54 protein-coding genes (1 of these 54 cut by a window edge) are annotated in these 56,630 nt (G+C 70.5%); 32 read left to right on the forward strand and 22 right to left on the reverse strand.

The annotated features are described in order from the left end of the window. Both OU415_RS03370 and OU415_RS03375 read right to left on the reverse strand, forming a co-directional pair. Nucleotides 1-1,080, reverse strand: partial view of a multicopper oxidase family protein gene (locus OU415_RS03370; RefSeq protein ID WP_270947023.1) — the 5' portion only. Its footprint begins 483 nt before the window's first position; only the first 1,080 of its 1,563 coding nucleotides appear in the window; it begins with the start codon at nt 1,078-1,080; its stop codon lies off the left edge, out of view. Further along, nucleotides 1,077-1,508 carry a hypothetical protein gene (locus OU415_RS03375; protein ID WP_270947024.1) on the reverse strand — a complete coding sequence of 144 codons (432 nt, stop codon included), beginning with the start codon at nt 1,506-1,508 and terminating at the stop codon, nt 1,077-1,079. Before OU415_RS03375 ends, OU415_RS03370 begins: the two co-directional genes overlap by 4 nt. 111 nt (nt 1,509-1,619) lie before the next feature. Here OU415_RS03375 and OU415_RS03380 point away from each other — a divergent pair, with 111 nt between their 5' ends. Beyond that, nucleotides 1,620-2,504 (forward strand): LysR family transcriptional regulator, encoded by an 885-nt coding sequence (locus OU415_RS03380; protein WP_270947025.1) that lies wholly within the window; start codon nt 1,620-1,622, stop codon nt 2,502-2,504. Nucleotides 2,505-2,593: 89 nt separating this feature from the next. On the opposite strand, the gene OU415_RS03385 is transcribed toward OU415_RS03380, so the two are convergent. After that, nucleotides 2,594-3,238 (reverse strand): CatB-related O-acetyltransferase, encoded by a 645-nt coding sequence (locus OU415_RS03385; protein WP_270947026.1) that lies wholly within the window; start codon nt 3,236-3,238, stop codon nt 2,594-2,596. Between the two features lie 82 nt (nt 3,239-3,320). Here OU415_RS03385 and OU415_RS03390 point away from each other — a divergent pair, with 82 nt between their 5' ends. Further along, entirely contained in the window at nt 3,321-3,920 is a 600-nt protein-coding gene (locus tag OU415_RS03390; protein ID WP_270947027.1) for a TetR/AcrR family transcriptional regulator, read from the forward strand. A gap of 108 nt (nt 3,921-4,028) precedes the next feature. Then, nucleotides 4,029-5,255 carry a cytochrome P450 family protein gene (locus OU415_RS03395; RefSeq protein ID WP_270947028.1) on the forward strand — a complete coding sequence of 409 codons (1,227 nt, stop codon included), beginning with the start codon at nt 4,029-4,031 and terminating at the stop codon, nt 5,253-5,255. Between the two features lie 84 nt (nt 5,256-5,339). Here OU415_RS03395 and OU415_RS03400 read toward each other — a convergent pair whose 3' ends face one another. Next, nucleotides 5,340-6,833 carry a potassium/proton antiporter gene (locus OU415_RS03400; RefSeq protein WP_270947119.1) on the reverse strand — a complete coding sequence of 498 codons (1,494 nt, stop codon included), beginning with the start codon at nt 6,831-6,833 and terminating at the stop codon, nt 5,340-5,342. 307 nt (nt 6,834-7,140) lie between these two features. Between OU415_RS03400 and OU415_RS03405 the strand changes: the two genes are divergently transcribed. From OU415_RS03405 to OU415_RS03415, 3 genes are all read left to right on the forward strand, one after another. Beyond that, the gene (locus OU415_RS03405) at nt 7,141-8,319 is read left to right on the forward strand and encodes a sensor histidine kinase (protein ID WP_270947029.1); all 1,179 of its coding nucleotides are present in this window, start codon (nt 7,141-7,143) and stop codon (nt 8,317-8,319) included. Beyond that, nucleotides 8,316-8,963, forward strand: coding sequence for a response regulator transcription factor (locus OU415_RS03410; RefSeq protein ID WP_270947030.1), 648 nt, complete (start codon nt 8,316-8,318; stop codon nt 8,961-8,963). Before OU415_RS03405 ends, OU415_RS03410 begins: the two co-directional genes overlap by 4 nt. A gap of 76 nt (nt 8,964-9,039) precedes the next feature. Continuing rightward, nucleotides 9,040-9,972 (forward strand): hypothetical protein, encoded by a 933-nt coding sequence (locus tag OU415_RS03415; RefSeq protein ID WP_270947031.1) that lies wholly within the window; start codon nt 9,040-9,042, stop codon nt 9,970-9,972. Between the two features lie 233 nt (nt 9,973-10,205). Here the strand turns inward: OU415_RS03415 and OU415_RS03420 are convergent, their stop codons facing one another. After that, on the reverse strand, nt 10,206-12,197 hold the full coding sequence (locus OU415_RS03420; RefSeq protein WP_270947032.1) for an arabinofuranosyltransferase: 1,992 nt from the start codon (nt 12,195-12,197) through the stop codon (nt 10,206-10,208). Nucleotides 12,198-12,429: 232 nt separating this feature from the next. Here OU415_RS03420 and OU415_RS03425 point away from each other — a divergent pair, with 232 nt between their 5' ends. After that, on the forward strand, nt 12,430-13,053 hold the full coding sequence (locus OU415_RS03425) for a DUF2567 domain-containing protein (protein WP_270947033.1): 624 nt from the start codon (nt 12,430-12,432) through the stop codon (nt 13,051-13,053). Between the two features lie 52 nt (nt 13,054-13,105). Here OU415_RS03425 and OU415_RS03430 read toward each other — a convergent pair whose 3' ends face one another. The 5 genes from OU415_RS03430 to OU415_RS03450 form a co-directional block, all read right to left on the reverse strand. Then, nucleotides 13,106-14,092, reverse strand: coding sequence for an EGFR-like transmembrane domain-containing protein (locus tag OU415_RS03430; protein ID WP_270947034.1), 987 nt, complete (start codon nt 14,090-14,092; stop codon nt 13,106-13,108). Between the two features lie 123 nt (nt 14,093-14,215). Further along, nucleotides 14,216-15,184 (reverse strand): hypothetical protein, encoded by a 969-nt coding sequence (locus OU415_RS03435; RefSeq protein WP_270947035.1) that lies wholly within the window; start codon nt 15,182-15,184, stop codon nt 14,216-14,218. Nucleotides 15,185-15,227: 43 nt separating this feature from the next. After that, complete coding sequence (locus tag OU415_RS03440) at nt 15,228-15,749, reverse strand: hypothetical protein (protein WP_270947037.1); 522 nt, start codon at nt 15,747-15,749, stop codon at nt 15,228-15,230. Nucleotides 15,750-16,076: 327 nt separating this feature from the next. After that, nucleotides 16,077-16,754, reverse strand: a complete 678-nt coding sequence (locus tag OU415_RS03445; RefSeq protein ID WP_270947120.1) for an LON peptidase substrate-binding domain-containing protein — start codon at nt 16,752-16,754, stop codon at nt 16,077-16,079. Between the two features lie 308 nt (nt 16,755-17,062). Then, the gene (locus tag OU415_RS03450) at nt 17,063-17,713 is read right to left on the reverse strand and encodes an NUDIX hydrolase (RefSeq protein ID WP_270947121.1); all 651 of its coding nucleotides are present in this window, start codon (nt 17,711-17,713) and stop codon (nt 17,063-17,065) included. A gap of 152 nt (nt 17,714-17,865) precedes the next feature. Here OU415_RS03450 and nadA point away from each other — a divergent pair, with 152 nt between their 5' ends. From nadA to nadC, 3 genes are read left to right on the forward strand one after another with little or no spacing between them, the layout of a single operon-like run. Further along, nucleotides 17,866-18,882, forward strand: coding sequence for a quinolinate synthase NadA (gene nadA / locus OU415_RS03455; RefSeq protein WP_270947038.1), 1,017 nt, complete (start codon nt 17,866-17,868; stop codon nt 18,880-18,882). Continuing rightward, nucleotides 18,879-20,483, forward strand: a complete 1,605-nt coding sequence (locus OU415_RS03460; protein ID WP_270947039.1) for an L-aspartate oxidase — start codon at nt 18,879-18,881, stop codon at nt 20,481-20,483. The genes nadA and OU415_RS03460 overlap by 4 nt, the downstream gene beginning before the upstream one ends. Beyond that, nucleotides 20,480-21,328 carry a carboxylating nicotinate-nucleotide diphosphorylase gene (gene nadC / locus OU415_RS03465; RefSeq protein WP_270947040.1) on the forward strand — a complete coding sequence of 283 codons (849 nt, stop codon included), beginning with the start codon at nt 20,480-20,482 and terminating at the stop codon, nt 21,326-21,328. Before OU415_RS03460 ends, nadC begins: the two co-directional genes overlap by 4 nt. Before the next feature lie 64 nt (nt 21,329-21,392). On the opposite strand, the gene OU415_RS03470 is transcribed toward nadC, so the two are convergent. Next, nucleotides 21,393-21,968 (reverse strand): Uma2 family endonuclease, encoded by a 576-nt coding sequence (locus OU415_RS03470; RefSeq protein WP_270947041.1) that lies wholly within the window; start codon nt 21,966-21,968, stop codon nt 21,393-21,395. A gap of 172 nt (nt 21,969-22,140) precedes the next feature. On the opposite strand from OU415_RS03470, the gene OU415_RS03475 reads away from it, so the two are divergent. Then, a complete protein-coding gene (locus OU415_RS03475) occupies nt 22,141-23,064 on the forward strand; it encodes a CPBP family glutamic-type intramembrane protease (RefSeq protein WP_270947042.1) in 924 nt (307 codons plus the stop codon). Nucleotides 23,065-23,073: 9 nt separating this feature from the next. Here OU415_RS03475 and OU415_RS03480 read toward each other — a convergent pair whose 3' ends face one another. Together OU415_RS03480 and OU415_RS03485 are read right to left on the reverse strand one after the other, a co-directional pair. Beyond that, nucleotides 23,074-23,889, reverse strand: coding sequence for an SAM-dependent methyltransferase (locus tag OU415_RS03480; RefSeq protein ID WP_270947043.1), 816 nt, complete (start codon nt 23,887-23,889; stop codon nt 23,074-23,076). Nucleotides 23,890-24,032: 143 nt separating this feature from the next. Then, nucleotides 24,033-24,824 (reverse strand): carbon-nitrogen hydrolase family protein, encoded by a 792-nt coding sequence (locus OU415_RS03485; RefSeq protein ID WP_270947044.1) that lies wholly within the window; start codon nt 24,822-24,824, stop codon nt 24,033-24,035. Between the two features lie 61 nt (nt 24,825-24,885). Here OU415_RS03485 and OU415_RS03490 point away from each other — a divergent pair, with 61 nt between their 5' ends. Then, complete coding sequence (locus OU415_RS03490; protein WP_270947045.1) at nt 24,886-25,512, forward strand: GntR family transcriptional regulator; 627 nt, start codon at nt 24,886-24,888, stop codon at nt 25,510-25,512. A gap of 46 nt (nt 25,513-25,558) precedes the next feature. On the opposite strand, the gene OU415_RS03495 is transcribed toward OU415_RS03490, so the two are convergent. Continuing rightward, the gene (locus tag OU415_RS03495; RefSeq protein WP_270947046.1) at nt 25,559-26,848 is read right to left on the reverse strand and encodes an MFS transporter; all 1,290 of its coding nucleotides are present in this window, start codon (nt 26,846-26,848) and stop codon (nt 25,559-25,561) included. Between the two features lie 99 nt (nt 26,849-26,947). On the opposite strand from OU415_RS03495, the gene OU415_RS03500 reads away from it, so the two are divergent. The 7 genes from OU415_RS03500 (at nt 26,948) to OU415_RS03530 (ending at nt 33,254) form a co-directional block, all read left to right on the forward strand. After that, complete coding sequence (locus tag OU415_RS03500; protein WP_270947047.1) at nt 26,948-27,625, forward strand: DUF2848 domain-containing protein; 678 nt, start codon at nt 26,948-26,950, stop codon at nt 27,623-27,625. Nucleotides 27,626-27,772: 147 nt separating this feature from the next. Further along, nucleotides 27,773-29,362, forward strand: coding sequence for an ABC transporter substrate-binding protein (locus tag OU415_RS03505; protein WP_270947048.1), 1,590 nt, complete (start codon nt 27,773-27,775; stop codon nt 29,360-29,362). Further along, on the forward strand, nt 29,359-30,333 hold the full coding sequence (locus tag OU415_RS03510; protein WP_270947049.1) for an ABC transporter permease: 975 nt from the start codon (nt 29,359-29,361) through the stop codon (nt 30,331-30,333). Before OU415_RS03505 ends, OU415_RS03510 begins: the two co-directional genes overlap by 4 nt. After that, nucleotides 30,326-31,216, forward strand: coding sequence for an ABC transporter permease (locus tag OU415_RS03515; RefSeq protein ID WP_270947050.1), 891 nt, complete (start codon nt 30,326-30,328; stop codon nt 31,214-31,216). Before OU415_RS03510 ends, OU415_RS03515 begins: the two co-directional genes overlap by 8 nt. Before the next feature lie 229 nt (nt 31,217-31,445). Further along, nucleotides 31,446-32,390: an ABC transporter ATP-binding protein gene (locus OU415_RS03520; RefSeq protein ID WP_270947051.1), complete on the forward strand. Its 945-nt coding sequence runs from the start codon at nt 31,446-31,448 to the stop codon at nt 32,388-32,390. Further along, complete coding sequence (locus tag OU415_RS03525) at nt 32,384-33,028, forward strand: ABC transporter ATP-binding protein (protein WP_270947052.1); 645 nt, start codon at nt 32,384-32,386, stop codon at nt 33,026-33,028. The genes OU415_RS03520 and OU415_RS03525 overlap by 7 nt, the downstream gene beginning before the upstream one ends. Before the next feature lie 67 nt (nt 33,029-33,095). Beyond that, nucleotides 33,096-33,254, forward strand: coding sequence for a hypothetical protein (locus OU415_RS03530; protein ID WP_270947053.1), 159 nt, complete (start codon nt 33,096-33,098; stop codon nt 33,252-33,254). A gap of 126 nt (nt 33,255-33,380) precedes the next feature. Here OU415_RS03530 and OU415_RS03535 read toward each other — a convergent pair whose 3' ends face one another. Beyond that, nucleotides 33,381-34,655, reverse strand: a complete 1,275-nt coding sequence (locus tag OU415_RS03535; RefSeq protein ID WP_270947054.1) for a hemolysin family protein — start codon at nt 34,653-34,655, stop codon at nt 33,381-33,383. An 81-nt stretch (nt 34,656-34,736) separates the two neighbouring features. Between OU415_RS03535 and OU415_RS03540 the strand changes: the two genes are divergently transcribed. Then, nucleotides 34,737-35,129, forward strand: coding sequence for a glyoxalase superfamily protein (locus OU415_RS03540; RefSeq protein WP_270947055.1), 393 nt, complete (start codon nt 34,737-34,739; stop codon nt 35,127-35,129). A gap of 39 nt (nt 35,130-35,168) precedes the next feature. Here the strand turns inward: OU415_RS03540 and OU415_RS03545 are convergent, their stop codons facing one another. Beyond that, nucleotides 35,169-35,846 carry a YqeB family protein gene (locus tag OU415_RS03545; RefSeq protein WP_270947056.1) on the reverse strand — a complete coding sequence of 226 codons (678 nt, stop codon included), beginning with the start codon at nt 35,844-35,846 and terminating at the stop codon, nt 35,169-35,171. 244 nt (nt 35,847-36,090) lie between these two features. Next, nucleotides 36,091-37,356, reverse strand: a complete 1,266-nt coding sequence (locus OU415_RS03550; RefSeq protein WP_270947057.1) for a M14 family metallopeptidase — start codon at nt 37,354-37,356, stop codon at nt 36,091-36,093. 205 nt (nt 37,357-37,561) lie between these two features. Here OU415_RS03550 and hisD point away from each other — a divergent pair, with 205 nt between their 5' ends. From hisD to OU415_RS03575, 5 genes are all read left to right on the forward strand, one after another. Beyond that, the gene (gene hisD, locus OU415_RS03555; RefSeq protein ID WP_270947058.1) at nt 37,562-38,878 is read left to right on the forward strand and encodes a histidinol dehydrogenase; all 1,317 of its coding nucleotides are present in this window, start codon (nt 37,562-37,564) and stop codon (nt 38,876-38,878) included. Nucleotides 38,879-38,894: 16 nt separating this feature from the next. Then, on the forward strand, nt 38,895-40,013 hold the full coding sequence (locus OU415_RS03560; protein ID WP_270947059.1) for a histidinol-phosphate transaminase: 1,119 nt from the start codon (nt 38,895-38,897) through the stop codon (nt 40,011-40,013). Continuing rightward, entirely contained in the window at nt 40,010-40,627 is a 618-nt protein-coding gene (gene hisB / locus OU415_RS03565; RefSeq protein WP_270947060.1) for an imidazoleglycerol-phosphate dehydratase HisB, read from the forward strand. The genes OU415_RS03560 and hisB overlap by 4 nt, the downstream gene beginning before the upstream one ends. Nucleotides 40,628-40,703: 76 nt before the next feature. Further along, nucleotides 40,704-41,216: a DinB family protein gene (locus OU415_RS03570; RefSeq protein ID WP_270947061.1), complete on the forward strand. Its 513-nt coding sequence runs from the start codon at nt 40,704-40,706 to the stop codon at nt 41,214-41,216. Between the two features lie 173 nt (nt 41,217-41,389). Continuing rightward, entirely contained in the window at nt 41,390-45,847 is a 4,458-nt protein-coding gene (locus tag OU415_RS03575) for an nSTAND1 domain-containing NTPase (protein ID WP_270947062.1), read from the forward strand. Nucleotides 45,848-45,892: 45 nt separating this feature from the next. On the opposite strand, the gene OU415_RS03580 is transcribed toward OU415_RS03575, so the two are convergent. Further along, complete coding sequence (locus OU415_RS03580; protein WP_333776950.1) at nt 45,893-46,600, reverse strand: excalibur calcium-binding domain-containing protein; 708 nt, start codon at nt 46,598-46,600, stop codon at nt 45,893-45,895. A 236-nt stretch (nt 46,601-46,836) separates the two neighbouring features. Between OU415_RS03580 and OU415_RS03585 the strand changes: the two genes are divergently transcribed. Next, nucleotides 46,837-48,918 (forward strand): phosphocholine-specific phospholipase C, encoded by a 2,082-nt coding sequence (locus tag OU415_RS03585; protein WP_270947064.1) that lies wholly within the window; start codon nt 46,837-46,839, stop codon nt 48,916-48,918. A gap of 60 nt (nt 48,919-48,978) precedes the next feature. Here OU415_RS03585 and OU415_RS03590 read toward each other — a convergent pair whose 3' ends face one another. Beyond that, on the reverse strand, nt 48,979-49,317 hold the full coding sequence (locus OU415_RS03590; protein WP_270947065.1) for a DUF6223 family protein: 339 nt from the start codon (nt 49,315-49,317) through the stop codon (nt 48,979-48,981). A 213-nt stretch (nt 49,318-49,530) separates the two neighbouring features. Between OU415_RS03590 and OU415_RS03595 the strand changes: the two genes are divergently transcribed. The 3 genes from OU415_RS03595 to OU415_RS03605 are packed head-to-tail and all read left to right on the forward strand — an operon-like array spanning nt 49,531 to nt 51,480. Then, a complete protein-coding gene (locus OU415_RS03595; RefSeq protein WP_270947066.1) occupies nt 49,531-50,637 on the forward strand; it encodes a sensor histidine kinase in 1,107 nt (368 codons plus the stop codon). Beyond that, a complete protein-coding gene (locus OU415_RS03600; protein ID WP_270947067.1) occupies nt 50,634-51,296 on the forward strand; it encodes a response regulator in 663 nt (220 codons plus the stop codon). Before OU415_RS03595 ends, OU415_RS03600 begins: the two co-directional genes overlap by 4 nt. Nucleotides 51,297-51,321: 25 nt before the next feature. Next, complete coding sequence (locus tag OU415_RS03605) at nt 51,322-51,480, forward strand: hypothetical protein (RefSeq protein ID WP_270947068.1); 159 nt, start codon at nt 51,322-51,324, stop codon at nt 51,478-51,480. 31 nt (nt 51,481-51,511) lie between these two features. Here the strand turns inward: OU415_RS03605 and OU415_RS03610 are convergent, their stop codons facing one another. Continuing rightward, the gene (locus tag OU415_RS03610) at nt 51,512-51,724 is read right to left on the reverse strand and encodes a hypothetical protein (protein WP_270947069.1); all 213 of its coding nucleotides are present in this window, start codon (nt 51,722-51,724) and stop codon (nt 51,512-51,514) included. Between the two features lie 151 nt (nt 51,725-51,875). On the opposite strand from OU415_RS03610, the gene OU415_RS03615 reads away from it, so the two are divergent. From OU415_RS03615 to OU415_RS03625, 3 genes are all read left to right on the forward strand, one after another. After that, complete coding sequence (locus OU415_RS03615; RefSeq protein WP_270947070.1) at nt 51,876-52,733, forward strand: helix-turn-helix domain-containing protein; 858 nt, start codon at nt 51,876-51,878, stop codon at nt 52,731-52,733. Beyond that, on the forward strand, nt 52,730-52,906 hold the full coding sequence (locus OU415_RS03620; RefSeq protein WP_270947071.1) for a DUF397 domain-containing protein: 177 nt from the start codon (nt 52,730-52,732) through the stop codon (nt 52,904-52,906). Before OU415_RS03615 ends, OU415_RS03620 begins: the two co-directional genes overlap by 4 nt. Nucleotides 52,907-53,252: 346 nt before the next feature. Continuing rightward, the gene (locus OU415_RS03625) at nt 53,253-54,407 is read left to right on the forward strand and encodes an alkaline phosphatase PhoX (RefSeq protein ID WP_270947072.1); all 1,155 of its coding nucleotides are present in this window, start codon (nt 53,253-53,255) and stop codon (nt 54,405-54,407) included. A 105-nt stretch (nt 54,408-54,512) separates the two neighbouring features. On the opposite strand, the gene OU415_RS03630 is transcribed toward OU415_RS03625, so the two are convergent. Together OU415_RS03630 and OU415_RS03635 are read right to left on the reverse strand one after the other, a co-directional pair. After that, the gene (locus OU415_RS03630) at nt 54,513-55,871 is read right to left on the reverse strand and encodes a cation:dicarboxylate symporter family transporter (protein WP_270947073.1); all 1,359 of its coding nucleotides are present in this window, start codon (nt 55,869-55,871) and stop codon (nt 54,513-54,515) included. 123 nt (nt 55,872-55,994) lie between these two features. After that, nucleotides 55,995-56,609, reverse strand: coding sequence for a TetR/AcrR family transcriptional regulator (locus OU415_RS03635; RefSeq protein ID WP_270947074.1), 615 nt, complete (start codon nt 56,607-56,609; stop codon nt 55,995-55,997). Between the last annotated feature and the right edge of the window lie 21 nt (nt 56,610-56,630).

Genomic DNA, 56,630 nt, shown 5'->3' on the forward strand with positions numbered 1-56,630 from the left:
GCCCAGGCGGTTCACCAGGGTGACCTCGGTGCCGACCGGGTAGCGGCCGAAGTCGACGATCACGTCATGGCGCTCCGCTGAGGCCAGCGCGATGCTGTCGTGCGCGACGGGGGATGCCAGCAGGCCGCCGTCCGAGCCGATCTGCACGAACGCCGGGCCGTCCGGCGGTGGTGGGTCCAGCGCGAGTTCGTAGCGGCGGGCGTTGGAAGCGTTGAGGACGCGCAACCGGTGCCGGGTCGCGGAAACCTCGTGCACCGGCCACGGCACGCCGTTGACCAGGACGACGTCGCCGAGGACACCGGCCGCGTACGCGTCGGTCACGCCGGGGACGGTCGTCAGCGACGGGTCCAGCGAGGGGTAGTCGAACGATCCGTCCGCGGCGAACGCGCGGTCGGTGATCAGCAGCGGGATCTCGCGTTCGCCGCGCGGCAGCGGGAGGGCGTCCTCCTCGTCGTCGCGGACGACGTGCAGCCCGGCCAACCCCCGGTACACGGCCGGGCCGGTGAAGTCCATCCGGTGGTCGTGGTACCAGAGCAGCGCGGCGCGCTGGTCCAGCGGGTAGATGTACTCGCGGCTGCCTCGCGCGATGCTGGCCCGCGGGTCGTGCATGCCGTGGTGGCCGTGATCCCAGCCGCGCGTCGGCAGGACGAGGTCGGTCGGATACCCGTCGGACTCCGGTGGGGTGCGGCCGCCGTGCAGGTGGGCGACGGTCGGCACCGGGAGCTCGTTGCGGTGGCGGATGATCGCGGTGCGGCCGCGCCGCGATTCGACGGTGCGGCCGGGGAAGATGCCTTCGTAGCCCCAGATCGGGGTGCGCAGTCCGGGCAGGATCTCCGCCATCGCCTCGCGCGCGGTGATCTCGTAGCGGTCGGCGAAGTCGTCCTGCGCAACGGGTTCCAGCACGGGCGGGATCGCCAGCGGGAGCTGGAAGGGAGCGGGCAGGGGGACCGCGCTGCGCAGCACTGCGCCGGTCGAGGTGTGCTGGGCCAGCAGTCGTGGGCCGCCCAACCCCGCCGCCAGCACGATTCCGGCGCCGCCGGCCAGACCGAGGAACCGCCGGCGCCCCATCGCGGTGCTCATCGCGCGACCTCCGGAGCGCCCAGCGCGCTCGGTCGCCAGAGCGCGACCAGCGAGACCGTGCTCAGGGCGATCAGTGCGACGCCGAGCGGAAAGTGCACGCCCAGGGCGCCGAGCAGCCCCGCGAAGTACTGGCCGGTTTCGCCGAGGACGATCAGCGCGGCCGCCGCGCTGGGCCAGCGGGGGCCGCGCCGGGCCCAGAGGACGAGGGCGGCCGCCAGCTGCGCCAGTCCGAGGTAGTAGACGACGTCCGCGCCCACCGCGTGGACGTGCAGCATGTCGTAGTCGCCGCTGAGCAGCACACCCGCGAACACCGGTTGCCCGAAGATCGCGATCGCGTGCGCCGAGGCGATGGCGCGGAGGGTCAGCAGCACCGGACGTGCCCGGTTGCGCTCGGATTTGGCCGTTCCGGCCGAAGTGGACGGTCCCATCGTCGCTTCCTGGTGATCAGAGGATCTTGACCACGACGTTAGGGACGGATTCCGATACCTTCCAAGACCAATTCTGCGATGAATTCATGCCCCATGGGGCATCATGGGTGTATGGACCTGCTGCCGCTGCGCTACTTCCAGGCGGTCGCCCGCCACGAGCACATCAGCCGGGCCGCCGCCGAGCTGCGGGTGTCCCAGCCGTCGCTGTCGCGGACGATCGCGCGGCTGGAGAAGGAGCTCGGTGTGCCGCTGTTCGACCGGCAGGGCCGCCAGATCCGGTTGAACCGCTTCGGTTCGGCGTTCCTCACCCGGGTGGATCGGGCGCTGGCCGAGCTCGACGACGGCCGGCAGGAGCTCTCGGACGCGGTCGGCCTGGTGCGCGGCAGCGTCGCGGTGGCGACGGAGACGCTGCTGACCTTGTCGGGTGCCCTGGTCGGATTCCGCGCCGAGCACCCCGACGTCGACGTGCGGCTGTACCAGTCGTCGGCCACGGCGATGCTCCAGCGGCTGCGCCGCGGCGAGGTGGACCTCTGCCTGTCCTCGCAGCCGGTCGACGATCCGGCGCTGGAGACGGCCGAGGTCCTGCGCGAGGAGGTGCTGCTGGCGGTGCCGCGCGAGCACCCGCTGGCGTCGCGGACCAGCGTCGGCATCGCCGAGATCGCCGAGGAACCGTTCATCACCACCAGCGGCGACTTCTGGCAGCGGGAGCTGACCGACCGCTTGTTCGCGGCCGTCGGCCGGCGCGCCAACATCGTCTGCGAGAGCGACGAACCGGCGGCGAGCGCGTTCCTGGTGAGCCTCGGACTGGGTGTGGGGCTCGTCCCGGAGATGGCGAGCAGGTACGACGTGGCCCCCTTGGTGTTCCTGCACGTCGACGCACCGGGCTGCGAGCGCGTGCTGTCCTACGTGTGGCGCCGCGACGCCTATTCCTCGGCTGCGGCGCGCCGCTTCCGCGAGCACACCACTGAAACCCTCCGCCGAGAAGCGCGGAGCTGACCGCCGCGGGACCGGCGGTGGGCGAACGGACCGTTCGCTTCGACGGAGGAGGTGGAGGCTCCGCCCCTTCCAATGTCCGGAGTGGACTGTCAACGCGGGGGTGCGGCGTGCTCCAGGTCGTCGATGCTGCCGGACATGATGGTGCGGATGTGCTCGGTGATGTGCTGGAGCGGCCAGTCCCACCAGGTCAGGGCGAGGAGGCGGTCGACGTCCGCATCGGAGTAGCGGCGGCGGATGAGCTTGGCGGGGTTGCCGCCGACGATGCCGTAGTCGGGGACGTCGTCGACCACGACCGCTCCGGACGCGATGATCGCCCCGTGGCCGATCCGGACGCCGGGCATCACCGTGGACCGGTAGCCGAACCAGACGTCGTTGCCCACCACGGTGTCGCCTCGTCCGGGCAGGCCGGCGATGAGGTCGAAGTGCTCGCTCCAGGAGCCGCCCATGATCGGGAACGGGAACGTGGACGGGCCGTCCATGCGGTGGTTGGCGCCGTTCATGATGAACCGCACGCCCTCTCCCAGCGCGCAGAACTTCCCGATCACCAGCTTCTCCGGCCCGTAGTGGTAGAGCACGTTGCGGGTTTCGAAGGCGGTCGGATCCTCCGGATCGTCGTAGTAGGAGAACTCCCCGACCTCGATCAGCGGCGAGGTGATCAACGGCTTCAGCAGCACCACCCGGGGTTGTCCGGGCATTGGATGCACCACGGTCGGGTCGGCCGGTGCGGTTGACATCGCTGATCCTCCGTTATTGCGACAAGTGTTACTTTAAGAGCCTCCCATGGCACCGCCGCGTCGAGCAACGGAATTACCAGCGATGACTTCTCCAGAACCTCGCCGCCGCCCGGGCGGCCGAACCGCACGCATCCGCCAGCAGGTGCTCGACGCGGTCCTCGCGGAGCTCGGCGAGCACGGTTATGACGGGCTCGCGGTGGAAACCGTCGCCGCCCGGGCTGGCGTGCACCGCGCGACGGTGTACCGGCGCTGGGGCGACGTCGGCGGCCTGCTCGCAGACGTCCTGGACGCGGCTGGCGACGACGACTGGCAGCCCCCGGACACCGGTTCCCTGCACGGGGACCTGGCAGCGCTCAACCAGGAGATCCACGACGCGCTGGTCGCGGAGCCGCCGGTCGTGGCGGCCCTGATCGCCGCCTCGTTCCGCTCCGAGAAGGCCGAACTCGCCCAGCGGCGGCTCTGGGAGGGGCGGTACGCGCGCTGCGAGACCATCGTCAGCCGGGCTGTCCAGCGCGCCGAGGTCCCGCCGGGCACTGACGCGCAGCGACTGCTCATCGCGGCCACCGCGCCCGTGTACCACCAGTTGCTGCTGCTCCGCACGCCACCTGACCCGGCCCTGCCGGACCAGGCGGCCAGGACCGCCGTCCTCGCTGCGTCCGCCGGGGCCTTCGCCGGTGCTTGACGAGTCCTTCGATTGCTGGGCAGGGGTTTTCGGAGCCGTGTGACAGGTCGGCGTGAACGGGGTTAACTGGGTAGCAGGGGTCACAACTGCCTAGCGCGGAGGAATCCGATGCCGTCCACCGAGGTGCACGCCGAAGTTCCCGTTTTCGACTCCGCCTTCGTGCAGGACCTGCACGCGCGGTACGCCGAGATCCGCGACGCCACGCCGGTCCAGCGGATGGTCACGCCGAGCGGCCTGCCGGTCTGGGTGATCACCAGGTACGCCGATGCGCGCGCCGCGCTGGCGGATCCGCGGCTGAGCAAGGAGTCCGCGCGCATCCGCGAGGTGATCACCGCGAACCTGCCGCCGGGCGCGGACCACCGGATGTTCGGCAACGAGCTGTCCGCGCACATGCTCAACATGGATCCGCCGGACCACACCCGGCTGCGCAAGCTGGTGGTCAAGGCCTTCACCAGCCGCCGGGTGGAAGCGCTGCGGCCGCGGGTCGAGGAGATCACCGACCGGTTGCTCGACGAGATGGCCGGGCAGTCCGAAGTGGACTTGTTGGACTCCTTCGCGTTCCCGCTGCCGATCCAGGTCATCTCCGAGCTGGTCGGTGTCGACGAGAGCCGCCGGGACGACTTCCGGGCCTGGACGAACACCCTGCTGGACGCCTCCGACCGCGGAGCGGCGGAGGACGCCGCGATGGCGATGGGCCAGTACCTCACCGAGCTCATCGAGCTCAAACGCCGCGAGCCCGGCGACGACCTGCTCACCGCGCTGGTCGACGCCACCGACAACGAGGACCGGCTCAGCGACGGCGAACTGATCGCGATGGTGTTCCTGCTGCTGGTGGCCGGGCACGAGACGACGGTCAACCTGATCGGCAACGGCGTGCTGCACCTGCTGCGCCACCCCGACCAGTGGGCGGCGCTGCGGGAGGACCCGGACCTGGTGGCCGGCGCGGTGGAGGAGATGCTGCGCTTCGACGGGCCGGTGATGCACGGGACGTTCCGCTTCACCGCGGAGGCGGTGCCGGTCGGCGACGTGGAGATCCCGGCCGGGCAGATCGTGTGGGTCGGGCTGGCGGCGGCCAACCGCGACCCGGAGCAGTTCCCCGACTCGGAGCGGTTCGACATCACCCGCGACGCGCACGGGCACCTGGCCTTCGGCCACGGGATCCACTTCTGCCTCGGAGCCCAGCTCGCCCGCCTGGAGGGGCAGACCGCGCTGCGCAAGCTCGTCGAGCGGTTCCCGGACCTCAGCCCCGCCGGACCGCTGGACGGTGCGGAATGGCGCTTCAGCACGCTGATCCACGGCCTCCGGGCGCTCCCCGTCCACCCCGGCGGGCGCTGACCCGGTTCCGGGGGTGCCAATTTCGTACGAAAGTGACCATCACCTGGGGTGCTCGATCCAGGCGACGACGTGGTGGCGCGACTTCTAGTCCGGTTCGCCGTGCTCGCCGAACCAGTGGGCGAGCTTGCCGCGGCGGCTCACCGCGCGCAGCCGTCGCTCGGCGGCGGCCCGGTGCTCCACGGTGGTGACGACGAGCAGCTCGTCGCCGATCTCCAGGTAGCTGTCCGGGAGCGGGACGAAGGCCCGGCCACCCCGCACGACCAGCGGGACCACCGCGGGCTCCGGCAAGCGGAGCTCGACGATGGTCGTGTGGTGCAGCCGGGATCCGGGCGGCACGGTCATCGTCAGCAACTCGGCGTGGGCGACGTTGAGCGGCACCGAGTCGAGCTGGATCTCGCGGGGCGCCTCGCGCGGGATGATGCCCAGCAGCCGGGCCAGCGGGCGCAGGCTCGGGGCCTGCACCAGGGTGAACGCGACGACCAGCACGAACACGATGTCCAGCACCCGCTGGCTGCCCGGCACGCCCTGCACGATCGGGAACGTCGCCAGCACGATCGGCACCGCACCGCGCAGGCCCGCCCAGGACAGGAACACCTGTTCCCGCCACGGCACGTGGAAGCCCACCAGCGGCAGCACCACCGACACCGGGCGGGCGACCAGCAGCAGGACCAGGCCGATGACCAGCGCGGGCAGCACTTCGCCGGGCAGCTCGCTCGGCGTCACCAGCAGGCCGAGCAGCACGAACAGCCCGATCTGCGCGATCCAGCCGAGTCCTTCGGCGAAGGAGCGGGTGGCCGAGCGGTGCGGCAGCCGCCCGGTGTTGCCCAGCGCCAAGCCGGACAGGTAGGCGGCGAGGAACCCGCTGGCCTCCGCGGCGCCACCGGCGGCGAAGGCGATCACGCAGAGCCCGAACGTCGCCACCGGGTACAGCCCGGCGGCCGGCAGCGCCAAGCGCGGCAGCACCTTCGCCCCGCCCACGCCGATGGCCAGCCCGATCGCCGCTCCGATGGTCAGCTGGTAGAGCAGGTCGACCGTGATCTCCAGCGGCGAGACCTCCAGCGGGACGGTGCTGAACAGCAGCACGAAGATCACGGTCGGCGCGTCGTTGAACCCGGATTCGGCCTCCAGCAACCCGGCGAGCCGCTTGGGCAGCGGCAGTACCCGGAGCACGGAGAACACCGCTGCCGCGTCCGTGGACGACACGATGGCCCCCACCAGCAGCGACAGCTGCCAGTCGATGCCCAGCAGCAGGTGCGCGCCCAGGGCCGTGACCACCAGGCTGATGCCGACGCCGATCGTGGCGAGCATGGTGGCGGGCGCGAGTAATCGCCGGATGTCGGACCAGCGGGTGGACAGACCACCTTCGATGAGGATGATGGCCAGCGCCGCCGTGCCCAGGTTCTGCGCGATCTGGGCGTCGTGGAACTTGATGCCCAGCACGTCCTCGCCGAGCACCACGCCCAGCCCGAGGTAGATCAGCAGGCTGGGCAGCCCGAGCCGGGAGGCGAGGAGCGCGGCCACCGCACCGGCCAGGAGCACGAGTCCACCGACGAGCAGCACCAGGTACAACTGCTGCAGACTCATCGCATCCCCGCTCGACCGCCTACTCCGATCGAACCAGTACAACAACATCGACCGGGTTGCGCGGCCCAGGACGACTCGCGAGTCGCGGTGGCGGCGCCAGCCGACGGCCTTTTGTTGCACCGCTGTTATCCAGCGGGTTCGTGCACCACCTCCGCGACCTGTGACGCGCTGTCGCGTGGTCGGACGAGTCGTGAGCGGCGGTGGTTGCTCTTACGGCCATCGCCGCTCACGATGGATCTCCACTGTGGACCTCGTTCTCGAGGAGGAGGTCCGGGGGCCTTCGGGTGGATAAGTTGGCGCAGTGCGGACTGCAACGAATCGGCTGGTCGTCGACGGCCCGGTAGCCGTGCTCTGCGGGGCGGTCGGGGCCGCGGTGTCGTTGAGCGCCGTGGCCGGCGCGAGCCTTCCGGAGTGGGTGGCGCTGGTCGCGATCCTGGTCGGGCTCACCGCGTGCCTGGGCGTGCGCCGCGTCTGGCCGACGGCGGCGTTCGTCGTCGGCTCGGCGCTCATGCTGGTGCTGGTCGCGCTGCCGAACGTCGGCGACCAGGGCATTCCGCCGATCCTGCTGCCGTTCTCGCTGATCCACCCGGTGCTGCTGCACGCGGTCGTCGCGCACACCGAGCGCTCCGCGCTGCCGGTCGCCTGCGGTCTGCTCGGTGCCGCGATCGCGGTGGTGCGCGGGGTGATCGGCTTCCCGGTCGATCCGCTGGGCACGGCCGGGGTGCTGGCCGCTGCGGCGTTCGGGTCCGTGCTCGCGGCTTGGGCGCTCGGGCGCTACTCGCGGATCAGCGTCGCCTACGTGCGGTCCCTCGAGGAGCGGGCCGCCCAGGCCGAGCTGTTGCGCGAGCAGCAGGTGCGCGAGGCCATCGCCGCGGAACGCCGGTTGATCGCCCGCGAGATCCACGACGTGGCCGCGCATTCCCTCGCGGTCGTGCTGGCCCAGGCCGACACCGCACGACTGGTCTTCGACCGCGATCGGGACAAGGCGCGGGAGATGATCGGCACGGCGGTGGAGGTGGGGCGGCAGGCGATGGGGGAGTTGCGCAGCATGCTCGGCGTCCTGCGCACCGGTGACGAGACCGCGCCGGCAGGCCAGGACCTCGCCGAACTGGTCGAGACGTTCCGACGAGCCGGCGCCGATGTCGAGCTGGTGGACGAGGGCGAGCCGCAGGAGATCGACACCGCGCAGCGGCACGCCGTCTACCGGATCGTGCAGGAGTCGGTGACCAACGCGCTCAAGCACGTCGGGCCGGACGTGCGCTGCCGGATCGTGCTGGACTGGACGCGGGAGCGGCTCACCGTGACCGTCGCGGACGACGGTCCGGGCACCTCGGCGGACCTGACCGCCGCCGGCGGGTTCGGCATCGTGGGGATGGCCGAGCGGATGCGGCAGATCGGAGGCGATTTCGAAGTGCGCAGCGCACCGGGTGCGGGAACCGAGGTGCGGGCCGGGTTCGGCCTGCTGGAGGTGCCGCGATGACGATCCGCGTGGTGGTCGCCGACGACCAGCAGCTCATCCGCTCCGCGCTGACCACCGTGCTCGGGCTGCACGACGACCTGACCTGCGTCGCCGAGGTCTCCACCGGGCGGGAAGCGCTGGCGGTGTGCCGGGCGAGCCGGGTCGACGTGGTGCTGATGGACATCCGGATGCCGGACCTGGACGGCATCGCCGCGACCGAGCTGATCACCGCCGAGCTGCCGGGCACCCGGGTGCTGGTGCTGACCACCTTCGACCTCGACGAGAACCTGTTCGCCGCGCTGCGGGCCGGGGCCAGCGGTTTCCTGACCAAGGACACGCCGGGCGAGGAGGTCGTGGCCGCGGTGCGGACCGTTCACGAGGGGCATTCGATCGTCTCCCCGCGCGCCACCCGCAGCCTGCTGGAGCTGGCCCGCACGTCCGCGCCGCAGCCGCCGGAACCCGGCTGGGAGGCGCTGACCGGGCGCGAACGCGACGTGCTCGTGGAGCTGGCGCGCGGCTCCTCCAACGTCGAGATCGGCGCTGCCCTGCACCTGGCGGAGACCACGGTGAAGACGCACGTGGGCAGCATCCTGCGCAAGCTCGGCGTCCGGGACCGCCTGCACGCGGTGATCTGGGCCTACGAGAACGGGGTCGTGCGGAGCTGATCTCCTCCTCGCGGAGGAGGCGGTCGGTCCGCCGCGGAGGAGTTCCGGAACGGGCGTTCCGGCCAGCATTCCGGGCATGAACGAACACCGATTCTCCGATATCGCGACCGGGATCGTCGGGCTCGCGCTGCTGGTGATCCCGCCGCTGTGCTGGGCGACCGGCGCACCCAACCCGCTGGCCGCACCGGGCGACAGCTCCGGTCGATCGCTGGCCCTGCTGCCGCAGCCGATGGCGCACCTGGTCATGGCCGTGTGCGGGGTGGTCGTCGTCGCCGCTGCTGCGTGGCAGAACCGCGCAGTCCGGATCGCCGCGCTCGGCGCGTTCGCGCTGCTCCTGGACGCCGGTGCGCTGGCCGCGATCGGCTACCTGCCGTTCATGGTCGTCTCAGCGGTGACCGGTCACGTCGACAACCTCAGCGCCTACCTCTCGATCCCGCTGCTGATGCAGCTCGGCATGGCCGTGGCCGCCGCGAGTCTGCTGTGGACGGTGGTGGACCGGCCGGTGTCCGGAACCCACGAGCGCGCCCGGATCCGCACCGCGAGGTGGACCCGGATCGCGATGATCGCGCCCCTGTTCTACGCGGCGACGCGCGTGCTGATGGCGCTCGACGTGCCGGGCTTCGCGATGCCGTCGATGGACGTGTCGGGCAAGGCGGCCGGGCTCGGGCTGGCGCTGGCCGCGGTCGGCGGCACCGCGCTCACCTGGGGCCTGATCCGGCCGTGGGGTGAGCGCTGGCCGCGCTGGATCCCGTTCGCCGCGGGCCGCGAGGTCCCGGTCGCCTTCCCCGTCGCGGCCGCGCTGGCGGTGTCGGTGCTGGTGATGGCGGCGGGCAAGGCGATCCTGGGGCTGGTGTTCACCACCAGCACCGAGGTCGCCGCCCACCCGATGGCCTGGCTGCCGATGCTCCTCTGGCCGCTCTGGTCGGTCTCGCTGGCGCTCGCCGCGCTCAACTACCGAACCCGCCGCACCACCGACCCCGAGATTGCCTGTCGAACCCGTCTTGCCTGACGGTGCGGGGCGGAACATCAGCGTCCGCCTTTGATCTTTGTCTTGATTCGCCGCCAGGCGAATAGCCCACCCTCGCAACCGGCACCGCCGCGGGTTCTCAGACGTCGCCTGGCGAGGACGGCCCGACTGCCGTGTATTGGCATACATAAAGTTGGGCACCCGGAGTCCAGGCGGCGTCTGAGGTTCCGCTACTCGCACCGCTGCGCAAAACGAGTTCAGAAACAGGTTTTCCCTCAGCGCAGGGCGATGATCGTGTAGGGGCCGACGTCGCGCTTGACGAAGGCCGGGGAGTCGAACACCGCGCGGTCGAAGTAGACGTCGTAGTCGCGGACGTTCGGCAGCTGCGGGAACGCGTCGCCCTTGAGCTGCAGGACCAGCTTGCCCTGCTCGCCCTCCGGCAGCTCCACGGTCGAGTGCGGGCTGTCCGGGTTGCTCAGGACGAACACGTTGGGCGCGTGGAACTTGCTGTCGCGCAGCATGCCGATCAGCTCGTCGCTGGTCTTGGCCGTGGTCCACCGCTGGATCTCGGCGGCGCGCTGGTCGTAGTCGCCGAGCGGGTTCGCGTAGTGCGGCGTCTCCTGCTGGAAGCCCCAGTAGGGCATGAACGACATCAACTTGTAGTCGGTGCTCAGCAGCAGGTTCTGCTCCGGGGCGCGCCCGGTCAGCTCGGCGATCGCGCGGATCTCGTCCGCGTTCCACGAACCGAGCTGCGCCGGGTCGCGCTGCCCCATCGCGTTGTCGCCGGTGGGGTAGTAGTCCTGGTAGGCGGCCTGGACCGACCCCTGCAGCTTGTCGCCGATCGCGCTCTGGCTGATCGCGATCGCGCCGAGCAGCCCGACCGCGCAGGCGACCATGCTGATCTGCAGCGCGTGCCGGAGGTCGAGCTTGCGCCGCAGGTGGCCGATCAGCTCCAGGGCGCCGAAGACGCCGGCCACGGCCAGCGTCACGTCGAGGATCACGTTCAGCCGGAACGCCAGCAGCGTGGTCTTGGCGACCAGCGCCAGCGTCGAGAGCGCGAACCAGCAGTAGACCGCGATCACGATGGTGAACATCGCAGCCGCGACCTCGTTGCGGCGGCAGCGCACCAGCAGCCACACCAGACCCGCCAGGCACAGCACGCCGAACGCGGTGCCCTCCATCATCGGCGTGGGCAGGAGGGCGCTCTCCTCCGGCAGGTAGTGCTGGGCCGCGCTGCGCGGGTTGTTCAGCAGGAAGTCGGTGGCCACCAGGTAGGGCAGCCAGGCGAGCAGTGCGATGACCAGGCTGACCAGCCCGATCGGCAGCAACCGCAGGAACAGCTGCCGGACCGTCGGCCACAGGCGTTGCCCCTGGTGCACCCGGAACGCGCCGATGACCACCGCCATCGTCAGCACCATCAGCACCGCGAACCCGAAGTGCAGGGTGTAGGTGATGGAGGCGAAACCGACGTAACCGCCGATGCACACCAAAGTCCACTTGGGAGCCGCGTCCCGGCGCCGCAGCGCGTGCCAGGCCAGCACCGCGACCGGCGCCAGCCAGGCCGCCGACGGCCACGCGTAGGGCTCCTCGATGCCGTGCAGCATCCCCGCCAGCGCGGTGGCGATCGCGGCCAGCAGCGCGATGCGGCGCCGGACGACCACGCTCCACAGCGTGAACGCCACGACGGTGGTCACCGCGACCCAGGCCAGCGCGTACGGCTTGTACGCGGCCCAGCCGTCCCAGCCGAGCAGGTTCGCGAACCGGCCGCCCAGCCAGAACCAGCCGCTCGGGTAGTAGGGCGCGGTGTCGGCGTAGTTCATGTCGGCCAGGCCCGGCGTGCTGGCCATCCGCGTCATGAACTGCATGCGGAAGCCGTTGTCCACAGAGGACCCGCCGTAGTAGAACCTGGTGTTCTGCAGCGGAACGGCCAGCGCGAGCGTGCTGAACGCGCTCAGCGACACCCAGGTCCCGAACAGCCGCAGCCAGCGCGGCGAGCGGTGGTGCCCGAGCGCCAGCAGCACGAACAGCACCACCAGCACCAGCCCGCTGCCGGTGGCGGCGAGCGCCTCGGGGGCGAAGCTGGGTTCGCTGATGCTCAGGCGGGTGGCCGCGAACTGCAGCACGAGGCTCACCACGGCGGCGACGGCCGCGCCCAGCAGCAGCTCGGCGATCGTGTTGCGCAGCGGCAGGCGGACCGCTGAGTCCCGCCGCGGTTCGTCGATCGGGCTCGGTCCGGTCAACTTGATGCTCGGCAGGATTCCCGCCACTTCACGCGTCCTTCGGCGTAGCTGACATGGGGGCTCGCGCAGAATAGTTGACGCGCCCCGCACACCCCGCCATCGGGTGATGCGAGCATCGCGCGCTGTAGCGCTAGGGTGACCGCGACGGCCGGTCGCCGTTGTCGGTCCGCAGTTTCAATTGAAACTGCGGCCCCTGTAACCCGGAGGAACCGCAGTTTCCCACGGACACTGCGGTCTGGCGCCGCTAGGAGGTCGGCGAGTGGCGGACAGCCCCCAAGCACCCGGAGGGGAGTCCCACGGCACTCGTGCCGTCCCGGAGCGGATCGGGGACGAGGTGGATCACCTGATCCCGCACCTCGCCGAGCCGCCGGTGCCGCGCGTGGTGGTCAAGGCCGACCTGCTGCCCGCGATCAGCGCGGTGTCGCTGATCGCGCTGCTCGGGTTGCCCGTGGGGTGGGTGTGGTCCCGGCTGGCGCCGCCGCAGCAGAGCGTGCTCGGGCCGAAGGGTTCGCTGACCCCGCTGCTGGTGGAGAGCTACCACGGCTTCGACGCGATCGCGATCTTCATGCTGCTGACGTTCGGCGCCGGTCTGCTGACCGCCTCGGTGCTCTGGCGGATGCGTCGCCGGCGCGGTCCGGTGCTGCTCATCGGCGGTGTGCTGGGCTCGCTGGTCGCGGCCTGGCTGGGCATGCAGATGGGTGCTTCGTTCGCCGCCGGGATGTACCAGATGCCGCCGAACCCGCAGCTGGGCGATCTGATCACGGTGGCGCCCGAGATCAACACCGCCTGGGTGATGCTGGCGCAGCCCCTGGCGGTGGCGCTCGGCTACGGCCTCGCGGCGTCCTGGAACGGCCTGGACGACCTCGGCCGCCGCCTCGGCTGACCTTGAGAAACGACGCACCCCGGCTCTCGAGCGGAGCCGGGGTGCGGTTTCGTCAGGGGGCTGCGCGGAGGGAACCGGTGAGCTGGTTGAGCTGATCGGCTGTGGTGGCGCCTTCCACGTCCTGGTCCGCGACGGCCATGAGGACCACCGAGCTCTGCCCGTCACTGTTCGTCGCCACCACGCTGGCCAGCGTCTTCGGCGAGTCGCACGGTCCCGGCTGGGGGATCGTCACCCGCGCCGTGACCCGGACCGCGGGGGTGTTCCCGGGCAGCTGGATCTGCTCCGGCGGGCCGGTTTCGACCACCGGCTTGACGCCGTCGCGGGAGTAGGCCAGGTCGACGAGCTTCGCCAGGGTCTCGGTGGCCACCGCGGTGTCGTCCGGGCCCTTGCGGGCGCTCACGCCCGAGGTCGCGCGGTAGCTGCGGGGGTCGCCGGGGCAGAAGCCGACCTGGTAGTCGGCCACCCCGGTCATGGTCACCGGGTCGTCCGGCGGGCCGTAGGCCTGGATGTTCTCCGGGTCGGGGTCCGGCACCCAGCCCATCGGCACGTCGTAGAGCGCGGTGCGCTTGGGCACCCGCACCACCTGCCAGCCCGGGACCACCGGCGGCAAGTCGGGGTTGGCCGCGGTCGGCTGCGTGGTCGGGGCCTGGGTGGGGGTGTTCTGGCTGGTGGTGGGCTTCGCGGGCGGCGGTGTCGGCGCTGCTTCGTCGCTGCTGGGGATGAGCACGACGATCGTGGTGACGATGGCGATCACGGCCACCGCGCCGAGCGCGATCGCGGCGATCATCGGACCGCGGCTCTTCTTCGGCGGCGGCGTCGGGAAACCGCTGATCATGCCCGGGTACTGCTGCTGGTACTGCGGCTGCTGGTACTGGGGTTGCTGGAACTGCGGTGGCTGCTGCGGCTGGCCGAACGCGCCGAAGCCCTGGTACTGCCCGCCGGGCTGCTGACCCTGCGCACCGCTGGTCGGCTGACCGGTCAGCGGGTCGTACTGCTGACCGTTCGGATCGGAACCCCAAGGACCACCAGGTGAGGACATGGGGGTGATCCTATCCAGCCCCCCGGCGCTGATCGGCCCAAGTCGGCGGGTGTTCAGTCGACGCTGGTGCGGTGGGTGAACGCGGTCCCCGGCTCTTGAGCAGAGCCGGGGCGCGGTTCTCCGTCATTCTGCGCGGAAGGATCCGGTCAGCTGGTCGAGCTGGTCGCCGGTGAAGGCACCTTCCACTTCCTGGTCCGCGGCGGCGATGAGGACCACGGAGCTCTGCCCGTCGTTGTTCGTCGCCACCACGCTCGCCAGCACCGTCGCCGAGTCGCACTGGCCCGGGGCGGGCAGCGTCACGCGCGCGGTGACGCGGACCGCGGGGATGTTGCCGGGCAGCTGGATCTGCTCCGGCGCGCCGGTCTCGACCACGGGCGCGACGCCGTCGCGGGTGTGGGCCAGCTCGATGAACTTGGCCAGCGTCTGGGTGGCGACCGTGGTGTCGTCCGGTCCGTAGCGGGCGCTCACGCCCGAGGTCGCGCGGTAGCTGTTGGAGTCGCCGGGGCAGAAGCCGGCCTGGTAGTCGGCCACGCCTCTCAAGGTCACCGGGTCCTCCGGCGGGCCGTAGGCGTGGAGCCCATCCGGATCGGGATCCAGCTCCCACTCCATCGGCACGTCGTAGAGCGCGGTCTTCCTGGGCGCCCGCACCACCTGCCAGCCCGGGACCACCGGCGGCAGGTCCGGGTTGGCCGCGGTCGGCTGCGTGGTGGGGGTGCTCTGGGAGGTGGTCGGCTTCGCGGTCGGCTGCGGTGCCGCTTCGTCGCTGCTGCCGGGGACGAGCACGACGATCGTGGTGACGATGGCGATCACGACCACCACGCCGAGCACGATCGCGGCGATCACCGGGCCCCGGCTCTTCTTCGGCGGCGTCGGGAAACCGCTCATCATGCCCGGGTACTGCGGCTGTTGGTACTGAGCCTGCTGGAACTGCGGCTGCTGGTACTGCGGCTGCTGGAACTGCGGCTGTTGCGGCTGGCCGAAGCCTTGGTACTGCCCGCCGGGCTGCTGGGGACTGCCCATCGGCTGGCCGGCCAGCGGAGCGTGCTGCTGACCGTTCGGATCGGAACCCCATGGACCACCAGGTGAGGACATGCGGGTGATCCTATCCAGCCCTCCGGCGCTGATCGGCCCAGGATCAGGAGCCGTATCCACCGTCGTGCCAGGTGGCGTGCACATCGCCGTCCACGTTGTCGTAGTGCATCGTGATCGGCTGACTGGTCTCCGGCATCGTGAACAGGATGTCCGCGACGAGCACGTTCGAGGTCGCGTCACCAGCGTTGCCGATCGGCGTGCGCTCCGGGATCCAGTTCTCCAACGAGTACGGATCTGTCACGGCCGGGGACTCCGACGCTACGACCTTCTCGCCTCCGACCTCCAGCGACCACTCGTTGCGGAGGATGATGTCGCGCCCTCCGTAGGCGTTGAAGTACACGTGCACCTTGTAGCCGCCGCGCGAGGAGTCGTATACCGGTGCGTCCGCGGTGAGCGCGATCCAGCCCGGGTACTTGTTGACGTAGTTGAGGATGTAGCCGAACTCGTACACCGTCGACAGGTCGTCGGGGACGAAGTCCGCCGGCTGCGCATCCGGGATCGGTGCCCGCCCGGTGGAGGTCGGTGCTTCCGTCGCGTCGGAGCTCGTCGGGGTTGGTTCCGCCACCGATGTCGTGGATGTGCGCGGGGAAGGAGCCGCGGGTGTCGCTGGACTGAACGGAATCTCCAGCTTCCCGCCGCTGCAGGCGGTCGAAAGGAACAGGGTGCAGCAGGCCACGCCGATAGCAGCGGTTGAACGGAGCTTCATGAGTCCGCGCTCTTCTCTTGAGTTTGGTGGTCAACAGGGTTTGAGACTGTTTCCGGTCGTGCCCGGTTCCACCTGGAATGCGGACGAAGGTCACAGTCGTCGCTGCAGGGGACGACCGTTGACGTGTGACTCCTGCTGGGGGCCGCCACCGGCGCCGCCGCGCGAACCGGCCAGCGGAGGCAGATCTCAGTTGACGCTGGTGCCCTGGGTGAACTCGGTGAGCGGGGCCGGCACCGCTCGGAGCTCGCGGAGGAATTCCGCTTCGCGCAGCAGCAACCGGCGGACCAGGCGAAGCCGTGCCAGCGGGTCGGTTTCGGCGAGCAGGTCCTGCCGGTCCTCCACGGTCAGCACGCAGTCGTCGGCGAGCAAGTAGGACAGATCGGCGATTTCGGCGTCCGCGCCGGGGGTTTCGCGGCGGCCGCCGCGCAGGCCGGTGGAGTGGTAGCGCTGGTGCGCCGCGCGGGCGGTGCTCGTCAGGTGCTCGCGGCGGCCGGGCGAGTCGCTGGCCGGTTCGGTGTCCGGCAGCCACTGGACGTTCGCGACGAGGTAGGGCGCGGTGGTGCTGTCGATCTGCAGCAGCCGGAACCGCCGCTCGCCCGCGGCGCTGACGTCGTAGCGCCCGCCGGGCAGCTGGCGGACGTCGTCCAGCAACGCGGAGCACCCGACGTCGTACATCGAGTCCACGTTGTCCTCGCCGACCTCCCAGCCCTGCTTGATGGCGACCACGCCGAACCTGCGGTCGGGCACGGATTCGCCGACGAGGTCTTCGACCAGCTGCCGGTAGCGCGGTTCGAAGACGTGCAGCGGCAGGTGGCCGCCCGGCAGCAACACCGACCCCAGCGGGAACAACGGCAAGACGTCCAACACGCCCCCAACCTAACTGCCCACCATCCCGACCGCACCGCCTCATCGACATCCCCGCAGGTCACCGGGGCGGGATCAGGAGGTGGTTCTCGGCGCATGTTGTTCGTCCTGGCCTTTGTCTTTGATGCGCCGTCAGGCGCATAGCCCACGCTCGCAGCTTGCGCCGCCGCGGGTTCTCAGCGTTCGCCTGGCGAGGACGGCCCGACTGCCGTGTATTGGCATACATCAAGTCGGGCACCCGGAGTCCAGGCGGGCGCTGAGGTTCCGCTACCGGCACCGCCACGCAGAACGACCACGAAATCAATCCTCTAGCTCGGCGGGCGGAAGACGGCGAAGGGGTCGGTTACCTGGAGATCGCGGCTGGTGAAGCGGAACAGGGCCGGGGGTCGGCCGCCGGAGGGGCCGGCCGGGACGGTGCGGCCGGTGGGTTCCAGGGCGCCGCGGCGGGTCAGGACGCGCTGCAGGTTGGTCGACGCGACCTGGTAGCCGAGCGCGGCGGAGTAGATGTCGCGCAGTTCGGAGACGGTGAACTCGGCGGGGGCCAGCGCGAAGCCGATGTTGGTGTAGGACAGCTTGGCGCGCAGCCGGTCCCGGACCGCCAGCACGATCTGCTCGTGGTCGAAGGCCGTCGGCGGGAGGGCTTCGACGGCGTGCCACTGGGTGTCGGCGGGGACCTCGGGGTCGACGTCGGAGGGCACCAGTCCGAGGAACGCGGTGGCCACCACGCGGCGGTCGGGGACCCGGTCCGGGGCGCTGAACACCGACAGCTGCTCGACGTGGGAGAGCTTGTGCACGTCGACCTTCTCGGCCAGCTGGCGGCGGATCGAGGTCTCCACGTCCTCGGTGGCCGACAGCCGCCCGCCGGGCAGCGACCAGCGGTGCAGGTCCGGTTCCTGGGCGCGCTGCCAGAGCATCACCTGCAGGTGGCCGTCGCGGACTTGGAGCACCCCGGCCAGCACTTCGTGACCAGCGTCGCTCCCTTTCGGGGGATGAGCGGTGTTAGTATGTGGCACGTTTTCGATTCTAAGGCGAAAACCTCGGAGCCGTTGAGCCGGGGTGTTGAACGGACCTTCCGGACGAGCTGCCCGGGGGATCCGGCGAGGAGGACGACATGGCCGCTACTGCCACTTGGGAGCGGACCGACGCCGGTTACACGGGAGTCCGGCCCGACGCAGACTGGGCCCGCGAAGTGCGCGCGCTCGCCGACGAGCGGGACGCGGTGCTGCTGGCGCACAACTACCAGCTGCCGGAGATCCAGGACGTCGCCGACCACACCGGGGACTCGCTGGCGCTGAGCCGGATCGCGGCCAGCAGCAGCGCGAGCACGATCGTCTTCTGCGGCGTGCACTTCATGGCCGAGACCGCCAAGATCCTCGGCCCGGAGAAGACGGTGCTGATCCCCGACGAGCGCGCGGGCTGCTCGCTGGCCGACTCGATCACCGCCGAGCAGCTGCGCGAGTGGAAGGCCGAGCACCCGGGCGCGGTCGTGGTGTCCTACGTGAACACCACCGCCGAGGTGAAGGCGGAGACCGACATCTGCTGCACGTCCTCCAACGCGGTCGACGTGGTGCGCTCCATCCCGGCCGACCGCGAGGTGCTGTTCTGCCCGGACCAGTTCCTCGGCGCGCACGTCAAGCGCGAGACCGGCCGGGACAACCTGCACATCTGGGCCGGGGAGTGCCACGTGCACGCCGGCATCAACGGCCCGGAGCTGGCCGAGCGCGCGGCTGCGAACCCGGACGCGGACCTGTTCATCCACCCGGAGTGCGGCTGCGCGACCTCGGCGCTGTACCTGGCGGGGGAGGGCATCGTCGAACAGGAGCGGGTGAAGATCCTGTCCACCGGCGACATGCTGACCGCCGCGCGCGACACCGGTGCGCGCTCGGTGCTGGTCGCCACCGAGGTCGGGATGCTGCACCAGCTGCGCAAGGCCGCGCCGGAGATCGACTTCCGCGCGGTCAACGACCGGGCCTCCTGCCGGTACATGAAGATGATCACCCCGGCCGCCCTGCTGCGCTGCCTGCGCGAGGGCGCCGACGAGGTGCACGTGCCCACCGACGTCGCCGACCGCGCGCGGGCCTCGGTGGAGCGGATGATCGCCATCGGCAAGCCCGGAGGCGGCGAATGACCTGGGAAGCGGGCGCTGACCTGCTCGTCGTCGGCACCGGTGTCGCGGGCATGACCGCGGCGCTGCGGGCACGCGAGCTGGGACTCCGGGTGCTGGTGGTCAGCAAGGATTCGGTGTCGGCGGGCAACACGAGCTGGGCGCAGGGCGGCATCGCCGTGGTCCGGCCCGACGAGCTCGACCCGGGCGACAGCCTCAGCAAGCACGTCGAGGACACGTTGACCGCGGGCGTAGGGCTGTGCTCGCGCCAGGCGGTGCGGCAGATCCTGTCCGACGGTGCGGCGGCGATCGCGCGACTGCGCGCGGCCGGTGCCCGCTTCGACGCCGGAGCGGACGGCGAGCTGGCGCGGACCCGCGAAGGCGGGCACAGCGCGTTCCGCGTGATCCACGCGGGCGGCGACGCCACCGGCGCGGAGGTCCAGCGCGCGCTGACCGGTGCGGTGCGCGGTGGCGGGATTCCGGTGCTGGAGCAGCATTGCGTGGTCGAGCTGCTGCGCGGCGAGGACGGTTCGGTCGCGGGTGCGCTCGCGATGGACTCCGAGAGCAGGCCGGGAGTGCTGCGCGCACCCGCGGTTCTGCTGGCCACGGGCGGTCTCGGGCAGCTCTACGCGGCTACGACGAATCCCGATGTGTCCACTGCGGACGGTGTGGCGCTGGCCCTGCGGGCCGGTGCCACCGTGGCGGACCTGGAGTTCGTGCAGTTCCACCCGACGGTGCTCTACACGCCGGGCGGGCCGCGCGGTCGGCGTCCGTTGATCACCGAGGCGGTGCGCGGCGAGGGCGCGGTGCTGGTCGACGTGAACGGCCAGCGCGTCATGGCCGGTGAGCACCCGCTGGAGGACCTCGCGCCGCGCGACGTCGTGTCGGCGGCGATCAACCGCCGTGCCGCGGAAACCGGGTCGGAGCACGTGTTCCTGGACGCGACCAGCATCGGCCCCGGGTTCGCCGAGCGGTTCCCGACGGTGCACGCGGCCTGCCGGGAGGCCGGGATCGACCCGGTGCGCGAACCGATCCCGGTGGCCAGCGCCGCGCACTACTCCTGCGGCGGTGTGATGTCCAGCGTGGACGGACGGACCTCGGTGGCGGGTCTCTACGCGGCGGGCGAGGTGGCCTGCACGGGGTTGCACGGCGCGAACCGGCTGGCGTCCAACAGCCTGCTGGAAGGGCTCGTCGTCGGGGCCCGAGCAGCCGAGGCGGTGGCCAAGGACCTGTGCTGCGGCCTGCTGAACCGCAAGCCGGTCGGCGAGTTCGTCCAGCCCGCGCTCGCGGTGGTCGACCGCGAGCTGCTGCAGTCCACGATGAGCAGGCACGCGGGCATCGGGCGCTCCGAAGAGGGGCTGGCCGCGGCCACCAAGGCGCTGGACGAGGCGGCGGTGGTCCGTCCACTTCGGACGCGCGAAGCCGTCGAGGACGCGTCGTTGCTGATGACGGCGCAGACGCTGCTGGCCGCGGCCCGGCAGCGCGCCGAGTCGCGCGGCTGCCACCGGCGCACGGACTTCCCGGACACCGACGACCTGCGCTGGCGGCGCAGCACGGTGTTCCGGCTGGACGCCTCGGGTTGGCTCATCCACACCACGGCCGGGATTGCGAGGACCGCGGCATGACCATCGACATCGACGACGCGCGCGAAGTGGTGCGCACCGCGCTGGCTGAAGACCTGCGCTACGGACCGGACGCGACCACTGAGGCGACGGTCCCGGCCGACGCGATCGCGGAAGCCGGGTTCAACACCCGCCGGGCCGGGGTGGTCGCCGGGCTGCCGCTGGTGCGGCTGGTGCTCGACGAAGTGCTGGGCGCGGACGCCTACGCGGTGCTGTCCGAGCGCGCCGACGGCGACGTGCTGGCGCCGGGCGACTGCGTGCTGCGGGTGAAAGCCCCGGTCCGCGGCCTGCTCACGGCCGAGCGCACGGCGCTGAACCTGCTGTGCCACCTGTCCGGCATCGCCACCGCGACCGCGGCGTGGGTCGAGGCGGTGGCGGGCACCGGCTGCCGCATCCGCGACAGCCGCAAGACCCTGCCCGGCCTGCGGGTGCTGCAGAAGTACGCGGTCCGCTGCGGTGGCGGCGTGAACCACCGCATGGGCCTGGGCGATGCGGTGCTGATCAAGGACAACCACGTGGTGGCGGCCGGTTCGGCGGTCGCCGCGGTGCGGGCCTGCCGGGAGTACGCCCCGGACCTCCCGATGGAGGTCGAGGTGTCCACGTTGGACGAGCTGGACGAGGTCCTGGCCGAGGACGTGTCCCTGGTCCTCCTGGACAACTTCACCCCGGACCAGTGCGCGGAAGCCGTCCGCCGGGTCCGCTCGGTCTCGCCGGAGACGGAGCTGGAGGCCTCCGGCGGCCTGACCCTCGACGTGGCCAGCGCCTACGCCCGGACCGGAGTCCACTACCTGGCGGTAGGAGGCCTGACCCACTCCTCCCCAGCCCTGGACCTCGGCCTCGACATGTGAGTCCGACGTGCTCCAGGCGTAGGAGCATGCCTGAGCGGGCATCGCGTGCTATCGCGATGCCCGCTCAGAACAAATCATCGAAGTCGATGGTGAGATCCACAGGGGCTGATACCGCCAGCTTGTCGACATCGGCCCCGGCAGACGCGTAGAGCTTCGTCGTGGGATCCAAGCGGTAGCGGAACACGGTCAGGCGCCGGTCGTCCTGGGCATCGCTCTCGATGCGCCAGAAGTGCTCGATTCCTGCGGCTGCGTATTCGGCTGGCTTGTCGGTTCGGTCTGCGGTGACCGAACCCGGTGACATCACCTCGACGACCAGCAGGCAGTGCTGCGGGCGGAGTACGACGTCGTCGGGGAGCGCGGAGTCGTAGACGACGATGTCCGGCCGGCGGTTGAGCAGCGGAACGTCTCGCAGTCGGAGGTCGACGTCCGTGTCGACGGTCAGTTCGGGGCCTGCAGCGTGCTCGAGCTCGCCTGCTAGCCGGCGAGCGATCCTCTGGTGCAAGCGTCGGGGTGCGGGGGTCACGACGATGGCTCCATCGACAATTTCGATGCGGCGGCACACTTCTTCGGGCAGCGCCTCGTACTCCGTTGCGCTCAGCCCTTCAGGTGGAAGCGCCATCCAGTCGGGAAGCGCGGTCATTGTCGAGCCCCTCTCCCTGCGAGTACTGGACCAGCGTAGCCATTGCGCCCCGTCGTCGGGGATCATGCGCGGCAGAGCCTTCACCTGTGGTGACGAGACATTACCTTGCGTGACTAGTGCTCGGATGGTCGGGGAGGATCCAGGAATGGTGGATGGTCGAGGAGAACCTTCTGTGAGCACTGCGCAGTCTGATCAAGGGCTTCCTTCGGCGTTGTTGGGCGGGATCGGCCGGGCTCGGCGGCCCAGCGGGCCGGTCGTCGGGTTGGTCGTCGTCGTGGTTTGCCTCGTCATCGGGCAGACCGCGGGGGCGCTCGTGCTGGCTCCGGTGTTCGGGGTTCCGATCGGGGCGCTGGCCCGTGGGCGGGCGTATCTGGCCGCCCAGCTCGCGATGCTGTTCAGCTTCCTCGGCGTCGTCGGGATGCTCGCGCTGTGGATCCGGATCAAGGAGCGGCGGCCGTTCGGCAGCGTCGGGTTCTTCCCCGCTTCGCGCGTCGGTGCGCACCTGGGGATCGGCGCGGCCGTCGCAGTGGTGCTGTTGGGCGTGCCGGTCGGCGTGAACCTCCTCAGCGGGCAGTTCGACATCGGGGCGGTGCACGTCGCGCAGGTGGGAGGGGCTTTCATCGCGCTCATCGGGTTCGCCGTGCAGGCCAGCACCGAGGAGGTCATCACCCGCGGCTACCTGATGCAGGTGACCTACCGGAAGTGGGGCCTGGCGGCTGCGGTCGTCCTGCAGGCCGTGGTGTTCTCGCTGCTCCACGGCATCAACCCGAACGTGAGCGCGGTGGCCCTGATCAACATCCTGCTGATCGCGCTGCTCCTGGCGTTCTGGGCGCTCGCCGAGGGCAGTCTGTGGGGCGTGTGCGCCTTCCACGCGGTGTGGAACTGGCTCCAGGGCAACGTCTACGGCATCGAGGTGTCCGGCATGGGCGTCCAGACGACGATGCTCAGCATCGGCGGCAGCCCGGGAAGCGCCGAGCTGCTCACCGGCGGCGGCTTCGGCATCGAAGCCAGTCTGCTCACCACTGCCGTCCTCGCCATCGGCACGGCCCTTGCCTACTTCGCCTACCGCCGCCGCGCCCGATCAGCAACTAGGTGAAGCTGCGGGTCAGGGCTTGCGTCCCAGCCCTGCCAGCGTGGTGGTGTCGTGCTGTGCGAGCTCCGGGGCCTCGGTGCGCCACTGGCCGGACCGGATCACCCCCGGGTCCACCAGCTCCAGGCCGGTGAAGTAGCCGGCGATCTCCTCCGGCGTGCGGTGGTTGTACGGGATCGCCCCGGACTCCGCATAGCGCCGGGCCGCGTCCACCGCCACGGGGTCGCTGTCGTCGACGTCGAACAGCGCCAGGTAGGAGCCCGACGGCAGCGCCGCCAGCAACGTGTCCACAATGGATCGCGCTCGGGAGTATTCGGGGATCAGACCCATGATTCCGAACAGGATCAGGGCCACCGGGCGGTCGAAGTCCAGTGCTTCGCGGGCGCCCTCGACGATCGTCTCGGGTTCGCGGACGTCGGCGTGGATGTACCGGGTCGCCCCCTCCGGCGTGCTCGTCAGCAGCGCGCGGGCGTGGGCCAGCACGAGCGGATCGTTGTCGACGTAGACGATCCGGCTCTCCGGGGCGGCCCGCTGCGCGATCTCGTGGGTGTTCTCCGCGGTCGGCAGGCCGGTGCCGACGTCCAGGAACTGCCGCACCCCGCACTCGGCGACCAGGTGCCGGACCATCCGCCCCAGGCAGCCCCGGCTGGCCTGCGCCGCCGCCCGCATCCCCGGGAACACCTGCAGGAACTCCTCACCAGCGGCGCGGTCGACCGCGTAGTGGTCCTTGCCGTCGAGCCAGAAGTTCCAGACGCGGGCCGCGTGCGGCACGGTGGTGTCCATCTCGTCGGAAGCGGACCCCCGTATCTGGACATCCTCGGAATCGGGCATGCCGGGTTCTCCCTGAAAGCACTGGACGGCTGCTGACGGCTACTGTTTACCGCACTTTCGTCATGTGCTGCAGGGCATCTGGCAAAAGGGGTGAGTGGAGGGCGCCATTCGCCGAAGCTGGCGAAAGGCGCCCTCCGCCTCGTTCAGAAGCGGCGGTTGGTCAGGACCGGGATCGCTTGGCGGGCCTGGTCGACGGTGGCCGTGTCGACGTCGACGACCAGGACGTCCGGGGCGTCGGCGAGCTGGGCGTGGATCTGGCCGAACGGGGTGGCCGCGAGGCTGTAGCCGATGCCGGTGGGGGCCTTGCCGGACGGTTCGCGGCCGATGCTGCGCGGGTCGGCCTGGCCGCAGGCCACCACCCAGGACGTCGAGTCCAGGGCGCGGGCCCGGACCAGGAGTTCCCACTGCTCGCGCTTGCCCTCGCCCGAGCCCCAGGAGGCCGAGGTGACGATCACCGACGCGCCGCGGTCGGCCAGCGCGGTGTAGAGGCCGGGGAAGCGGACGTCGTAGCAGGTCGTGAAGCCGACCTTGGTGCCGTCGAGGTCCACCACGACCGGTTCCGCGCCGGGGGCGACGGTGTCGGACTCGGCGAAGCCGAAGGCGTCGAAGAGGTGGATCTTGTCGTAGGCGGTGTCGATGCCGCGGCCGGTGATCAGCAGCGTGTTGGTGACCCGGCCGTCGTCAGCCGGGGTGAACATGCCGGCCACCACCGCGATGCCGGCCTCGTCGGCCAGCCTCCGCACCTCGGTGGCCCACGGCCCGTCCAGCGGTTCGGCCAGCGGGCCGAGCTTGACGCCGAAGCAGGCCATCGTCGCTTCCGGGAACACCGCGAGGTCCGCCCCGGCTTCAGCAGCCCGGCGCACGCCGTCGGCCACCAGCTCGAGGTTCGCCTTCGGGTCCGGGCCGGTGACGATCTGGCACAGCGCAATCCGCATGAGAATCCTCCACAACCGTTACGATGTTTGTATACCAGCGATATGCAAGAAGGGGTACTCGTTGCCGTCCGGACGCGAACTCGCCTACGACCACCTCAAGGACACCGTCCTCAGCGACCCGTCGATGCAGGGGCTGTTCGTCAACGAACAGGCCCTGGCCGACGAGATCGGGGTGTCCCGCACGCCGATCCGCGAGGCGCTGCTCCTGCTCGCCGCCGAGGAGCTGGTGCAGCTGGTGCCCAAGCGCGGCGCCTACATCGCGCCGGTCGGCGGCCGCGAGATCCGCGAGCTGTTCGAGATCCGGGCCATGATCGAGTGCTACGCCGCGCGGCGCGCCGTCGAGCTCGGCGCGGTGCCGGTGGCGGAGATGCGCGCCGAGATCGACGGTCAGCGCGAGCTCGTCGGCGATGACGAGGCCCGGGCGTTCATCGACCGGGACCACCGCTTCCACTCGGCCCTGGTCCGCGCGGTCGGCAACGACATGCTGAGCAAGACCTACGACGGGCTGCGCGCCCGGCAGATCCGCGCCGGCATCGTGGCCCTGTTCTCCCACGGCGACCGGCGCAAGGCGGTGCTGGTCGAGCACGAGGCGATCGTCGACGCCCTCGAAGCGGGCGACGCGGAAGCCGCCACGGCGGCGATCACCGCCCACCTCTCGGCCACCCAGCAAGTCCTCATCGAGGGCTGAAGCCCCGGAACCCCTCCCGGACGACCTGGAGGGGTTCCAGCGGACTTCACTGCGCGTCGCGGCGTCCGAGGGTGAGGCCGATCAACGTCACCACGCAGGTCGCCAGCAGGTAGAAGGCAGGGGCCATCCAGGTCTCGAAGTGGGCGAACAGCGCCGTGAACAGCAGCGGCGCCAGCGCGCCACCGATCACCCCGGCCAGCGTGTAGGCCAGCGACGATCCGGTCGAGCGCAGTGCAGGGCTGAACTGCTCGGACACGAACGCCGCCTGCGGGCCGTACATGAGCGCGTGCCAGACCAGGCCGACGATCACGCCGATGATCAGCAGCGGCGCCGAACCGCCCTGGACCATCGGGAAGAACACGAACGGCCACACCGCCGCCCCGATCGCGCCCACCGCGTAGACCCGACGACGGCCGAGCCGGTCGGACAGCGCGCCGGCCAGCGGCATAAGGAAGAGCTGCAGCGTCGAGCCGAGCATGACGCCGGTGACCGCCCAGCTCTTGGGCACGTCCAGCTGCTGCGTCGCGTAGGTGAGCACGAAGACCGTGAACAGCGCGTAGAGCACGTCCGGGCCGACGCGGGAGAGGATCGCCGCCACCAGGGCCCGCGGCTCGCGGGTGAAGACCTCGCGCACCGGTGCACCGGCCTGCTCGCCCTTCTCCTGCAGCTCCTTGAAGACCGGGGTCTCCTCCAGCTTCACCCGGATCCACATGCCGAAGATCACCAGCACGGCCGAGAGCAGGAACGCCACCCGCCAGCCCCAGGACATGAACTGCTCCTGGGTGAGCGTCGCGGCCAGCACCGCCAGCACGCCGTTGGCCATCAGGTTGCCCGCAGGCGGGCCGATCTGCGCCGCCGACGCCCAGAACCCGCGGTGCTTGTCGCTGCCGAACTCGCTGGACAGCAGCACCGCGCCGCCCCACTCGCCGCCGATGCCGACGCCCTGGGCGAACCGCAGGATCACCAGCAGAACAGCGCCGAGCGAGCCGACCTGGTCGTGCGTGGGCAGCAGGCCGATGAACACCGTCGAGATGCCGGTGACCAGCAGCGTGATGACCAGGACTTGCTTGCGGCCGAGGACGTCGCCGAGGCGGCCGAAGACGAAGCCGCCGAGCGGTCGGGAGACGTAGCCGACGGCGTAGGTGGAGAACGCCAGCAACGTGCCCGAGAGCGGGTCGTGGCTGGGGAAGAACAGCTGGCCGAACACCAGCGCGGAGGCCACCGAGTAGGCGGCGAAGTCGTACCACTCCAAGGACGTCCCGCTCAGCGACGCGACGAACGCCTTGATCAGGTCCTTGCGGGGTGGCCGCGCGGTGGCGGGGAGGGCTTGAGTCATCGAGGTCCTTGTCGTCCCGACTGGTGGCTTGCCGCGCCGCAGCGCGGGAAGTTGTGATACGAAATGTATACAACAGGTATGCCGGTCTTGGAGGGGATTGTGTTTCCACTGCGTTTCGATGTCAACGGCGAAACCGTCGAGGTGTCGGTGACGACGCTGCTCAACGGCGGCTACGCCGGCCGCAGCCAGGACGACGTGGCCGCGCACGTCGCCGAGCTGGCCGAGCTCGGGGTGCCCGCGCCGACCAGCACGCCCTGCCTGTACCCGGTCGCGCCGTACCTGGCGATGCAGCCCGACGAGGTCCCGGTGCAGCACGAGCGCACCTCCGGTGAGGCGGAGTGGGCGCTGGTCGTCGCCGGGCCGGAGGAGCGCGACGTGCTGCTCACGGTGGCATGCGACCACACGGACCGGGCGCTGGAGGTGCACGGCGTCGCGTGGAGCAAGCAGGCCGGGCCCGACGTGCTGGGACGCCAGGCGTGGCGGCTGGTCGACGTCGCCGACCGCATCGACGAGCTCACCCTGACCGCCTGGGCGGGCGGCGAGAAGATCCAGCAGGGCACCCTGGCGGAACTGCTCTCGCCCCAGTACTGGCTCGACGACCTGCGGGAACGCGGCCTGCTGAAGCCGGGCACCGTGCTGCTGTCCGGCACCATCCCGATGGACTCGGCGGTCGACCAGTTCGCCGACTCCTGGCGCGTGGAGCTCGGCGACCCGAAGACCGGCGCCACCATCGCCTGCGAGTACCGGCTCGACCGCATGCCCGACCCGGTGGCCTGAGGGCGGCGGCCCCGTGCGCGTTTTGCGGGGTTATGACCCCGGAAAGTGCGCACGGGGCAACTGGGCGGATCATTCCGGTAAGGGAGTTTGGCGAGGAACCTCTCAACCTTGTTGATAAAGATTTGCAGCAGTGCTTAGAGTTCAGCAGTGCTGAATCGTCGTGGCCTGCTGGTGGCCGTCCCCGTCGCGTTGACCCTGCTCGGTGCCGGTTGCGCCGCGCCGACCCCGCCGGGGTCCGGGGATCCCGGTTCGATTCTGCTCGCCGACAGCTTCGAGCCGGAGAGCCTGAACCCGCTGCTCGGCTACGGTGCAGAGGGCGCGTCCAAGTTCTACGACGGCCTGCTGGCTTTCGACGGCCGTTCCGAACTCCGGCCTGCGCTGGCCGCTGAAGCACCGCAGTCCTCCCCGGACGCCAAGACCTGGACCGTGAAGCTGCGCGACGGCGTGCGCTTCCACGACGGCACCCCGTTCGACGCCGAGGACGTGGTGGCCACCTACGAGGCGGCGATCGATCCGGCCTACGCCTCCACCATCAGCTCGGACTACAGCATGCTCGCCGACGTGCGGGCCCTCGATCCGCACACCGTGCGCTTCGAGCTGAACATCCCGTACTCGGCGTGGCCGTCGAAGCTGGTGCTGGGCATCGTGCCGAACGAGAAGCTGGCCGAGCCGAAGCCGCAGGAGAACTCCGAGCTCAACACCAAGCCCGTCGGCACCGGCCCGTACAAGCTGGTCGACTGGCGGCAGGGCGACCAGATGACCTGGGAGGGCAACGGCGACTACTGGGGCGGCGCCCCGGCCGTCGACAAGGTCACCGTGGTCTTCGCCAAGGACGACAACACCCGCGCCCAGCGCCTGGCCGCCGGCGAGTTCGACGGCACGGTCCTGCCGCCGGTGCTCGCCGAGAGCGTCGCCCGCGACGGGTTCCGCACCGTCCACCACAGCACCGCCGACTACCGCAGCATCGCGCTGCCCAACACCCACCCGGCCGCCGGCGACCCCGCGGTGCGCATGGCGCTGAACCTCGCCGTCAACCGCGAGGGCATGATCAAGGCGCTGGTGGGCGGGCACGGCAAGCCCGCGTACGCGCCGATCCCCGAGTCGATGGGCGCCAGCTTCGAGCCCGCCGCCCGGTTCGACTTCGACCCCGAGCGCGCCAAGAAGCTGCTGGACGAGGCCGGCTGGCGGCCGGGCGCCGACGGCATCCGCGAGCGCAACGGCGTGCGCGCCCAGTTCACCGTCATGTACTTCGCCGACGACAGCCTGCGCAAGGACCTGGCCGTCGCGTTCGCCTCGGACGCCAAGGCGATCGGCATCCAGGTCGACCCCGCCGGGGTGGACCGCTCCGCGGTCGCCGCGCGGATCGGCGACGAGGGCATCGTGCTCGGCGGCGGGAACCCGATCGACCCCGACCCGCAGGCCTACAACAGCATCCACTCCTCGGTGATCGGCACCGGCACCTACAACAACCCCGGCCAGTACCGCAACGCCGAGGTGGACGCCGCGCTCGACGGCGCCCGCCAGGAGCTCGACCCGGGCAAGCGCGCGGAGCTCTACCGGCAGGCCCAGCGCGCCTACGTCGCCGACCCCGGCCTGGTGTACCTGGCCTTCATCGACCACAGCTACGTGATGCGCGAGGGCGGCTGGACCGGCTACCAGCCGTCGATCGAACCGCACGTGCACGGCACCACCTGGGGCCCGTGGTGGAACATCGAGGCCTGGAAGCCGCAGGCATGAGCCGTGCGATCAGCCGGCTGGTGCTGCGGCGGGTCGGGTTCGCGGTGCCGGTGCTGGTGATCGTGGCGCTCGGGGTGTTCCTGCTCGCTGCGGCCTCCCCGTTCGACCCGATCTACCAGTACTACGGCGTGGAGATCTACGGCGCCTCGGACGCCGACGTCGCGCGCGTGCGCGCTGAGCTAGGCCTCGACGATCCCGTGCTGGTGCAGTTCTGGCACTGGCTGAGCGGGGTGTTCGGCGGTGACCTCGGGGTGTCGCGGTCGTTCCGGCAGCCGGTGGCGCAGGTGCTCGCCGAACGACTCCCGTGGACGATCCTGCTGGCCGCGACCGGGCTGGCGCTGGCGGTGGTGATCGCGCTGGTGCTGGGCACGGTCGCCGCGTGGCGGCAGGGCGGCTGGGTGGACCGGTTCGTCACCGCCATCGGCCACGCGCTGGAGGGCCTGCCGCCGTTCGTGCTGGCGCTGCTGTCCATCGCGGTGTTCTCGCTGGGGCTGGGCTGGCTGCCGGTGGCCGGGCTGACCGACGCGGGGCAAGCCGCCTCGATCGGCCAGGTCACCAAGCACCTCGTGCTGCCCGCGCTGGTGCTGGGCATCTCGCAGTCGCCGTGGTTGGTGCTGCACGTCCGGCAGTCGATGCTGACCTCGCTGTCCGAGGACCACGTGACCGGTGCGCGGGCGCGCGGGCTCGCCGAGCGGGTGGTGGTGCTGCGGCACGCGCTGCCGACCGCGCTGCTGCCGTTCGTGACGCTGATCGGTGCGCGGATCCCGGAGCTGGTCACCGGTGCGGTGCTGGTCGAGGAGGTCTTCTCCTGGCCGGGGCTGGCCGCCGCCGTGGTCACCGCCGCGACCGCGGTGGACTACCCGCTGCTGGCGGTCCTGACCCTGGTGGCGACCGCGGCGGTGCTGATCGGATCGCTGCTGGCCGACGTCGCCGCGGTCCTGCTCGACCCGAGGGTGGCCGCCGATGGCTGAGACGACCTTGCGCACGACCGAGGCGGGGCAGTGGCGGCCGGCCGGTCGATCCCGGACCGCCCGGGCGCATCCGAGAGCCCGGTTCTGGGGTTCGCTGGTGGCGCTGGCGGTGCTCGTGCTCGCCGCGTTCGCGGTGCCGGTGCTGTTCGGCAGCGAGTCCGTGCGCTACGACTCGATCCGGCTCGCGCCGAGCCCGGCGCACCCGTTCGGCACCGACTCCAGCGGCCGGGACCTGTTCGTGCAGTCGCTGACAGGGTTGCGGATCTCCTTGCTGGTGGCCGGGTTCAGCGCTCTGGTGTCCACTGTGCTCGGTTCGCTGGTGGGTGCGGTCGCCGGATCCGCAGGCGGGTGGGCGGACCGGTTGCTGATGCGCCTGGTGGACGTCGTCAACTCGGTGCCGCACCTGCTGCTGGGCATCGTGATCGTCGCGCTGTACCGGGGGAGCCTGACCGCGGTGATCCTGTCGATCTCGCTGACGCACTGGACGACGGTGGCGCGCATCGTGCGCTCCGAAGTCCTGTCCCTGCGCAGCCGCCCGTACGTCGACGCCGCGATCGCCGGCGGCTCGTCGCGCTGGCGGATCCTGGTGCGCCACCTGCTGCCCGCGATCGTGCCGCAGGCAGCGCTCTCCGCGGTCCTGCTCGTCCCGCACGCGGTGTGGCACGAAACCGCGCTGAGCTTCCTGGGCCTCGGCCTGCCGCCGCACCTGGCCAGCATCGGCAACATCCTCGGCGACGGCCGCGAGGCGGTCCTGCTGGGTGCGTGGTGGATCGTCCTGTTCCCATCGCTGCTCCTGGTCGCGACCACCCTGGCGGTCTCCGGCCTCGCGGCGACCTGGCGCGACCGGGTAGTCCCCCGACGCCGATCGGAGCTGGCCCTGTGACGACCGGCACCCCTTCCGCTCCGCCGCTTTTGGCCGGCCAAACCACAGTTTCAATTGAAACTGCGAACCCCAGGCACGGCGGATCACAGTTTCAATTGAAACTGCGGGCCTCGGAGCCGCCGGGGTGCGCAAATTCCATTGAAATCGAAGGTCCGATTTCAATGGAATTTGCGGGATCCGGGCCGGGCGACGGGGTTCGGAGCGGGTGCGGAAGTGGGGGAGTTCGGGGATGAGCGAGGCGTTGTTGGGACTGGAGGGGTTGTCCGTTCGGTTCCAGCTGGGGCGGGGGACGCAGGTGCGCGCGGTGACCGACGCGACGCTGCAGCTGCGGCCTGGCCGGGTGCTGGCGCTGGTCGGGGAGTCCGGTTGCGGCAAGTCCGTGCTGGCCTCGGCGCTGCTGGGGCTGCTGCCCGGCAACGCCGAGGTGCGCGGAAAAGCGTTGCTGCGCAACGGGATCGAGCTGCTGTCCGCGCCGGAGCAGGTGCTGGCCGGGCAGGTCCGCGGGCGCGAGGTCGGGCTGGTGCCGCAGTCGGCGAGCACCCACCTGACCCCGGTGCGCACCGCGCGCAGCCAGCTCGTCGAGACCATCCGGGCCCTGGGCGGCGAGACCGACGCCGACGCCCTCGCCGAACGCGTCGGCCTGGACCCCGCCGCCCTCGACCGGTACCCGCACGAGCTGTCCGGGGGCATGGCCCAGCGGGTCGCGCTCGCGCTGGCGCTGGCGGGCGATCCGCAGGTCGTCCTGGCCGACGAGCCGACCACCGGGCTCGACCGGCCGCTGGTGCACCGCACCGTGGACCTGCTCGCCGAGGCCGCCACCGGCGACCGCGCGGTGCTGCTGATCACCCACGACCTGGCCGCGGCCCGACGGGTCGCCACCGACGTCGCGGTGATGTACGCCAGCCGCATCGTGGAGGCCGGACCGGCCGCTGAAGTGCTGGCCGAGCCCTGGCACCCCTACACCGCGGGGCTGCTCGCCGCGCTGCCCGACGGCGGGTTCCGGCCGATCCCCGGCCACCCGCCGGTTCTGACCGAACTGGACCGCATCGAACGGGAATGGGGTTGCGTGTTCTGCCAACGCTGCCCGGACGTGCCCGGCTTCGCGCCGTGCACCGGTGATCCGGAGCTGATCGACCACGGCGGCCGCTGGGTCGCCGCGCACCCGCCGTGCTGAGCGCGACCGGCGTCGTCGCCGGCTACAAGCGCGGCGAACCGGTGCTCGACGGTGTCGGCCTGGACGTGCCCGGCGGCCAGGTGGTCGGCCTGGCCGGCCCCAGCGGCTGCGGCAAGTCGACCCTGGCCAGGGTGCTCGGGCTCCTGCACGAGCCGTGGGCCGGGCAGGTCTCGCTCGACGGCGAGCCCGTCGGCGGGTTCCGGCACGCCACGCCGAGGGAGCAGCGCGCTGCCATCGGCATCGTCTTCCAGCACCCGCGTCCTGCCGTCGACCCGCGGTTCACCTTGCGCGAGGTCGTCGCCGAGCCGCTGCGCGCCACCGGGACCGGCGGCGACGTCGACGAACTGGCGGAGGAGGTCGGGCTGACCCCGGAGCTGCTCACGAGGCGTCCGCACGAGGTCAGCGACGGTCAGCTGCAGCGGGCGTGCCTGGCGCGGGCCCTGGCGCTGCGGCCGGGGTACTTGATCTGCGACGAGATGACCGCGATGCTCGACGCGTCCACCACGGCAGCGTTGGTGCAGGTCGTGGACCGCCGGGTGCGCGAGAGCGGGACCGGCGTGCTCGCGATCAGCTACGACGAGGACCTGCTCGAGCACTGGGCGGCGCACGTGGTTCGCCTCAGTGGTGAGCAGGTGTGACAAGGTGGAGCAGTGCGCGGTTGCGGGGGACCGCTCGGCAAGTGACGACGGACCCTAGGAGTCGACGGTGAGCGAGGGCGAAGGCACCACCTTCATGCAGTGGCGCGAGCGGGCCCAGACCGAGGTGCGCGACGACCGGCCGAAGATGCGCGCGGTCTTCGTGACCGCCGCGGTCGTGGTGGTCATCGGCATCGTGGTCGGAACCCTGTTCCTGCTGCTTTCCTGATCTTCACGACTGTTCCCACCCCCGTCCTGCGCGGCGGATCGGGAACAGGCACTTTGCACACGGGGACGTGCGTGCGGAATCCGGCTGAGCTCGGCTTTCGCACCCACGGCCTGCGGTAGCGCGCGGTCAACCGTCCAGCCTGGTGATCAGCAGCCGGGACACGCGGTGGCCCTCCATGGCCCGGACCGTGAAGCGGTGGCCGAACGCGGTCAGCGAATCGCCCTCCGCCGGGACCCGGCCGAGGCGGCTGACCACGAAACCCGCCACCGTGTCGAACGGCCCGTCCGGCAGGTCGATGCCGGTCTGCTCCGCGAAATCGCTGCGGTGCAGCATGCCGTCGACCTCGACGCTGCCGTCCTCCTTCGCGTGCACGGGCGACGCGCTCGCGTCGTACTCGTCCCAGATCTCGCCGACGACCTCCTCCACCAGGTCCTCGACGGTGACGATGCCCGCCGTCCCGCCGTACTCGTCGACCACCACCGCCAGGTGACCGCCGCCGCGGCGCCGCATCTGCGACAGCGCGGCCAGCACCGGTTTGCTCGCGGGCAGCGCGGTCACCGGCCGGATCAGGTCGCCGACCGTGCGACCGTGCGCGGTGGTCAGCAGGTCGCGGACGTGGATGAAGCCCACGACGTCGTCGGCGGTGTCGCGGATGACGGGGTAGCGGGAGTGCGGTTTGCCCGCGACCTCCTCGATCGCCTCGGCCACCGGCGCGGTCACCTCCAGGAAGTCCACCTCGGTGCGCGGCACCATCACCTCGCCGAGCACCCGGTCGGTGGCCCGGAACGCGTCGCTGAGCAGGCGGCGCTCCTCCACGGTCAGCTGCTCGTTGGTACGCACCATGTCGCGCAGCTCCTCCTCGCTGACCTGCTGCGCGGATGCGCGCGGGTCGATGCCCAGCAGCCGCACCACGCCGTTGGTCGACTTCGACAGCAGCCAGATCACCGGCCGCGACAGGCCCGCCAACCGGTCCAGCACGCCGGCGGTGGCCAGCGAGACCGCCTCGGACTTCTGCAGCGCGAGGCGCTTCGGCACGAGCTCGCCCAGCACCAGCGACAGGTAGGACACGAACAGCGTCACCACGATCAGCGCCAGCGAAGCGGCCAGCGCGATCGGCAGCCCCCACCCGGACAGCACCGGTTCCAGGCGCACCGCGATGGTCGCGCCGCCGTAGCTGGAGGCGAAGAACCCGGCGAAGGTGACGCCGATCTGGACCGCGGAGAGGAACCGGGTGGAGTCGCCGCGCAGCTTCGCGACGCGCGCACCCCGCCGGTCGCGCTCGGCGAGCTTGCGCACCTGGCTCTCGCGCAGCGAGACCAGGGCGATCTCCGCAGCCGCGAAGTACCCGCCGACCAGCACGAACACCAGCACCAGCACGATGTTCCAGACCACGCCGTCCACGCCCTGATTCTCACACCGGCCACGCATCCGCACCGAAGCGTGGATGATGTGCCCAGGATCGGACGGAGAGGAGCCCGTGCCATGGCCATCCGCGGCATCAGCAAGGCAGTCGTCCCGGTGCGCGACCAGGAGCGAGCGAAGCGGTTCTGGAGCGAGACCGTGGGCTTCGAGGTCACCACCGACGCGCCCTACGACGACCAGGGCAACCGCTGGGTGGAGGTGACCGCGCCGAACGGCAGCTCCGTGCTGATCCTGAGCGCGAGCGACTCCGACCAGGCGATCTTCCCGGCGCACGGCGGAGTTCCGACGGCCACCTTCTTCCTCTACGCCGACGACGTCGAGCGGACCTACCGCGAGCTGTCGGCGAAGGGCGTGGAGTTCCCGGAGCCGCCGGTCCAGCAGCCGTGGGGCTGGTGGTCGACGTTCCTGGACAGCGAGGGGAACCGCTTCACCCTCCAGCAGGCCGAGGGCTGAGGCTCTGAACGCCGCCGGCGTTTAGAGCAAGACCTGAGGTCAGCCGATCGAGCGCCAGTACTGGCGGCGCTTCGCGTCGCGCACGACGTAGCCGCGCTCGGCGAGTTCGGAGCGCAGCAGGGCGGCTTCCTTGCGGTCGCGCTTGCGCAGGGCGCGGGCGCGCTCGGTCAGCAGCGCGTTGATCCGCAGCGGCAGCTCGGAGCTGTCCTCGTCCCACAGCTGGTACGGGTGCGGATCCTTGTCGCGCCACGGGTAGCCGTGCGCGGTGAAGGCCAGCCGCAGTTCCTTGCGGTCCAAATCGGACTTCCGGCGGGCGAGTTCGGCGCCGGAGCCGTCGAGCACCACGAAGTCCTTGCCGTCGATGAAGACGGCGCCGACGTCGCCGCGCTCGAGGTGGTGCTCGGCGGTCCCGACGGCCATCGTGATCCGCTCCGGTGCGACGGTCACCGCGAGCCGTTCCTGCGCGAACAGCCCGGCGAACCCGAACCCGATGATCGCGCCGACCGCGATCGCGCCGACCGTGCCCCACGGATCCGGCACGGAGGCGGCCAGCTCGAACACGCCGTGGAACGGAACCCACGACAGCTCGGCGACCCGCTCCGACACCAACCGCAGCAGGAGCACCAGCAGCGCCCCCACCACCGGGCAGATGATCCACGTGCCCCGCCGGAGGAACGCGTGCTGGACCACGGTGGTCGGACCGGATTCGGCAGCCATGCCCCCATTATCGCCAAGCCCCACCCGGGGCTCGCTCCCACGCCCCGTCGTTCGGCCTGGTAGGCACCCGTGAGCACTTTCCGGTGCCAGGGCCCCAGAAAGTGCTCACGGCCCCTGGTCAGGACCCGTGAGTCCTTCGGGTCGCCATGGCAGCCCAAAAGACGCACGGTCCCTGGCCGGGCGCAAGGGAAGGCCCGGGGTGCCGCCACAGCGCCCCGGGCCTCGATCCCCTCTCCCTGTTTGGTCAGGCGCCCGCTTCCTTGAGCAGGATGTCCACCGCCGCGTCGTTGCGGGCGGTTTCCTTCTCGATCACGTCGGCGGGCGGGTAGAAGCCGTCCATGCCGCCGCTGTCGGACGGGTACATCTCGAAGGTGTAGGCCAGGATCTTGTGCTGGGCCCACATCCAGTCGAGGATGTCGCCGTCGGTGACGTAGAGCGCGCTGGACTGCTCCGGGGTGTAGCCGTTGGTCTTGGCCATCTCGCCGCCGACCTTGGCGAACCGGTCGTACTCCTCCTGGGTCATGCCCTCGGTGACCTGGTCCTGGGTGTGCCCGAACGGCCACAGCACCAGCTCGGAGTAGGTGTGGAAGTCGATGGACGCCTTGATCTGCTGCTTGCCGCCGACCACGCGGGAGTCGATGAAGTCGCGCAGCGCGGTGGTCTCCGGCGCCGACCACGCGGCCGAGCCGCGGTAGTCCTCGGCGTTCGGGTCCTCGCTGGAACCGCCGCAGCAGCCCCACTTGTAACCCCAGTTGCGGTTTAGGTCGGTGCCGGTGTCCTGCCGGTTCTTCCGCCAGCCCGCGAAGTTGCCGGACTCGATGTCGTAGGACGAGCCGTCCGGGTTGACGATCGGGATCACCCAGATCTCCCGGTTGTCGACCACGTCCTTGATCGCCGGGTCCGAGGCGTAGCCGTCGGTGAACCGGGTGGCGATGCGCAGGCACATCTCGGTGGTCAGGTGCTCCCGGGCGTGCTGGTTGCAGTCGAACAGCACCTCGGGCTCGTCCTCGTCCTTCCCGACGTTGTCGCTGATCTTCAGCATCGGGATGTCGCGACCCTCGAAGGACTTGCCGACGCTGGACTTCGCCGCGATGTCCGGGTGGTCGGCGACGATCTTGTCGAGCGCGGCGTTCGTCTCGTCGTAGGTGTGGTAGCCCTCGTAGCCGGGCGGGAACTCGCCGGGGGCGGCCTTGCCGCGGTTGACCCGCTGCAGCGCCTCGCTGATCCCGGTTCCGCCGTCGAGCGCGAACCCGGAGGCCCGGAGCCGGGCGGCCTGGTCGGGGGTGGCTTCCACGGTGGCCACGCCGTCGCGGACCCCGATGACCTGCGCGCCGGTCCGGTTGATCTCGGTGCGGCTGGTGCTGTCGGTGTTCGGAACGGTGTAGACCGCTGGTTCCTGTTCCTGCGCGGCGGCAGTCGGCTCCGCGGACACGCTGGCCTGGATCGGGGCCAGCAGGACCAGGCTCGCGGCGGCCGCCACGGCCGCTGCCTTGCGCCGTGAGCTGAACATCGGGTCTCCGATCGATCACTGGTGGTGATGTGGAGAGGTTGTAGGAGGCAACCGATGTTGGCAAGCCACTGGCGAACTATGGTCGCCCGTTAACGTTTTCCCGAATGGTGGACGCGTTGTGTGACCCCGAGCGGGTTCGGGCACAGCTCTCGGTGGTGGCGATTACCCTGGTTGGTGCAACCTCGAGGCCTTTGGAAGGACGCTCATGCTCACCCGTACCGACCTGCGCGGTCGCGTTCCGTCCACCGTCGAGCTGCGCGCCACGCTGCCGCGCGCCGAGATGGACGTGGAGCACGTGCTGCATCGGGTCCGGCCGGTGATCGAGGCGATCCGCGACCGGGGCGTGCCCGCGGTGCAGGAGTTCACCGAGAAGTTCGACGGAGTTCGACCGGAACGGGTGAGGGTCGGGGCGGCCGAGTTGCGCCGCGCGCTCGACGAGCTGGACCCGGCCGTGCGCGCCGCGTTGGAGGAGTCGATCTCCCGCGCCCGCAAGGTGCACGGCGACCAGCGCCGCACCGACACCACCACGCAGGTCGTGCCCGGTGGCACCGTGACCGAGCGCTGGGTGCCGGTCGCCCGCGTCGGCCTGTACGCGCCGGGCGGCCTGGCGGTGTACCCGTCCAGCGTGGTCATGAACGTGGTCCCGGCGCAGACCGCCGGGGTCGAGTCGCTGGTGGTGTGCAGCCCGCCGCAGGCGGAGTTCGGCGGCCTGCCGCACCCGACGATCCTGGCCGCCGCGCAGCTGCTCGGCGTCGAGGAGGTCTGGGCGGTCGGCGGTGCGCAGGCGGTGGCGCTGCTCGCCTACGGCGGCGAGGACACCGACGGCTCGGAGCTGGCGCCGGTGGACATGGTGACCGGGCCGGGCAACGTCTACGTGACCGCCGCCAAGCGGCACCTGCGCAGCCTGATCGGCATCGACTCGGAGGCCGGGCCGACCGAGATCGCGGTGCTGGCCGACGGCACCGCCGACCCGGTGCACGTGGCCGCGGACCTGATCAGCCAGGCCGAGCACGACCCGCTGGCGGCCAGCGTGCTGGTGACCTCCTCGCCGGAGCTGGCCGACGCGGTCGACGCCGAGCTGGAGCGCCAGGTGGCGCAGACCAAGCACGTCGAGCGGATCCGCACCTCGCTGACCGGTGAGCAGTCCGGCTGCATCCTGGTGTCCACTGTGGAGGACGGCATCCGGGTGGTGGACGCCTACGCCGCCGAGCACCTGGAAATCCAGACGGCGGAAGCGGAATCGGTCGCCGCGCAGGTGCGCAACGCGGGCGCGATCTTCGTCGGCCCGTACGCGCCGGTGTCGCTGGGCGACTACTGCGCCGGTTCCAACCACGTGCTGCCCACCGGTGGGTGCGCGCGGCACTCCTCCGGGCTGAGCGTGCAGAGCTTCCTGCGCGGCATCCACGTGATCTCCTACAGCGAGCAGGCGCTGCGCGACGTGGCCGACAAGGTCGTGGCGCTCGCCGACGCCGAGGACCTGCCGGCACATGGTCAGGCGATCACCGCCCGCTTTCCCCGCTGACCCGAAGGTTGAACACATGAGTGACGTGCTCGGCGCCGAAACGACGCTGGCCGACCTGCCGCTGCGGGAGGACCTGCGCGGTCGGAGCCCCTACGGCGCACCGCAGCTGGACGTCTCGGTCCGGCTCAACACCAACGAGAACCCCTACCCGCCGCCGCCGGAACTCGTCGACGACGTGACCGCGGCGGTGCGCGAAGCCGCCACCGAGCTGCACCGCTACCCCGACCGCGACGCCAAGGCGCTGCGCGCCGACCTGGCCGCCTACCTGTCCGGTGCGACCGGGGTGCCGCTGGTGGCCGAGAACCTCTGGGCCGCCAACGGTTCCAACGAGGTCCTGCAGCAGATCCTGCAGGCGTTCGGCGGTCCCGGGCGCACCGCGCTCGGCTTCGAACCGTCGTACTCGATGCACCCGATCCTGTCCGCGGGCACCCGCACCGACTGGGTCCCGGCGCCGCGCCGCCCGGACTTCAGCCTGGACGGCGCGGAAGCCGCCCGGATCGTCGCCGAGAAGCAGCCCAGCGTGGTCTTCGTGACCAGCCCGAACAACCCCACCGGGCAGTCGATCTCGCAGGACGACCTGCGCGCGATCCTCGACGCCGCACCGGGCGTGGTGGTGGTCGACGAGGCCTACGCCGAGTTCTCCGCCCGCCCCAGCGCGGTCGAGCTGATCGAGCAGTACCCGACGAAGGTCATCGTCAGCCGCACGATGAGCAAGGCGTTCGCGTTCGCCGGCGGTCGGCTCGGCTACCTGGCCGCGGCCCCGGCGATGATCGACGCGCTGCTGCTGGTCCGGCTGCCGTACCACCTCTCGGCGGTCACGCAGGCCGCCGCGCGCGCCGCGCTGCGCCACGCCGACGCGACGCTCGGCTCGGTGCGGGCGCTCATCGACGAGCGGGAGCGGGTGGTGCGCGAGCTGGCCGCGATGGGCTTCTCGCCGGTGCCCAGCGACGCCAACTTCGTCCTCTTCGGACGGTTCGCGGACGCCCACCGCGCGTGGCAGCGCTACTTGGACGCAGACGTGCTGATCCGCGACGTCGGCATCCCCGGACACCTGCGGGTCACCATCGGCACGCCGGAGGAGAACGACGCCTTCCTGGCGGCCGGCAAGGCAGTGAGCGAGGAGATCGAGCAGTGACATTCCAGCCGGGAACCCGCATCGGCCGGGTCGAGCGCACCACCAGCGAGTCCTCGGTGCTGGTCGAGCTGGACCTCGACGGCACCGGGCAGGTCGACATCGACACCACGGTCCCGTTCTACGACCACATGCTCACCGCCCTCGGCACGCACGGCGCCTTCGACCTGAAGGTGAAGTCGACCGGTGACGTCCACATCGACGCCCACCACACGGTGGAGGACACCGCGATCGTCCTCGGCCAGGCGCTGCGCCAGGCGCTGGGCGACAAGAAGGGCATCCGCCGCTTCGGCGACGCCTGGATCCCGATGGACGAAACCCTCGCGCACGCGGCGGTGGACGTCTCGGGCCGCTCGTACTGCGTGCTGACCGGGGAACCGGAGCAGTACAACAGCTTCACGATCGGCGGCAACTACCCGTTCGTCCTCAACCGCCACGTGTTCGAGTCCCTGGCCTTCCACGCCCAGATCAACCTGCACGTCCGGGTGATCCACGGCCGCGACCCGCACCACATCGCGGAAGCCCAGTACAAGGCGATCGCCCGGGCCCTCCGCGCGGCGGTCGAACCGGACCCCCGATTCGCCGGCGTGATCCCCTCCACGAAGGGCGCCCTGTAAGGCGATGCCCATCCCGCCGCTGCTGCCTCCTGCTGCAGCGGCGGGATTTGTCCGACCGGCATGCCACGATGCATCCATGAACGTTGCTGACCGGACCATGCCCCCGCTGGACGCCGACGAGCGGACCACGTTGGAGAGCTGGCTCGACTTCTACCGCACCACGCTCGTGCAGAAGTGCGGCGGCTTGGCCGACGACCAGCTCCGCCGGGCGTCTGCGGAGCCCTCGCAGATCACGCTGCTCGGTCTCGTCCAGCACATGGCGGAGGTCGAGCGGAACTGGTTCCGCCGGGTGCTGGTGCAGGAGGACGCCCCGCCGATCTTCGACCCGAACGCGGACCCCGACGGCATCGACGGCGGCTTCGACCTCGCCGAGGACGCAACGCTCGACCAGGCCCTGTCCACGTGGCAGACCGAGGTGGCACGTGCCCGCGAGAACTGCGCGACCCGCGCCCTGGACGACAAGAGCCCCTTCATGGGAGCCCAGGTGACCCTGCGCTGGATCTACACCCACATGATCGCCGAGTACGCCCGCCACTGCGGCCACGCGGACCTGGTCCGCGAACGGATCGACGGCGCCACCGGGGTCTGACTTCCCGCGCAGGCCGGACTTTTCGAGCCGGAGGCACCTTTCGGCCGGGAGGTGCGCAGATTCCGTTCGGCCGGTGCTCCGCGATTTCCCCTATCGTCCCTCCGCCTCTGATATGACAGTGCGGAGAGTGCGTTGATCGGCACTTTCCGCACTGTCGTCAGAGGGGGAGTCCGGTGGCGCGTCAGGAACGTCCGCTGCGCGATTTCGCGGTGCTGCTCTACGGGGCGGGGCTCGGGTTCCTGACCAACCTGGCGACCAACAGCGCCGACGGCTGGGGGCCGCCGTTCGACCTGATCCGCGACCACTCGGAGTACTTGATCGGCGCGGGCGTGCTGGTGCCCGCCGCGTATTACGCGTGGCGGCAGCGGAAGCTGCACACCGAGCACGACTGGGACGCCGCGAAGCAGGGCAACCCGTACCCGGGGTTGCAGTCCTTCGGGCCGGATCACGAGAAGGTGTTCTTCGGCCGCGACCGCGCGGTCCGCGAGCTGCACGAGCGGCTGGAGGTGCCCGGCGGCGAGCCGGAGGACCGCTTCCTGCTGGTCGCCGGACCATCGGGTTCGGGGAAGTCGTCGCTGGTCAACGCCGGTTTGGCGGGGTTGTTGCGGCGGCGGAACTGGTGGCTGAGCGATCCGGTCGCGCCGGGCCGCGACCCGTTCGGCGCGCTGGTGCACGCGTTCCAGGGCGATCTCCCGAAGGCCGAGGGCGACGCGCTCGTCCGGGACCTGCGGGTGGAAGCGCAACGCGCGCTGGAGCGCTTGCGGCGCACCGACGAGCCGCGATCGACGCATCCCGAGGTGCTGAACGCGCTGCTCGGGGAGGCGGTCCGGCTGAACCGCCCGGCCGTGCTGCTGCTCGACCAGTTCGAAGAGCTCGTGACGCAGGTGGACGCCCGGACCCGCCAGGAGTTCATGGCCCTGCTGCACACCGCGCTGGCCGACCACCGGCGCCTGCACGTGGTGGCGACGATGCGCGCGGAGTTCATCGGCGTCTTCCTGCCGGAGCCCAGCGGCGAACTGCTGCGCAACCCCTACGTCGTGACCCGCCTCAACCGCGCGGAACTCCGGCAGATCATCACCGGCCCGGCCCGCAAGGCCGGGGTCGAGGTCGAGCCCGAAGCGGTGGCGGCCATGGTCGACGACGCGACCGAAGCCGGCGCCGACGTCCTGCCGCTGCTGGCCTACCTCCTGCACAACCTCTACGCAGACTACGGCGGCGACGGCCGGATCACGTTGCAGGAGTACGTGGAATCGGGTCGCGTCGCCGAGGCGATCTCGTCCACCGCGGGCAAGGTCCTCGCCCGGCTGTCCCGCCAGTACGACGAAGCGCAGGTGATGCGAACGCTGCTGAGGTTCGTCTCCTTCGCCTCGCACACCGACGAACCGACGCGCAACAGCGTCCGCCTCGACGATCTGGACGAGGAGGAGAAGCACGTCGTCGAGGAGTTCTTGGAAGCACGGCTGCTCGTCGACGACAGCGAGGGCCACCGGGACCTCGCGCACGAAGCGCTGCTGCGCCAGTGGGAACCCCTGCGCAACTGCCTGGACCAACAGCGCCCGCTGCTCCGCAAGCGCACCACCTTCCAGCAGCGGGCCCAGGAGTGGGAGCAGTCCGGCCGCCGCGGGGACCTGCTGCTCCCGGAGAGCCAGGTCGACGAAGCAGTCGAGGTCACGACGTCGGTCGAGTGCAGCGCGCTGCTGCGCGAGTTCTGCGCGGCATCGGTGGAAGCGCGGCGGAAGGCCAGGCGGAACCGGGCGATCACCGCGGCGCAGCAAGCGGATCTGGTGAAGGCCTCGAACCCGCAGCTGGCGCTCGCCGTCGCCCGGGAGATCGCCGAGCTCAGCCCGGGCGAGGTCACCGCGGCGGCGTTCTGGGCCCGGCTGCGCGACCCCCTGGTCTGGAGCGTGCGCCGCCACGCGAACCGCATCATGGCCGTTCGCTGGGACGACGAAGGTCGCTTGTGGGCGGTGGACGACGACGGCGTCCTGATGGTGCACGACATCGCTCAGGAGCAGCCCGTTCAGGTCCGCCACCTGCCGGGGAAGGGGCGCCAGATCGTGGCCCAGTGGACCAGCGGCAACGAGCTGATCTTCGGTGATGCCGAGGGCTTGAAGCGCTGGGACCTGGTGGCCGACGAGGTCGAGGCCGTGGACCGGCGGGGCAAGGTGCGGCACCCGCTCTCCTGGTCTTCGGACGGGTGGCTCGCCTACGACTGCGACGGCCAGATGGTCGTGCGGGCGCCTGGCGAAACCGGCCCGCCCACTCCGCTGGGGAGTTCGGACCTCGTCGGGCACGCGGAGTGGGCTCCGACGGGGTTGCTGGCCCTCGGCGACAACAACGGTCTCGTCCGCACCTGGAACCCCGGAACCGGCGAGACGACCGTCGTCCACGAGCACGTCAGCGGGGTGAACTCCCTCTCGTGGTCGGAAACCGGTCTGCTGGCCAGCGCGGACGACCGGGTGGTTCGGGTGTGGTACCCCGAAACCGGTGAGACCGAGGTCCTGCGCGGCTGGGAGAACTCCCTCGTCGGCGCCACCTGGACGAGCCGCGAGCAGTTGGTCATCGGGGTGGGGGCGCGCGGCAGCATCCGGCTCGACGTCTGGAACAGCAGGACCAAAGCACTGCGCACGATTCGGCACTGCTCGGAGCAGGTGTGGGCGATCTTCCCCGCCCCGGGCGAGAACCTGCTGGTCTGCATGAGGTCCGGTTCCGCGGAGCTCATCCGCACCGACGTGAGCCATCACGTGGGGCACCGGCAGGGGGTCGCAGTCGCCGGTGGTTCCGCGCACGGCACCGACCTGCTCACCGTCGGAGCCGACGGCAAGCTCTGGCGGACGGGTGCCGAGGGGTCTGAGCAGCTCGGGCGCGATGCGCATTCCGGCGTCGCCGAGGTGCTCGCCTGGTCGGCGGACGGCCTGCTGGCCAGCGCGAGGTGGGAGTACAAGAGCCACAACGAAGTGCTGGTCTGGGATCGGCACCGGGCCGCGCCCCTGCTCGTGCAGCGCGGCAACGGCGAGATCACCGGCATCGCGTGGTCGCCGGACGGCTTGCTCGCCTGGGACGACGAGAACGAGGTGCACGTCTGGGATGCGAAGCGGCGCGAGTTCCGGGCAGTGCTGGAGTTCGCCGGGCGACCGGAAGCCCTCGGCTGGTCCAGCACCGGTCTGCTCGCGATCGGCACGACTTCCGGTGGGCTCACGACCTGGGACCCGATTGCGGGGACCGCGAGAGCGCTGCAGAAGGAGGACAACCCGCTCCGGGAGGTCGGAGCTGTCGCTTGGTCGGCGGCCGGAGAACTGGCCACCGGCGACTACAGCGGTGCGGTGCGGGTGTGGGACCTCGAATCCGGTGAGTCGACCTTGCTCGCCATGCACGCCGACGCCGTGAAGGTGGTGGCGTGGTCCCCGGACGGCCTGCTGGCCAGCGGCGGCGATCAGACGGTTCGACTGTGCGATCCGAGGAACGGGTGGAGCCGCATCGTCGATCAGCGGGACGACGATCTGAAGGCGCTGGCTTGGTCGACCGGCGGTGTGCTCGCCACCGGGTGGGGCGAAGGCGCGGTGCGGATCTTGGAACCGGATGCCGGCGAGTCCCGCCTCGTGCACGAGCACCCGCGCGACGTCGATTCCCTCGCCTGGTCCGGTGCCGGGCAGCTCGCGAGCAGTTCCGGCACCCTGCGGAATCCGGTGCTCATCTGGGATGCGGACGAGTCCGCAACGCACCGGCCCGAACCCGCCGTCGGGACCACGCGGCTGGTCTGGTCCCCGGACGACGAACTGACCACTTCGGACGACGATGCCCGGATTCGATTGTGGTCCAAGGACTTTCGGCGGAGCCAGGTGATCCGGCAGCACGACGGTCCGGTCGGTGCCGTCGCGGTGTCCGGCACCGGTCTGGTCGCGTCGCTCGGCGAGGACGGCGATCTCCGCACGTGGGACGGGAAGACGGGCGAGAGCTGCGTGATCTCGGCGGGCGAAGTCGACATCAGCGCGCTGGCGTGGGACTCGGGCGATCGACTCGCGGTGGCGCGCCGGGACCGCGGCGTCGCCCTGTGGGATCCGGCGACCGGTGAGTTCACCGATCTGACGACTCGGATCGCGCGCATCAGCACGATGGCTTGGAGTGCGAGCGGTGTGCTGGCGATGGGTAGTGACGATTTCGTCGTCCGCCTCCGGGACCCGGAAACCGAGCAGATCCGGGAACTGCGCAGGCACACGGCCGTGGTGCGGGCACTGGTGTGGCTGGACGAGGACCGGCTGATCAGCGCGGGCGACGACGGCCTGCTGATCTGGGACGTGCCCGGCGAGCGGGTGCTCGTCATCGGGGACGCGGTGGAGGTCGCCCACCTGGCCTGGATGCCGGGTCGACCACTGGCCAGCGCGGACGACGAAGGCCGGATCAGCCTGTGGGACCCGGAATCGGGCCACGTCATCGCGACCTTCCACGCCCACGAGGACAACATCACCGTGCTCTCCTGGCGGGACGACGGCCTGCTGATGAGCGCCGGTCGGGACCGCCGGGTGCTCACCTGGAACTTCGACACCGACACCGAAGCCCTGCTCCGCGAAGCCGATGAACGAGGCGTCCGACCTCTCACCGACCAAGAGAGAGCCCGCTTCGGCCTGGCCTGATCACCGGGAAGCGCCGTCGACCGGGCTGGCCGACGGCGCTTCCGGCTATTCGCAGGCCACGCCGTCGTGATCCCGGTCCAGGCCGCTCCGGTATCCCGGTTCGCCGGCGTAGAGGGGAGCTGCACCGGCCTTCCTCGCTGCGGTGCAGTTCGGGTAGTACGTCGAACTGCTGTCCCCGCCACCGGACTTCTCCTCCGGCGTCGGTGCCGGCGGTGGTGGTGGCGGCGGAGGCTTCGGTGGTCCGTCGGGCTGGGCCAGCGTGCGCTGCGAGTCGTCCGGTGCGGGGTCGACGTGGTCGGGGTCGCCGTCGCCGTCGCGATCGGGCAGCGTCGGCCGGAGGTTCAGGTTCGCCGAGAGGCTGGGGTAGTCGAGCCCGGTCGGGCACGCCACGGCGTTCGGCGAGACGTAGAGCGTGATCGTCGCCGGCGGGCTGATCGACGCGCCGGCTGGGAAGTTCGTGCCGCACACCAGCGTTCCGGCGATCCCGGTGACGTCGTCGGCGTAGGCGGCGACCACCTCGGAGGTGAACTCGCCGGGGAGCGCCGCCAGGGCCTGCTGCGCTTGAGACGTGGAAGTCCCCACCAGCGAGGGCATCGTCGGAGGCGGCGGTACGGATGTGGTCGCCGGCTGCGTCGACGTCGTCGGCGCGGTGGTCGGGCTCTGGTCTGCGGTGGATCCACCGCACGAGGCGAGTGCTCCGGCTAATCCGACCGCGCAAGCACTGATCGTGAGATTCCTACGCGTTCGACTCATCCGGGGCAAATTACCAGCGAAAATCTCCACATGTAGCCCTTCTCGGGCACGAAGAGCTGAACGGACCAATCCGGCGGGTCCTCGGCAGTTCCGACGAGCCGATTTCGCCGGAGGTGATCACGCAACGTGGTGCTGGGGGCGCCTGGCGTTACGCCGTTCGGAGGACTGGGGCGGTTCATCGGTGCGTCACTCCGGGGTCTCCCGTGCTTGGCTTTCGTCTAGCAGCATTCCTCGCTGTGACTGAGGTTTCTCGACGTCGGGTGCTCGCCGGGGCCGCTGGTGCGGTCGGTGGCGCTGCCGTTGCTTCGCTGTTGCCACCTTCGCTGCACCGGGCCATGGCCCAACCGGTGCGCAAGGGCGGTTTGGACGCGCTCGAGCACGTCATCGTGCTCATGCAGGAGAACCGCTCCTTCGACCACTACTACGGGACCTTGCAGGGGGTTCGCGGGTTCGGCGATCGGCAGCCGCTCCAGCAGCCCGACGGTCGTTCGGCGTTCCAGCAGCCCACCGTCGGCGGCGAGGTGCTGCCGTTCTCGCTGCGGCAGGGGGCGGAGCGAGAGGGACGGCCGGTTTCGGACATCCAGTACCTCGGCGCCCTCGACCACAGCTGGGGCGGTAGCGGCAAGGCCTGGGCGCGCGGCTGGAACAACGACTGGATCGCCGCCAAGACCGCCGCCACCATGACCTACTACGAGCGGCAGGACATCCCGCTGCAGTACGAGCTGGCGGACACCTTCACCATCTGCGACGCCTACCACTGCTCGGTCTTCGGCTCCACCAACCCGAACCGGAACTACCTGTTCTCCGGCACCACCGGTTACGAGCCGGGCAGCACGAAGCGCGCCGTCACCAACGCGGCCTACGACTACGACCACGCCGGCTACGAGTGGACCACCTACCCGGAACGCCTGGAGCAGGCCGGGGTGAGCTGGCAGATCTACCAGGAGTGGGACAACTTCACCGACAACTCGGTGGAGTACTTCAAGACCTTCAAGGAGATCGGGCACAAGGTGCTGGCCCCGGTGGACGGGAAGTTCCGCACCACCGAGGAGTTCTACACCGCTCTGTTCGACAAGCCCGCCGACGAGCAGGAACGGCTGCTCGCGCAGCTGGAAGCCGGGCGCAGGGCGCTGACCGACGCCGAGCGGAGCCTGTTCGACCGCGCGATGTACCGCAGCAAGCCGGGCACCCTCGTCCAGCGGTTGCGCACCGACATCGCGGCGGGCCGGTTGCCGCAGGTCGTCTGGTTGGTGCCGTCCTCGACGGACTCCGAGCACCCCAGCAGTTCGACGCCGGTCGGCAGCGCGAACCTGATCTACCAGGTCCTGGACGTGATCGCGGACCCGAAGGTCTGGCCGAAGACCGCGCTGCTGCTCAACTTCGACGAGAACGACGGCTACTTCGACCACGTGCCGCCGCCGGTGCCGCCGAAGCCCGAGTCGGGGGAGGGCGACGACTACTTCGAGGGGCAGCCGATCGGCCTCGGCCCGCGGGTGCCGATGACCGTGGTTTCCCCTTGGACCGTCGGTGGTTTCGTCAACTCCGAGGTCTTCGACCACACCTCGGTGGTGCGGTTGCTGGAGCGCTGGACCGGCGTGCAGGAACCGAACATCAGCTCCTGGCGGCGGGCCGCGTGCGGCGACCTGACGTCGGCGTTCGACTTCGACAACGCCGCCAAGGCGCCCGAGCCCGCGAAACCGGGCCCGGTGCCCGCACCGATCCAGCGCTGGCACCCGAAACCCCCTGCGGATCAGGCACTTCCGGTCCAGGAGCAGGGCCGTCGGCCCGCTCGGGCGCTGCCCTACCAGCCGCAGGTCTCCGGAGCCGTGGACGGGGAGTCCGTGGCGTTGCGGCTCGGGAACGTCGGCGCCGCGTCCGCGCACTTCGCGATCTACCCGTACGCCGGGGAACTGCCCGAACCGGCCCACGTGGACGTCCTCGGCGAGCAGGTGGTGACCGTGCCGGTCCGCGACGAGTACCGCCTGGCGGTGCAGGGGCCGAACCGGTTCTGGTTCGAGCTGAGCGGAACGCGCGGCGGGAAGGCGGCGGGCATCGACGTCCAGACCCGCCACACCGACCGCGGCCTGGCGCTGGAACTGCGCAACGGGGGGAAGCAGGACATCACCCTCCGCCTGCGCTCCGTCGGTTACACCGTCCACGAGGAGCAGGTCCGAGTCGCGGCGGGCGGTGCGCAGCCGCTGGACTGGCCGACGGACCAGGGCTGGTACGACGTGGAGATCACCACGCCCCAGGACCAGACCTACCGCCGCCGCATCACCGGCCGAGCCGAGAACGGCAAACCCGGCGTCACCGGCTGATCAGACTCGTGAGCGGCGATGGTGGTAAGAGCCACCATCGCCGCTCACGTGCTCTGCTGCTCAGGCGGCGCGGCGGGAGCGGGCCAGCGCCAGCCAGCCGAGGACTGCGGCGACCAGACCCACCACCAGGTCGAGGTAGCCGCCGACTATGCCGTAGCCGGTGCCCGGGCCGCCTTCGGCGGAGGCCACGACGAACCCGCCGACGACCATGCTCGACAACCCCGCCGCGAGTGCTGCGGCTCCGGTTCCGGTGCGCTTGGTGGGGCGGACGAGGGCCAGCCCTCCGATGACCGCACCGCCCAGCCCGACCAGCGCGGCGATCGCGGACCAGAAGCGTCCGGGAGTCATGGTGTAGGCGCTGACTTGCTGAGCGGTGTCGGCGAGCAGGTGCAGGGACATGAGGTGCTCCGCGAGTGGTCGGCCCGGACGGACCGGGGCGTGGTTCGGAAGTCCGATCATGTCCGCAGGACCCGCTGCCGGTCGTCGCGCAGCTGCGGGCAATTCGCGCTACCGCGGACGCTGCAGATCCTGCCGGACTACCGCGCCCGCGGTAGGTGGGAGCTCATCCGCTGAGAGGCGTTGCCAGCACGGCGATCCGGCTAGGGTGCACGCATGCGCGGAGGCCGGATCGCTGTCCTGGACTGGGTGATCGCCTTCGGCGTGGCCGCGGCCCTGCTGGTGACCGGGATTTCCGAGCAGCACTCCGCGACGCCGCTCGGCTACCCGTTGTTGGTCGCCGGTGGGCTGGCGCTCGTCGCGCGCCGTCGGTTCCCGGTCACCGTTCTGGTCGCGACCGGCGTGTCCGCGCTGGGCTACCAAGCCGCCGGTTTCGACGTGCCAGCAGTCGCGTTCCTGTTCGCGGTGTACGCCGTGGTCCGGGCCGGACACCGCCTCGTCGCGATCGCGGGTTCGGTGCTGATGCTGTTGGCCCTGCCGTTCGCGGTCCTGCTGTCCCCGCTCGATCTGGCCGTCGGTGAGGCGTTCGCGCGGACCCGGGACGTCCTCCAGATCGCCTGGCTGATCGCCGCCGGAGCGGCCGGTGAAGCGCTGCGGCAGGCCGAGCGCCGGGCGGACGAAGCCGAGCGCACCCGCGAGGAGACCGCGCGGCGTCGCGCCGACGAGGAGCGGCTGCACATCGCGCGGGAGCTGCACGATTCGCTCACCCACCAGATCTCCGTCATCAAGGTGCAGGCCGAAGCCGCCGTCCACCTGGCCCAGAAGCGGGGCGAGCAGCCTCCGGAGGCGCTGCTGGCGATCCGGCAGGCGGGCCGCGAGGCGTCGCGGGAACTGCGGGCGACGCTGGAAGCGCTGCGCGACGACGACAAGAACCCGCCGCGCGGGCTCGACCACGTCCCGGACCTCGTCAGCCAGGCCCGCACGACCGGCCTCGACGCGGAGCTGACGATCGAGGGCCGGCGGGGCGAGCTGCCGTCCGCGGTCGACCGGACCGCGTACCGGATCGTCCAGGAATCCCTGACCAACATCGCCAGGCACGCCTCCGCCACCACCGCATCGGTTCGGATCGACTACCGCCCCGACGCCCTGGTCATCCGTGTCGACGACGACGGCACCGCCGCGCCGAAGACCTCAACACCCGGCGTCGGGCTGCTCGGGATGCGGGAGCGGGTCACCGCGCTCGGCGGCGAACTGCGCGCGGCCCCGCGCGACGAGGGCGGCTTCACCGTCCGGGCAGAACTCCCCGTGGAGCGAAAACCGTGATCCGAGTCCTGCTGGTCGACGACCAACCGCTCATCCGAGGCGGGTTCCGCGCGCTCCTCGACGCCGAGGACGACATCGAGGTGGTGGCAGAGGCCGCCGACGGCGGTGAAGGCGTGGCCCTGGCCCGGCAGCACCTGCCGGACATCGCGCTGGTCGACGTCCGGATGCCGGTCGTCGACGGCATCGAGGCGACCCGCCGCATCGCCGAAGACCCGGCGCTGGCCCAGGTGCACGTCGTCATCCTGACCAACTACGGCCTGGACGAGCACGTCTTCAACGCCCTGCGCGCGGGCGCGGCCGGATTCCTGGTCAAGGACATCGAACCGGAGGACTTCCTGCACGCCGTGCGCGTCGCTGCCCGAGGTGATGCCCTGCTCGCACCGTCGATCACCCGCAAGCTGATCGACCGCTTCGTCGCCCAGCCGCTCGAACCCGCCACCGGCCGGGGGCTGGAGGAGCTGACCAACCGCGAGCGCGAGGCGGTCGCCCTGGTCGCGCACGGCCTGTCCAACGACGAGATCGCCGAACGCATGGTGATCACCCCGATGACGGCGAAGACCCACGTCAACCGCGCCATGACCAAGCTCCGCGCCCGGGACCGAGCCCAACTCGTCGTCCTCGCCTACGAATCAGGCCTGGTCACCCCGCGAAACCCCTGACCAGCTGCTGGGTAGGCTGCCGGGCATGGGCGATTACCTCCCGATCGTGCTGCTCGCGCTCGCCGGCTTCCTCATCGGCGGTGTCTACTCGACGTGGAAGACCGCCCGCGGGTTCTCGATCATGCTCGCCGTCGCCGCCGTGATGGCCATCGTCGGCGGCATCGGCTGGATGATCTACGGCTGAACCGCCGACGCGGCATCGATCTTCGAATGCTTCAGGTCGAGTGGGCAACGAGGGCCTGATCGGCGTCAGCGACCGCGTCGCGGAGCAGAGCGAAGCCCCGGCGAGTGCAGGTGAGCACCAGCTCGTCGTTGCCCTGGAAGATCAGGTTCACCTCGTCCACCGCCGGGTCGTACTCGTGCGTGACCACGGCGGTCTCCGATATCCCGACCAGCGTGGCGGTCTCCACTCCTTGCCCTCGGTACACGGCCGACTCCCCTCCGGGTACAAGACCCGAACTAGGTAAAGTTCAACTGACGGATATTTCAAGCCTCATATGAGGCTTGATTTGAGGATAAGGCTCATTATGAGCTTTGGCATTTCCCGAACCGGATGATTGATCGGACGAAGGGAGTCGTGTGCCGACCGGACGTCAAACTGTGGAACGCCGTCAGCTCGGCCTCATGCTCCGCCGACTCCGCGACCGAGCGGGCAGGACCCAGCAGCAGGCAGCTCGCGCGATCGGCCGGGACACGGCCCGCATAAGCCAGGTCGAAACCGCGAAGGGCTCCTTCAGCGTCGACGAGCTGAGAACTCTTCTGGACTTCTACGAAGTCACCGAGGACGAGCGGCAGACAGCTCTGGAGCTCGGCGCTCAAGCCCGAAAACGCCAACGCGGCCGGACGTACACGGACCAGCTGCCGCGCTCCTTCGAGCGCCTCGCGGACCTCCAAGCCGACGCCAAGAAGATCGGCTTCTACGACACCGGCATCGTGCCAGGGCTGGCTCAGTCACCCGACTACGCGAAGGCTGTGATCGCGGCGTTCTGGTGGCAGGCACCAGAGGGCGAAGTTGAGAAGCTCGTTTCGTTTCGCATCGACCAGCAGCGTCGAGTCCTGGATTCGGAACCGCCGAAAGAGCTGGCCTTCGTGCTGACCGAGACCGCTCTTGACCAAGTGGTCGGCAGCGTGTCGGTGCTGCGTGGCCAGCTGCTGCACCTTCTCCAGCTGGGTGAGCGCCCCAACGCGGTCATCCAGGTCGTCCGCCGCGATGTGCCGAACAATCCGCTGCTCGGTGGTGGGCTCATCACTCTCGACTTCGCCGACGCGGCACCAAGAATCGCGTTCGCCGCGTCACACGGGCCTGCGACCTACCACGATCAAGAAGCAGATACTGGCCCCATGTTCCACGCCTTCGAACGGGCGCAGGAGCTTGCGCTGACGCCGAAGGAGTCGGCCGATCTCCTTCTGACCAAGCTGAAAGGCATGTCGCGATGAGCTACGACACCGGATGGTTCAAAAGCACCCGAAGCTCGGGATCCAGCAACGCCTGCGTCGAGGTTCGATTAACCGGCTTCGCCGTGGCGGTGCGGGATTCGAAGGCCCCTGACGACGGGTGCATCCAAGTCAGCCACACCGCATGGCGGAGCTTCCTGGCCAGTCTTCGTTGAAGGACTCAGCGCAACACTGGTCGCTAGGTGCGCGAAGGGCGTCTTCCTGTTGATCGGGGAGGCGCTCTTCGCGCTGTTGGGCCAGCTCTTGGTGCCTCTGGGGTGCCCGCCGGTTCGGGCTGCCTGTCCAATGAGGACTATTCTCTGGCGGAAGAACCGCTTTATACTGCGGGGTTCGCCAAAAAACCTCCTGCTTTCGGGGATATTCCAGTCCACCCGTCGGCCGGGAAGAGTTCACGGCTTCGGCACTGATCGGAAACCGGCCGCCCTCTACATTCCCTGAGGCCTGTTTTGGTCGTTTTCGGCCGCAGGTCCTCTGTTTCCGCTCTTGGAGAGGGACAACATCGTGGAAAGACGGAATTTCCTCCGCGCTGCCGTGGTCGGTGGCACCGCGGTCACCTTGGGATTCAGCGTCACACGGGAATCCATCGCCTACCCCGCCCAGACCGGTACCAGCCCCTACGGAGCCCTGCAGGCCGCTGACGCCAACGGCATCCAGCTGCCCGCCGGCTTCACCAGCCGCGTGATCGCCCGATCCACCAAGACCGTCGGCAACACGGGCTACACCTGGCACAGCGCACCCGACGGCGGCGCGTGCTTCGCCGACGGAGCCGGCTGGATCTACGTCTCCAACTCCGAGATGAGCAGCGGCGGCGGTGGTGTCAGCGCCGTCAAGTTCGACGCCGACGGCAACGTCACCGGCGCCTACCGCATCCTCGCCGGCACCACCCGCAACTGCGCCGGCGGCCCCACTCCGTGGAACACCTGGCTGTCCTGCGAGGAAACCGACTTCGGCTACACCTGGGAAACCGACCCCCGGGGCATCAACCCCGCCGTCCGGCGCGACGCGATGGGCCAGTTCAAGCACGAGGCCGCCGCCTGCGACCCCGACCGCAAGGTCATCTACCAGACCGAGGACCAGCCCGACGGCTGCTTCTACCGGTTCATCCCCACCACCTGGGGCGACCTGTCGGCCGGCGGCACCCTGCAGGTGCTCGTCGAGAACGGCAGCGCCCTGTCCTGGGTGAACGTCCCCGACCCCGACGGCAACCCCACCGCCACTCGCAAGCAGGTCTCCGGCGCGAAGCTCTTCAACGGCGGTGAAGGCGCGTTCTACCGCAGCGGCACCTGCTACTTCACCACCAAGGGCGACAACCGCGTCTGGGCCTACGACGCGGTGAACAACCAGCTGCACATCGCCTACGACGACAACCTGACCTCGAACCCGCCGCTGACCGGCGTGGACAACATCACCGGTGCCGCCGTCGGCGACCTGTACGTCGCCGAAGACGGCGGCAACATGGAAGTCTGCATCATCACCCCCGACGACGTCGTCGCCCCGTTCCTCCGCATCAACGGCCAGTCGGGCTCCGAGATCGCCGGTGTCGCGTTCAACCCCGCCGGAAACCGCCTGTACTTCTCCTCCCAGCGCGGCACCACCGGCACCAGCAGCGGCGGTATCACCTACGAAGTCACCGGCCCCTTCCGCACCACCCTCTGATCCTTCCTGACGCGTGGCGGTCGGTGCCGGAACCGCCGACCGCCACACCGAATGCGCGAAGGGCGTCTCCCCGTCGAATCGGGGAGACGCCCTTCTGCTGTCGGGTCAGCTCTTGGCCGCGACCTTCTCGGTTTCGTCCTCAGTGGACGGCTTGCCGTCGTCGTCGACGAAGGACTGCTCGTTGAACGGGAGGTCGCCCGCGAAGACCTGCTTCATCTGGTCGCGGTCGAGCTCCTTGGTCCAGGAGCCGATGAGGACCGTGGCCACCGCGTTGCCCGCGAAGTTGGTCAGGGCTCGGGCCTCGGACATGAAGCGGTCGATGCCCACGATCAAGCCGACGCCGTCCAGCAGTTCCGGGCGGTGCGACTGCAGACCGCCGGCCAGGGTCGCCAGACCCGCGCCGCTGACACCGGCCGCGCCCTTCGAGGCGACCATCATGAACAGCAGCAGGGCCACCTGCTCGCCCAGCGACAGCGGGTCGCCCAGGGCGCTGGCGATGAACAGCGACGCCATCGTCAGGTAGATCATGGTGCCGTCGAGGTTGAACGAGTAGCCCGTCGGCACCGTGATGCCCACGACCGGCTTGCTCACGCCGAGGTGCTCCATCTTCGCGATCAGCCGCGGCAGCGCCGCCTCCGACGACGAGGTGGACACGATCAGCAGGAACTCGCGGCCCAGGTAGCGCAGCAGCGAGAAGATGTTGACCCGCGCGAACATCCACAGGATCGGTCCCAGGACCAGGAAGATGAACAGCAGGCAGGTCGTGTAGAAGCCGACCATGATGATGGCCAGGCCCTTGAGCGCCGCCACGCCGGTCGCGCCGACCACCGCCGCGATCGCGCCGAACGCGCCGATCGGGGCCGCCCACATCACCATCGCCAGCATCTTGAACACCAGGCGCTGGACGTGCTCGATGCCGCGCAGGACCGGGGTGCCCTTGTCGCCCAGCGCCTGCAGCGCGAACCCGGCCAGCAGCGCGACCAGCAGAGTCTGCAGGACCTGGCCCTCGGTCAGCGAGGACACCAGGGTCTTCGGGATGATCCCGAGCAGGAAGTCCGTGGTGCTCTGCGCTTCCTCACCGGCCTGCTCGGCGCCCTGGCCGCGCATCGCGTCGGTGATCTGCAGGCCCTCACCGGGGTGCAGCACGTTGCCGACCGCGAGGCCGATGATCAGGGCGACCACCGACATGATCATGAAGTAGCCGAGGGCGAGACCGCCGACCTTGCCGACCTTCGCGGCCTGCCGGACACCGCCGACGCCGAGCACGATGGTGCAGAAGATGACCGGCGAGATCATCATCTTGATCAGGTCGACGAAGCCGGTGCCCAGCGGCTTGAGGGCCTTGCCGAGGCCGGGGGCCAGGAACCCGACGGCGATACCGGCCAGCACGGCGACGATCACCGCGATGTAGAGGTAGTGCGTCCGGTCCCGGCGACGTGGTGCCGCAGCATCATTGCTTGCCACTGTTGCGCTCCTACCTGGGCGAGCCGGGTCATACTCGAGGCCGCCCGTGGCCCAGGTCACGGCGCGGCCGGGAGAGACTATCTGCGCCCGGCAACGCTGTCGTCACGCTTGTGTTCATTGTGTTCACAAATGTGATGCGCCATCCGGATTCGCACGACCGCGCAGCGCGATCCCGGCGGCCCTGCGCACGACGTCGGAGGTCGTGCCCGCGATCTCGGCGTGCATGGCGGCATCGATCGCGCCGAGCAGCGCGCCGGTGAGCGCTGCGGCGGTCAGCTCGTCGAGGTCGTCGGGGTAGGCCTCGCGCAGGCCGTGCGCGAGCTGCTGCTGCAGGGATGCGTTGCGCAGCAGCGCGCCCGCGCGCAGGGCCGGGACTTCGGCGATCAGGCGGGCGCGGACGCGGGTGAGCTCGTGGTCGAGCGGGAAGCTCCAGGACTCCGCCGTGCTGAGCCGGTCGATGGTGCGCAGCAGCAGGTCTTCCGGGGATTCGCCTGCGGCGCGGTCGGCGAAGGCCTGCTGCAGCAGTTCGCCGTAGATCGCGTCGTCGGCGAAGACGACTTCGTCCTTGGTCGCGAAGTAGTTGAAGAACGTCGCGGGGGAGACCTCGGCGGTCGCCGCGATCTCGGCGACGGTGGTGCTGTCGTAGCCCTTGGCGTCGAACAGTCGGAGCGCTGCTTCGACCAGGGCCTGCTTGGTGCGCCGCTTCTTGCGCTCCCGAAGTCCGAGCTGCTCACTCATGGCCGCTGATTCTACATCGCC

Origin of the sequence: Saccharopolyspora oryzae, assembly GCF_027853915.1 — a bacterium.
Taxonomy (GTDB): domain Bacteria; phylum Actinomycetota; class Actinomycetes; order Mycobacteriales; family Pseudonocardiaceae; genus Saccharopolyspora; species Saccharopolyspora oryzae.

Excerpts from the sequence above, each read along its gene's own strand:
- OU415_RS03620 (WP_270947071.1), top strand. The coding sequence starts at position 52,730 with ATGAGCTACGACACCGGATGGTTCAAAAGCACCCGAAGCTCGGGATCC.
- OU415_RS03380 (WP_270947025.1), top strand. The coding sequence starts at position 1,620 with ATGGACCTGCTGCCGCTGCGCTACTTCCAGGCGGTCGCCCGCCACGAG.
- OU415_RS03540 (WP_270947055.1), top strand. The coding sequence starts at position 34,737 with ATGGCCATCCGCGGCATCAGCAAGGCAGTCGTCCCGGTGCGCGACCAG.
- OU415_RS03580 (WP_333776950.1), bottom strand. The coding sequence starts at position 46,600 with ATGAGTCGAACGCGTAGGAATCTCACGATCAGTGCTTGCGCGGTCGGA.
- OU415_RS03595 (WP_270947066.1), top strand. The coding sequence starts at position 49,531 with ATGCGCGGAGGCCGGATCGCTGTCCTGGACTGGGTGATCGCCTTCGGC.
- OU415_RS03605 (WP_270947068.1), top strand. The coding sequence starts at position 51,322 with ATGGGCGATTACCTCCCGATCGTGCTGCTCGCGCTCGCCGGCTTCCTC.
- OU415_RS03435 (WP_270947035.1), bottom strand. The coding sequence starts at position 15,184 with ATGTCCTCACCTGGTGGTCCATGGGGTTCCGATCCGAACGGTCAGCAG.
- OU415_RS03590 (WP_270947065.1), bottom strand. The coding sequence starts at position 49,317 with ATGTCCCTGCACCTGCTCGCCGACACCGCTCAGCAAGTCAGCGCCTAC.
- OU415_RS03560 (WP_270947059.1), top strand. The coding sequence starts at position 38,895 with ATGAGTGACGTGCTCGGCGCCGAAACGACGCTGGCCGACCTGCCGCTG.
- OU415_RS03570 (WP_270947061.1), top strand. The coding sequence starts at position 40,704 with ATGAACGTTGCTGACCGGACCATGCCCCCGCTGGACGCCGACGAGCGG.
- OU415_RS03550 (WP_270947057.1), bottom strand. The coding sequence starts at position 37,356 with ATGTTCAGCTCACGGCGCAAGGCAGCGGCCGTGGCGGCCGCCGCGAGC.
- OU415_RS03485 (WP_270947044.1), bottom strand. The coding sequence starts at position 24,824 with ATGCGGATTGCGCTGTGCCAGATCGTCACCGGCCCGGACCCGAAGGCG.
- OU415_RS03385 (WP_270947026.1), bottom strand. The coding sequence starts at position 3,238 with ATGTCAACCGCACCGGCCGACCCGACCGTGGTGCATCCAATGCCCGGA.
- nadA (WP_270947038.1), top strand. The coding sequence starts at position 17,866 with ATGGCCGCTACTGCCACTTGGGAGCGGACCGACGCCGGTTACACGGGA.
- OU415_RS03430 (WP_270947034.1), bottom strand. The coding sequence starts at position 14,092 with ATGTCCTCACCTGGTGGTCCTTGGGGTTCCGATCCGAACGGTCAGCAG.
- OU415_RS03480 (WP_270947043.1), bottom strand. The coding sequence starts at position 23,889 with ATGCCCGATTCCGAGGATGTCCAGATACGGGGGTCCGCTTCCGACGAG.
- OU415_RS03495 (WP_270947046.1), bottom strand. The coding sequence starts at position 26,848 with ATGACTCAAGCCCTCCCCGCCACCGCGCGGCCACCCCGCAAGGACCTG.
- OU415_RS03545 (WP_270947056.1), bottom strand. The coding sequence starts at position 35,846 with ATGGCTGCCGAATCCGGTCCGACCACCGTGGTCCAGCACGCGTTCCTC.
- OU415_RS03520 (WP_270947051.1), top strand. The coding sequence starts at position 31,446 with ATGAGCGAGGCGTTGTTGGGACTGGAGGGGTTGTCCGTTCGGTTCCAG.
- hisD (WP_270947058.1), top strand. The coding sequence starts at position 37,562 with ATGCTCACCCGTACCGACCTGCGCGGTCGCGTTCCGTCCACCGTCGAG.
- OU415_RS03470 (WP_270947041.1), bottom strand. The coding sequence starts at position 21,968 with ATGACCGCGCTTCCCGACTGGATGGCGCTTCCACCTGAAGGGCTGAGC.
- nadC (WP_270947040.1), top strand. The coding sequence starts at position 20,480 with ATGACCATCGACATCGACGACGCGCGCGAAGTGGTGCGCACCGCGCTG.
- OU415_RS03415 (WP_270947031.1), top strand. The coding sequence starts at position 9,040 with ATGAACGAACACCGATTCTCCGATATCGCGACCGGGATCGTCGGGCTC.
- OU415_RS03460 (WP_270947039.1), top strand. The coding sequence starts at position 18,879 with ATGACCTGGGAAGCGGGCGCTGACCTGCTCGTCGTCGGCACCGGTGTC.
- OU415_RS03395 (WP_270947028.1), top strand. The coding sequence starts at position 4,029 with ATGCCGTCCACCGAGGTGCACGCCGAAGTTCCCGTTTTCGACTCCGCC.
- OU415_RS03410 (WP_270947030.1), top strand. The coding sequence starts at position 8,316 with ATGACGATCCGCGTGGTGGTCGCCGACGACCAGCAGCTCATCCGCTCC.
- OU415_RS03515 (WP_270947050.1), top strand. The coding sequence starts at position 30,326 with ATGGCTGAGACGACCTTGCGCACGACCGAGGCGGGGCAGTGGCGGCCG.
- OU415_RS03635 (WP_270947074.1), bottom strand. The coding sequence starts at position 56,609 with ATGAGTGAGCAGCTCGGACTTCGGGAGCGCAAGAAGCGGCGCACCAAG.
- OU415_RS03510 (WP_270947049.1), top strand. The coding sequence starts at position 29,359 with ATGAGCCGTGCGATCAGCCGGCTGGTGCTGCGGCGGGTCGGGTTCGCG.
- OU415_RS03375 (WP_270947024.1), bottom strand. The coding sequence starts at position 1,508 with ATGGGACCGTCCACTTCGGCCGGAACGGCCAAATCCGAGCGCAACCGG.
- OU415_RS03390 (WP_270947027.1), top strand. The coding sequence starts at position 3,321 with ATGACTTCTCCAGAACCTCGCCGCCGCCCGGGCGGCCGAACCGCACGC.